This window comes from Endozoicomonas sp. NE40 (assembly GCF_040549045.1).
Taxonomy (GTDB): domain Bacteria; phylum Pseudomonadota; class Gammaproteobacteria; order Pseudomonadales; family Endozoicomonadaceae; genus Endozoicomonas_A; species Endozoicomonas_A lisbonensis.
In genome coordinates, this window is sequence record NZ_JBEWTB010000002.1 from 1565584 (window position 1) to 1623254 (window position 57671).

Sequence of the window (57671 nt, forward strand, 5' to 3'; positions counted from 1 at the left end):
GCTGCCGGTATTACCTATCCTTGAAATAAAGAAACAGGTTTTAATCTCGTTGAGTTCCTCTATTATTCAACCATTAAAACCTGTTATCCGTTAATAAAAAGCTCCGCAAAAAGGGAACCCCATGAAACTCGTTATCATCAGCGGCCGTTCAGGTTCAGGAAAAAGTGCAGCACTCCATGCCCTTGAGGATCAGGGGTACTATTGTGTCGACAACCTGCCAGCCACCATGCTCAGCCAGCTACCGGAACAGCTTAGCGAAGGAGCCAACGAGCCACCCAGAATGGCAGTCAGCATCGATGTTCGTAATGTTCCCGGAGCCCTGGAGCATTTTCCAAGACTGTTGAAAAAACTCAGACACCAGGGAATCGACTGCCAGGTGCTGTTTCTGGACGCTGACAGCAGTTGCCTGATGAAGCGTTACAGCTCAACCCGCCGCAAGCATCCTCTGACGAATGACAAGGTATCACTGATCGAAGCCATAGACCTGGAAACCAGCCTGCTGGGACCCGTGGCGGCACAGGCTGATATTCGCATCGACACATCGCCACTGTCCGTGCATGAAATTCATGAACAGGTTCGCCACAAGGTCATTGGTGATGGCACCAAAAGCATGACCCTGATGATTCAGTCCTTTGGTTTTAAACACGGTATGCCGGTGGATGCTGACTATGTATTTGATGTTCGCTGCCTGCCTAACCCATACTGGGATGAATCCATCCGGCAATACACCGGACGGGACAAGCCGGTTCAGGACTTCCTTGCCGCAGAACCCATGGTGACGGAGATGTTTGAAGACCTGAAGCAATTCGTGGAAAAATGGTTACCAAGGTTTGAATCCGGCCAGCGCAGCTACATGACTATTGCCATAGGCTGCACCGGCGGACAACACCGCTCAGTCTATATTAGTGAACAGCTGGGAGCCTGGTTCAGCGAACGGTTTGACCGGGTTCAGGTTCGACACAGGGAGCTATCCAAATAATGATCCAGACGCAAGCGACCATCATCAACAAACTTGGATTGCACGCTCGTGCAGCATCCAAGTTTGTCTCGACCACTTCCAACTTTATCAGTCAGGTTAAAGTCGGTCTGAACGGTCGTGAAGTGGATGGAAAAAGCATTATGGCGATCATGATGCTGGCTGCAGGTCAGGGAACCATCCTTGACCTGACGTTTGACGGTGAAGACGAGCAGGAAGCAGCTGACGCACTGTGCAATCTGATCAACGATTATTTTGAAGAAGGTGAGTAAAGGCGTGCAATATGGTCCAGCAACTGCAACTGAGTATCGGAGACAAGGAGCTTAAAGAGCTCAACGAGGCACTGGAACACGGCGTCTCACCGGAACTCAGGCGCATGCTCAACAGCCTTCCGGCGGCTGATGCAGCACACCTGCTGGAATCCTCCCCTCCCAAACTCCGCAGCCTGCTCTGGCGCTTAATCGACCAGGAGCAGGAAGGTGATGTACTGCAGGAACTCAGCGACGAAGTCCGGCAGTTCTTTCTGGACCGGATGAACATTGCCGAGCTTAAGGCCATCACTGACGGTCAGGATGTAGACGACATTGCAGACCTGCTGCAACAACTGCCCGGCACCATCACCCGCAGGGTGCTCGACTCCATGGACAGCCAGGACCGACAGCGGATTGAAGTGGTTCTGTCCTACCCGGAAGATACCGCTGGCGGGCTGATGAACACCGACATGATCACTATTCGCCCCAGCAATACGGTCGATGTGGTGCTGCGCTATCTGCGCCGACACGAGAAAATCCCTGAAATGACCGACAGCCTGCTGGTGGTAAACCGCCGGGATGAATACATAGGCTCTTTGCCTCTCGGTATATTGCTGACGACAGACCCTTCTGCCACCGTCTACGAAGTCATGCAAACCGACGTTACTCCCATACCCGCAGATACCGAAGACACACAAGTCGCCCAGATATTCGAACGACAGGACCTTGTTTCCGCCCCGGTCATCAGCGACAAAGGCAAGCTGCTGGGTCGTATTACCATTGATGATGTGGTTGACGTTATTCGGGAAGAGGCTGAACACTCCATGATGAGCATGGCGGGTCTGGATGATGACGAGGACACCTTTGCTCCCGTCTTTAAAACAGCAAGGCGTCGCGCTGTCTGGCTGGGCATTAACTTAATTACGGCCTTTATCGCTGCCTCGGTCATTGGCATGTTCCAGACCACCATCGACAAAGTGGTCGCACTGGCAGTACTCATGCCGATTGTCGCCGGAATGGGTGGTAACGCCGGAGGTCAGGCTCTTACCCTGGTGATTCGCGGGATGGCGCTTGGACAGATCAGCAGCACCAACCTGCGCTGGCTGCTGAGTCGCGAGCTGGCAGTAGGCTTTATGAACGGTCTGCTCTGGGCCAGCCTGGTTGCCCTGATCGCTTACCTCTGGTTTAACGACCCTATTATTTCCCTGGTGATTGGCTGTGCCATGGTGATCAATTTGAGCGCTGCGGTAATCGTGGGTGCCAGCCTGCCGGTAATTCTGAAGTCTATGAATATAGATCCGTCTCTGGCGGGAACCATTATTCTGACCACCATTTCCGACGTGCTGGGCTTTTTCTCATTTCTTGGGCTGGCGACGCTTTTTTATGCCTGATTACTCTCCGGCCACCATCATGCCTTCAACCAGTACAGAGCCGACCTGAACATTACTACGGGTATCATAATCATTGCCCGCAGCCACAATGTTCATAAACATATCTTTCAGGTTGCCCGCTATGGTGATCTCAGAAACCGGGTATTGAATAATGCCATTTTCTACCCAGAAACCGGCTGCTCCACGAGAATAGTCTCCTGTTACCGTGTTAACCCCCTGCCCCATCAATTCCGTTACCAGCAGGCCCGTTCCCATTTGCTGTAACAGCTCGTTCTGGTCACCGGCATTACTGTCGAGAAACAGATTGTTCACTCCGCCTGCATTGGCAGTACTGGTCATTCCAAGCTTGCGTGCAGAATAGGTTCCCAGCAGATAGTTCGCCAATACACCATCGGTAATAAAATCCTTGGCCCGGGTTGCAAGACCGTCATTGTCAAAGCTGGCGGACCCCAGCGCCTTCTGCAAATGAGGTTGTTCATGAATGCGAACCCAGTCAGGGAAAACCGGCTTATTCAGATGATCCAGCAAAAACGATGCCTGTCGGTAGAGACTGCCACCACTGATCGCTGAGAGAAAGTGAGAAACCAGACCTGACGCCACCTCAGCGGCAAACACTACCGGTACCTGCCCCGTCGGGACTTTCTGACTGCCCAGCCGGTCAACGGTTCGCTGTGCCGCTTTTTTACCAACGCTGACAGCTGAATCCATATCTACTGCATCACGGGCAACGGTGTACCAGTAGTCCCGCTGCATATCGTCGCCCTGCTGACCAATCAGCACGCAACTCAGGCTGTGACGGGTAGAAACATAACTGCCAATAAAGCCGTGACTGTTCCCATAAACACGACACCCTTGGTGTGTTGAGACATTGGCACCGTCAGAATTGGCAATTTTTCCATCAAACTGACGACCCGCATCCTCACACTTAAGGGCCAGCTCAATGGCATCGCTGGCTTCAATTCCCCAGGGATGATAAAGATCAAGGTCAGGCAGGTCCTTAGCCATCAGGTCGGCCTCCGCCAGCCCTGCATCCGGATCTTCAGAAGCATACCCGGCAATATCATAAGCCGCTTTCACGGTTTCCCGAACAGCGTCGGGCGAACTGTCAGACGTGCTGGCAGAGCCTTTCTTTTTGCCACGATAGACCGTTATCCCAAACCCCTGGTCACGATTGAACTCAACGGTTTCCACGTCGCCCATTCTGACACCGACCGACAACCCTGCATCCAGGCTTACACCAACCTCGCAGGCGTCCGCTCCCTGACGGCGGGCTTCATCCAGAATATCGCTCACCAGCGTTTTCAAACGACCTTCTTCTGCTTTTGGGTCCAAATCTGCTTTGGTTGTTGCGCCCATGAAACACCTGCATTCCGGTTTTGTAAAAATGTCCTCCTAAATCCTACCTGTTAAAGCTGACTTTGTGAAAAAAACACGTCGCCTTATCGGCGAATAGAGTAAAATGCGTTATTCCCCGTCGAACAGCTATCAGCGAAAAACGATTGCTTCTGTCATCATCAGACGTCTGACCGATGACGGCAAGTGTGTTTTCATCGCTAAAGTGATCGCTACATTAATAGCGACAATGACAGTTAAAGTGAATGTGTAATGTCTGAACAGAAATTTGACGAATTTGGCGACCCTATTGAGGAGATCATTTACGTCAGCCGTGCCGAGCTCAAGCGTGATATGCAGGAGCTGAAGGATATGGGTGAGCGGTTGATGGAAATGAAACCATCACTGCTGGATAAACTGCCTCTGGGCGAGCGCCTGCGAGCCGCCCTTGATGAGAGCAAGCGCATCAAAAGCAACAATGCCCGAAAGCGCCACCTGGGCTTTATCGGCAAACTGATGCAGGACGAAGACCTTGAACCCATCAGGGAGCTGCTCAGTCGCCTTGATGCCACCAGTGAAGAGTTCAACCGTCGCTTCCACCAGCTGGAACGCTGGCGCGATCGTCTGATCAGTGGTGATAACAAGGTTCTGACTGAGTATCTTGAACAGTATCCGGAAGCAGACCACCAGCACATTCGTCAGCTGGTTCGCAATGCGAAGAAAGAAGCTGACCAAAACAAACCGCCTGCCGCAGCTCGCAAGCTGTTCAAATACTTGCGCGAAGTAGACGAGTTATAAACGTCATTTCAAATCCTGCGGACAGTCTGAAAAAACACCGTCCACCTGCCAGCTCTTTAGCCTGCTAAGGAGCTGTGTGTCGTTTACGGTATAACAGTAAAGCTGGTACCCACCCGCTTTCACGGCTTTAGCGCCAGCTTCTGTCAGCTTTTCAGCATTCACATGAATGCTCACAGCTCCCACCATCTGTGCCTTATGGCACCAGTTTCGGGGCAAGGTTTCAAACAGGCAGCCAATTTGGTGTTCACAGCGCCCCCTGAACAATACCAGTGCCTTATGATTAAAACTGGAAACCAGCAACTTCTCCACTGGAAAGTCTGCCTGCTCCAAAGCAGTGATCACCTGGTCAACCAGCCGGTGCAAGTCACAACGGTTAGGCTTTAACTCCAGATTCAACCCCAGCCCCAGAGCTTTAATCAGGCTCAGGGCTTCATCCAGTTCGGGAACCTTCTCCCCACGCCACTGCTCAGAGTGCCAGCTGCCTGCATCCAGTGATTTAAGCGATATCAGGGTCTGCTTCTTCAGATGACCACGACCATTAGTCGTACGGTTAAGACGGGGATCATGGAACATCACTGCCGCCCCGTCACCCAGCAACGTCACATCCAGTTCGACCCATTCCAGTCCCAGCTCTGCCGCTGTGCGAATGCCTGCCAGCGTATTCTCAGGCGCCAGACTCGCCACCCCCCGATGACCAATCATTTCACTCATCAACAGGTTCATGCGTATTTCCTATTTCCCTGTGTAAAAACCTTAACAGCGTCAACATTAACAGGGTTTTCTTCCAGCGCAATGAACAAATCTTGGCAAGGACACAATACTGTCCGACTCGTTACAGAACTGCCTTAACTCACTCAACAGCTGCCGGAACGCTTCTTTTTCCAGCAACCCTTCTTCCAGCAGCCCTTTTCCCAGAGCCTCCAAGGTCAGAGGAACAAACAGCTTGCCTTCACCTTCCAGGTAAACCAGGTTTTCCACTTCAACATGAATACGCAGAAGCTTCAGTTTCCGCAACATGGAAGGCAGCCACCGGCCACAATCCGAATGGCCACCACGAATATCTATAATTCGCGCCAACAGTCCGGCACTTTTTTGATAAGCCGCATTGTCAGGCCAGCAATACTGACCTTCGCAATCAATGGTCTGTGCAACAAACAACCCTCCCGGTTTCAGATACCGGGTTAATTTGCGAATCGACGCTTCCGGGTCAGAAAGGTGTTCCAGAACATGGCGGCAATAAATCAGGTCGAACTGCTGGTCAAAAACCAGGTCATTGATCTCAAGATCAAGCACACGAAAATTCACGTCCCGGGAGTCAGAGAACTTTTTTCGTGCCAGCTCTATTGACTCTTCATCCATATCAAAGCCTGTCACAAAACCACCCTTCCCCAGCAAACCCTGTAAATGACGGGTAATAGCCCCTGCGCCACAGCCTGCCTCAAGACAACTCATACCTTCTCTGACGCCCTGGGTCACAAGGAAATTCTGGCTTGAAGGCCAGCTGAGGCGGGTCAATATCTCAAGCCGGGAAGCTCCCAGAACGCCATGAACAAATGCATAGTGCAAACCTCCCGGTGACTCCGTCATTTTGTTACCGCCATTGTTGTATTAAAAGCTGTTATTCAAGGACTTATACAAAACAGATACAGAGTAGATCATTCAGGGGCATTTTTTTGTCTATGCTGAAAATCAACCTAATCTGGTAACAGGTAGCCCCGATGGATGACATACTGCTCAGTATTGATGTGGGAAGTGGCAGTTTGCGTTGCGCCCTGGCAAACACTGAAGGAAAAATTCTGGCACAGCAGAAACACGCTATTCGCTGCTGGAGACCTGCTGGCAGAATGGGCTTTTCATCGGATGATATCTGGAGCAGTCTGGTCGACACCATAAAGAACCTGATTTCTCTTTCCAGCTACGAACCAGGCTGTATACGGGGCATAGGACTCGATACCACAGCTTCCATGCTGTTTCTTACGGCCGACATGAAACCCATTGCCATGCCAGACAACCCGGAGTGCGATGTTTATGGTTGGATGGACCACAGGGCGCTGCCACAGTCAGAGCAGTTTTCAGCCATCATGCGCCGCACCGGCGGCAACCAGAGAATGATTCCCGAAACCAATATTGCCCGGGCGCTCTGGCTGAAACAGGCTCATCCTGAACTCTGGAAGCAATGCTACTGCATCATTGACCTGAGTGACTATCTGGTCTGGAAACTGACCGACGAATTAACCTTTACCAACGGCTCACTCTCCCGACGTTTTGACGAACCCTTACTGGAAGCAGTGGACTTTATCGACGTTAAAGAACGCTTTCATGGCATTCACCTGCCCATTGGAGCTGCGGTTGGCGAAGGGTTGGGTAAAACCGTCGCAAAATCTTTAAAAATTCCTGTTGGTACTCCTGTTGCCAGTGCCATCATCGACGGATACGGCGGCACACTGGCCACGATTCTGTCCCGGAGTGAAAACGAACCCGCCAACCCTCCTGACACTGCTCTTAAACGACTGAGCATGATTGTAGGAACTTCCACCATTTATATCGCAACCAGTAGACAGCCTGAAACTATTTACGGGGCATGGGGACCTGTCCCATCGGTATTACCTGACCTTTACCACAATACTGTCGGACAAAGTGCCGCAGGTATTCTGCTGGATTACATTCTTGCCAACCACCCCGCACACGAACTCGCCAGCAACCGGGCAAGACAAAAGGGACTCAGCATCACAGACTACCTGAATGTCCAGCTTGAAAAGATGGCGGGAGAACAACCCATCGCCAGCCTGAACCAAAACATTCACATGCTGCCCTACTTTGCCGGCAACCGAACCCCCAGGATGAACATGACCCTGACAGGAATGCTCAGTGGGTTAAAGCTGGATAACAGTGAAGACAATCTGGCATTACACTATCTTTGTACCATTCAGGCTCTGGCACTGGGCGCCCGACACAACATCGAAACCCTGATCTCAGCAGGTTATGAGTTTGACCTTCTGACTCCGGCAGGTGGGCTGGCGAAAAATCCGCTATTTCTGGCAGAGCACTGCAATGCAACCGGGTTGCCCGCTGCCATTCCAGAGCAGCCCGATGCGATGCTGTTATCCGGAGCAATGACGGCAGGGCTGGCTGCGAAACTGTTCTCTGACTGGACTCATGCCATCCAGTCGGTCAGCCGTTACGAAAAGATCATTAATCCCGACCCGGAGCTGGCGGACTATTACGAAAGAAAATACTGTGTTTTTCTGGAGATGTACGAAGACCAGATGAAATACAGAAAGATAATGAAGAAGGACTGAACACTGAGAAATTTATGAACGAAAAAACCCGTTACCAGAACGGTAACGGGTTTTTAAATTTGGGGTGGACAATGGGGCTCGAACCCACGACCGCTGGAATCACAATCCAGAGCTCTACCAACTGAGCTATGCCCACCACTATTTGTCTTTCAGGCGCTTACTCTCTGAGTAAACTCGTTGCTGACAAGCACCTTTCGAAGAAGCCTCTGTTAAAAACAGTTGCTGACCGCCTCAACCAGACGTCGCTTAGTATAAGGATTACGTTTTACGATGCAAGTATTTTTTTCATCTTTAAAAACAGTACCTTGGCATTGATTCTGAGTGTCAGGGACAAAAGAGGGGAGTCAGGGTTCCGCTACAATTCTACCGTTTTGAGCTACCATCTATAAAGCTGAAAACCAGCACAGTGCATCCAGGATGGTTCAGGTGTGCCTCCCTTAAAATGAGCCTGCCATCATTCATCTTTTTGAAAAACGACAAAAGCCATATAAAGAACAAAGAAGCGCGTCAGAAAAACATAGTTGTGATCATTTGCAATAAATTAATAAGACTATTAAAGAGCAGGAGTTAAGCGCTTGCCGCATTACCTTAATCATTCTATTTGTATGTATAAAGCTCGATCCGACTCATAGAAACGTTAAACAACTTAGCTAACGATTATTCTACAAAACACGCTCTCTATGTAATAAAACCCAACAAAATCTTTATTTAACTTTAAAAAACACCTGAATTGATAAAGAATTATTTTAATAAAAAACTGATTAAAAAATTCTTTGATCTGAAACAGTTTTGAAACCAGTGTTGTTTATCTTTTCAGCTTGAAAAAAAATTATTGGCAATGTTAAAGTCTTGTCCGACTTGCTTCCTAACTTCTGATTATAAACTGAGGACAGTATGAAAAAATTAGTTTCTGGTGTTGCTGCAACTCTGGCTGTTTCTTTTGCAATGAACGCTGCTGCTGTTGACCGTATCGGTTTTCAGGCTCGTGAGCGCCTGGAAGGTGAAACTGCAGAACTGACTGAAAGCCTGGGCCTGAACGCTGAGCAGTCTGCTAAAATCCTGGACCTGAAACTGAACCTGTTTGCCAGCAACCGCGATGCTCGTAACGAACTCGGCGCAGGCACTTCTGAATTCGCCGAAGCGCGCAATGCAAACCGCAATGCTTTCCGTGACGAGCTGAAAGACTCTCTGACCAAAGACCAGTACAATCAGATGCGTGCTCTGAACAACTCTTAATTTGAGTTATTTTGACCTGATTGCTTTTATAGTAATAAGGTCAAGCTACCATGGCTTGATTCAACAGAAATCAAACCATGGTAGAAAATGATTATTCCTTTCCTGCAAAATAACCAATCCATTTTATTTCGCAAAAAACAGCCTTCCCGTGTAACAAAACCCAACAAACCTTTAGCCAACCCAAAGAAATTAAAGGATCAGCAAAAAAAATATTTTAATGAAAACTCCTTTGATCTAAAGCAATTTTAAAATCAGTGTTATTTATCTTTTCAACTTGAAAAAAAATTATTGGTAATGTTAAAGTTTTGTCCAACTTGCTTCTGAACTTATGATTATAAACTGAGGACAGTATGAAAAAATTAGTTACTGGTGTTGCTGCTACTCTGGCTGTTTCTTTTGCAATGAACGCCGCTGCTGTTGACCGTATCGGCTTTCAGGCTCGTGAGCGTCTGGAGCGTGAAACTGCAGAGATGACTGAAAACCTGAGCCTGTCCACAGAACAGTCTGAAAAGATGCTGGAAATCAAATCCGTACTGTTTGCCAGCAACCGCGATGCCCGCGATGAATTTGGCGCTGGCTCCGCTGAATTTAATGAAGCCCGCAAAACAAACATGCGTGCGTTCCAGCAAGAACTGCAAGACACTCTGACTGAAGATCAGCTGAAAAAGCATCGCGCCAGCCGTTCTTAATTTCTCTTTAGAGAAAACTCCGATATCCGGGGCATCCACTGGATATCGGAACGACTTCCAGCTTTTTCCAGTCATTCTATCCATTTAATTTCATCAGCATTCCACAGCGGCGACTTGTCTTCAGGCGCACCGTTGTAATTAATGGTAATTTCTTCATTGGCAGGAATATTCCGAAGTGCCACAAACTCCAGAACCTGATCGTCCAGATCAATACGATACAAGGCATTAGGCGTATAGGAATGATTATAAATAGAGCCAAGACCCAGGGCTATCGCGCCATCCTTCTGGTCTTCCCCCCAGCAAAAGTAATAGTTAAACAAAACAGTATTATCGAGCAGGGAAGTTTCTTCCTCTGGTATCACCAGCACTTCACAGCGTTCAATCACCTGGTTCCGCTGAATTTTCTTCGATGAATAAACACCCCGACCCTTTGTGTCCCTGGTTGCTACGTACAACATTATGCCTTCCCTTTATAGTTATACTGCATCAGTTCAATGTTCATCAGCAGCCCCAACCTGTCTGTTGCTAAACAAATGTCAGGGTATTTATAATCCGCCCACTTCTAATCCTGCCACTTTTTTGTGACATTCCCAAGGTTCTGTACCATGAGCATTGAAAGCACCCTGCTGCAACGTTGCGACTCCAAATGTGAGCTGTGCGCAGCCAGTCAGCATCTGGATATTTTTGAAGTACCACCTGTAAGTGAATCTTCAGCGGATCGCTCGGTTATGATCTGTGAAATCTGCCGTAACCAGATCAATCAGCCCGAAACCCTGGACGCCAACCACTGGCGCTGCCTGCACGACAGCATCTGGAGTCCTTACCCGGCTGTTCAGGTCATGGCATGGCGCATGCTGAACCAGCTGTCGTCTGAAACCTGGGCTCAGGACCTGCTGGATCAGATGTATATGGACGAAGAAACCCTGGAATGGGCAAAAGCTGGCATGCCTGAAGAAGACGACGATACGCCTCCAACTCTGGACTGCAATGGTACCCGTCTTGAGGCAGGTGACACCGTTACCCTGATTAAAGACCTGGTGGTTAAAGGCGCTGGCTTTACAGCCAAGCGTGGTACCGCTGTTCGCAATATTTCCCTGACCTCCAACCCTGAGCATATTGAAGGTCGCGTTAACGGTACCCGCGTTGTTCTGCTTAGCTGCTACATGAAAAAATCCTGACCACAACGCATCAGGATAAGACTTTTTACCCGCCGCCCGGGGCGGGTAAAAACACAGTTAAGTGTCGCTCATTACAATCCCTGACAAAATAGACGTCACTTCTTGTATACGCTGTTCAAAGCTCGCCTTGCTGGCACGCTCATGAATCGTATGGTCGCCATCGCCAAATGGTCCAAAGCCATCCAGCGTCGGAACTCCGGCTGAAGAAGCAACATTGGCATCACTGACTCCCCCACGCTTTTCAACCGGTAGCGAATAACCCAATATCTGCCCGATTTCTTCAAGCAACTGCTGTTGCCGGGGTGAACTTTCCATCACATCTCTCTGCAATCCGCCGGACATACTGATCGATACACCGTCAACCGCAGGCTCATCCAACAACTGATCAATCGCTGCCAGTACCCGATCTCTCTCACTTCCCCGGGTAAAGCGAAACTCAATCACCAGCCTGGCATGAGGGGAAACCGTATTGGCACCTATGCCTCCGGACATTTTTCCCACATTAACCGTGGTTCCCAGCTCAAGGTTTGTCAGATTCGTTAAATCAATCAACATGCGGGCAGCGGCTAAGTTGGCATCACTGCCTTCCGTGTAATGGTTTCCGGCATGCGCTGCCTTCCCGGTAAAGTCAAGATAAATAGTAGCAACGCCTTTCCGGGCAATAACTACTTCGCTGTTTGCGCCAGCCGCTTCAAAAACAAGGCAGGCATCGTATTCTTTTACCAGCCCGGCAGTCAGGTGCTTGCTGTCGTCGCTGCCTGTCTCTTCGTCACTGACCAGCAACATATCAATATTATGCAAGCCGCCATACCGTTGATGCAGCTGACGTAATGCATTCAAAGCTACCCAGTTACCGCCTTTCATATCGCAGACACCGGGACCGTAAATCCAGTGTTCATCTTCTTTAAACTGCTCGAAGCTGCCTGCTGGAAAAACCGTATCAAGATGCCCCAGCAACAGCACCTTTCGTCCGTCACGCTCTGGTGCCACAAAGTGCAGATGATCACCAATATCTGTCCGCTGGTAGCGTTCCGTACGATACCCCAAAGCTTCCATCCATTGAGAAAACACCCGACCGTTCTCATCAACTCCGGGTTTATTTTTGGTATAGGAATTCAACGCAACAATTGAAGCTAATTCTTTGAAGTCCACTTTTATTACAACCGTATGATTTTCTTAAATCCGTTTGCACACAAACAGCCATAAGCAGAAATAGTACTCTTAAACCTGACCAGAGAGACAGCCCTCAAATGTAAATATCTGTTAATTTGTTAAATTGAAAAATATTACTTAAAAGGTTAACTTTCGCCCTGAAAAGCGCTATATTCCTGAACCATCAGGTACAGCCAAACGACGCATACAGCCTATCACGCAAGGGCTGTGGACGCTCTACAGCTGTTCTTATGGGAGGAAGTGATAGCCTGATTGCCTTATAGCCCGATTAACATCTGTACGACTCATCAACTAAAAAGCAGCGATTTGATGACAACTTTTGTTAGCGGTTTCGCCCTGCATTTTATGCGACTGGCAACCAGCTATTACCTGATCTGAGAAAACTGAATCACAAATTACTCAGCACCGCAGGACACAATTATGTCTAAGCATACCGTTGGACTCTGGCTTTACCAGAATGGCGGGGGGGACGTCATCCAACGAAAATTGATAGACCGTTTAAGGGAGCGGGATATCGGCGTTATTTCCGGACTAAATCTGGCTCAGGCAATGGCTCACCAGGGTTCCATTATTTGTAATGGTGTATTGATGGAAGACCTGGACCTGTTTTATACCTATAACGCAGGTCAGCAAACCCAGTACCAGATGTATCTTTATGAAATGTTGGATCGCTGCATACCCATCATCAATAACTACAAGGCATTTGCCCTGACAGAGGACAAATTTAAAACGTCCCATCTGCTGCGTCGTCATGGCATCAATACGCCGGATTACTGCCTGTGTCGGCACAATAATCTGGAAGCCCTGCGTGCTACCATGGCGGACTGGGGTGGTCGCGCCGTCTACAAACCCACCGATGGCTGGGGCGGTACTGGAATAGTAAGGCTGGAAAACGAGAGTTCACTGGACATGCTCCAGCCGTTTATCAACCAGATTGATGTGCAGCATTTCTTTGTAGAGCGCTTTATAAAAAACGACCATACCGATTACCGCATCGATATTGTCGATGGTGATTTTGTAGGCTGCTATGGTCGTAAAGCGCCAAAAGACGACTGGAAAACCAATATCACCAGTGGCGGCAGCATCATCAGGCGCGAACCCAACGATGAAGTAGTCAAACTGGCTTTAAAAGCAGCGAACGTCACTGGTCTGGAAATTGCCGGAGTCGATCTGATTTACGACCAGGAACATGAAGAATACGTTGTGCTGGAAGTTAACGGTATCCCTGCCTTCGCTACTCCGGATCAGGAAGAGTTCGGTCTGGACTTCAATGATCTCAAGATTGAAAAAATCACCGATCTGATCGAAAGAAAAGTGACCGTTAACAAATTGCTGGACCCCAAGTTGCAGCATGACAATACAGGTATTGAGGCTGAGGAGCAGGAACATGTCATCGGTTAAAGGAAAACTGCCCACTATCGGATTACTGTACCTGGATCATGTACTGCGCTTCTTCGACCGGTCCAACTTTAAAGGCTGGCCGGATAAAATTGAAACAGTCGTTTACCACTGGGGCAATGATCAACAGCGCTTTATTAACGAAGTAAAGCGCAAGAAAATTGATGTGCTTATCGGGAATATTCCTGCGACAGCCTACGAAACCTTCAGGGAAGTGGCCCGGGCTTTACCAGACGTGCGGTTCCTGCCGGATCTGGACACCCAGTTTGCCAACAAGTCCAAGGAAAACGTCACGCACTTCTGTGAGAAATATGACCTCGCCGCTCCGGATACGCGCGTATTCTATGAGCAGGATGAAGCCAGAACGTTCCTGAGCCAGACCAGTTTCCCGAAAATCATCAAACGTTCCTACGGCCCGTCGAACTACGGTGGCTACTACGTTCACAAGGTAGACAGTGAAGCCGAAGCCCTGGAGCTGCTGGCTGAGAAACGCTATTACCCGGTCTACCTGCAGGACTTTATCCCCATGAAGGCGGACATCCGGGTGATGCTGATTGGTCACAAACCGGTGTGTGCCTTCTGGCGTCGACCACCTGAAGGCGAATGGCTGACCAACACCTCCCAGGGCGGCAGCATGGACTACATGAATGTGCCAGCGGAAGCGCTTGAGCTGGCAGTTCGCGCCTCCAAGGCAGCCAATGCTGAATACTGGGCCTGCGATATTGCCGTCAGTTTCGATGACGAATACCGCATACTGGAATGCGCGACCGCCTTTGCCGCCTTCCCTTATATTCGTGACTGGATCGGTCAGTACCTGATGTGGAAGCTGTCATCCGGGACAATGCCCCAACCCAATATTCCCCTGTACAACTGGGAAGAACTGGGCAAAATCTCATCTTCTGTTCTGCGTACCATGCGTTACATCAACTTTGGTCGTAAGGCTGACCAGCAGGCGATGACAGATACCGGTGAAACTTATTACGAAATGGACGACGATAACTACCCAATTATCGACACCCATGACCGCTATAAAGAAGAGTGGCCCAGCGAGCAGTGGAACCGGCAGGATAACTACGCCTCTTCCCACGCGGTCTCTTCGCGCACGGTTTCTTCCTGCCAGCCCATCACGGCTGCCACTGAAGCCCTGTTCGAAGAGCAGCAGGCTGATACAGGCATTGAAGACGTACCTGTTCCAACGATCATCAGCATTGAAGTGCATGAAGCTGCACCAGTACCAGCCGCAACAGAAACAGCACCAGCACCAAAGCCAGCGCTGAAAACAACTGTGATGACTGCCGGAACCAGATCACCGTTTGACCTTTCCGAGCGAAAGCTGATTGAAGTGCTGAGTTCTGCCCGGGGTGTCAGCGAAGGACTGGCGCTGAAAATAGTCACCAGCCTGGGGAGAGAGGGTGTTATCCATGCACTGAAAAACGAACCGGATCAACTGACGGCAGTGAAAAATGTCAAAGCACGAAAGCTTGCCCACATCCTGAAGTCTTGGGAAAATCATCTTCAGAATTATTAACGTCATTTGTCGTTTTGGTTCAGGATAATAAAACAGGGGCATTTACCCAAATGCCCCTGATCCCAAGAATAACAAGCCTGTGGCCCTATGAAACAACAATATATTTCGTACCGTGAAACCATCGAGTTTCTCAATAAAGCCATGGGGGAACACCCCGACCTTATCCGCCTGCAAAGCATTGGAGAAACCTGGGAAGGTCGCCCAATCATGCTTGTGACCATTTCTAATGATGTCGCCTACGCCAATGAAAAGCCGGCTTTGCTCTACACGGGCACTATCCACGCCAGAGAGTGGATAGGCATTGAACTGGCGACACAGTTTGTCCAGTATGTCATCGATCACTACAAAACCAACCCAAAGCTGTTTAACGCACTGACCCGCAACACACTTTACATGGTTCCCTGCCTGAACCCTGACGGGTTTGAATATTCACGCCGCCACTTCTCTTTCTGGCGGAAAAACCGCAGGGACAATGGCGATGGCACCTTTGGTGTAGACCTGAACCGTAACTTTTCCGTTCGTTTCCGTAAAAGTCAGGACACAAGCTCCAACATCTACGGCGGTCCGGAACCGTTCTCAGAACCGGAAACCCGGGCAATAAAAGAGTTTGTCGACAAACACCCCAACATTACCATCTCCCTGGATTACCATTCTCAGGGCAATGTCTTTTTTCCGGCACACAAGTTCAACCACGAAGAAGAGATAGAAGGCACCGACCTGAATCAGCTTTGTGCCAATATGGCCAGTGAAATCAGCAAGGTGACCGGCCGTCAGTATGGTATTCACAGGGGCAAACCACCGCTCAACCTGATACACGGCAGCGGACGTGAGTATTATTACAACAGGGGCATACTTGCCACCGTCGTAGAAGTAGGCACCCGGAACATTCCTGATTACCTGATCAATATGAAACAGAGCGTGGATGAAAACATACCTGCGGTTCTGTACGCCCTGGAGTCTGCCATCAATTACTCGCCAAAGGCTCCGGCAAGAGTCTCTGGTTTTCTCGCAGAACAGGTTGGTATGAACGAGGTCTGTCTGAAATGGGAACATGAGAGCCAGTCCGACTGTTTTTTTGAAATTTACCGAACCCCTTCCCCCAAGCATCCCTGCACCAATGCTAATCGTGTTGCCATTACCCGCGCTCATTTCCACCGGGATATTCAACTGAACAGCGGCCAGCGTTATTTTTACACCGTCAGGGCTGTTGACCGGGCCAGTGGCATCAAGTCACCTTTTACGCCTGCCCTGAAGCTGAAAACCCTGTTGGCTGGTGATGAATTTTCACACACTCTGTTCCCGGCCCGGTCTGATGTCGGTTATGTTGGTGAAAAAACCCCTTCACTGAACAGCAAACATTTTGGCTATAACTCCCTGTTCGTTGGCGTGAACCATAATAAAGGCCACTGCCTGGGTGTTATTGCTTACAATCTGGAAAATCTGCCTGCCGATACCCATATTAAAACCGCCCGTTTCTCGCTTTATCCAATGAACCGGGTCAACGCAAAGATCGAAAAATACGGCGAGTGGTCAGTATCTATTCTTGATGCCAGCGAAATCAGCGATCTCACCAGCTATGAACAAATTGCCGGTGCAACGGTCATTCAGACTCTGGGGGATGCGATTCCCTCCGATCAGCTGACACAGGGAATATGGACTGAATGGAATTTCACCGGCACTGAACGTCGCATCCTGCAACAGCAGATTGCGTCCGGCCGGATTCTTCTGCGGATTGAAGGCCCGGATACACTGCCAAGGGGACATGATTCCCAGATGATGCAGTTTGATATAGGTTACGGTCGCTTTGGCGCAGGTATCCACTATCGCCCCAACCTTGAAATTATCTATACCCGAACCAGTCAGCAGCTTAACCTTGAGCCTGAAAATCTGCACACGATTGCCCGCAAGGAAGTCGTAGAAGGAAAGCTGAAGTCGGGCTTTGACAGCCGTGGTGATAAAGTTTACGGACACCTCAGTTTCAACCTCGATCAATTGCCTGACCCGGAAAAAACCGTTGTCACTGAAGCCTATGTAGAGCTGAAAGCAAAAAACCGGCTCAAAACCCGTAAAGATATCCGCTTCACCATTGAGATGGCTGAGCTGGAAGAGCTGGCTTATGACGATGTTCTGAACCGACAGCAGATCGAGTACATAGGGTACGAAGTCAGCAATACTGACCTGAAAGCAAACGCTGCCCACTGCTTTATGTTTGACAGCTACTGTCGTCAGATTCTGGAACAGCTGCACAGCCGTAACATGCCGGTCTACCTGATTGTACGACCAACCACTCCCAGCCAGGAGCGCAATGCCATTATTGACTGGCATGGAAAAGGCGAAAACTGGCAGGCAAAGCTGGTCATCAAATATATTGAGCGGCGCAAAAAGCCACTTCCACCACCAACCGCGTTGACGGCCTCGTTAGACAGCGACTCAGGCCGCGTCCGGCTCACCTGGAAAAAACCGGATGATCCGGACTTTGTTGGCTGCTATGTGGTCAGAAACCGTTTCCATCCACCCCGCTCTCCGCTGGATGGAGTAAAACTGTATGGCGGCAGGGACGAGTACACACTGGACGACTTTGGCAACCCTAACATCGCCAAATATTACGCAGTGTTCAGTTATGACAGTGTTCCCAACTACTCTGCTCCAGCCACAGTATTGTTCAGCCTTAACGAAGTGATACCGGTTCTTGAGGATGAGGATTATGAAACTCAGGAGGATGAGGAGGAACGACTGAGTCGTGGTGAAGAAAACGAAGAAACCTCACTGGTAAAAGCCTGATAAAGGGAGCACCGCTCCCTCTTTATTTTGCTGTCGCCGCTTCTGCCGCTCTCTGGCAGGCCGGTCTCTGGTAAAGCCGCTCCCGGTATTCCTGATACGGCTCAGGCACCTCAAACTCAAACCGCAAAGCCCAGTTAATGGTTTGCGCCAGCAGAATATCAGCGCAGGTAAAGTGGTTACCAACGACATATTCCTGACCGTCCATATACTGATCCAACGCCTTCAGGGAACGTTTGAACTCCCACTGTGCCGTTTCGAGAACCGCTTCTACCCGGTAATCTTTCGGCAATACAAAACGGTGTTTACCTGTCGTCCATAATGGCTGCTCAAGGTCTGACAAGACAAAAAAACAAAATTCGTCGTATTTTGCCCGCATCGCATTGTCGACCAACGGCATAAGCTGCTTTTCAGGTGCCAGGGCGGCGATATAGTTAACGATAGCGGCGCTTTCGGTTAATACCAGATCATCGTGAACCAGCGTTGGAATTTTTCCCTGGGAGTTCAAAGCCAGATAGGAAGGGTGACGGCTGCCACCTTCATCAGGCTGACCAATTTTGACATGGTGATATTCAAAATCGAGCCCGGCTTCCTCAAGCGCCCAAAGCGCACGGAATGAACGTGCCTGACCAGAGCCGTACAAACTAATCATAGGTATTGTCTCGTTGTTATTAGAGGGTTAGGGATTAGTGTCAGACTATTCTGCGCTTTTGCTACTCAGTTGGAAAGTGCTATAAAAAAGCGGACGCCCAATCACTCAGGCGTCCGCTTTTTATGCATTAAACGTCAAGCTTATGAATGATCTTCACGATGACGTGGCTTGCGAGGGGCATTGCTATGTGAAGAGCCGCGGGAAGCATTGCTGCGACGGTCACGGTCACGACGGAATTCACCATCGCGGCGGCGACGGCGAGGACGTTCTTCACGGACACTGCCGTCGTCTACCCACACGCTCATTTCCAATGGCTTGTTGCGTACCTTCACCTGCTTCAGGGAAGCCAGTGTCGAGTCGTCCATGCCTTCTGGCAGATAGATAGAGGAGCAGCGTTCGAACAGACGGATATGACCAATGTTCTTACCGGGAATCTTGCTTTCGTTAGCAATTGCACCGACCAGATCGCCCGGGTTGATACCCTGCTCACGACCCACTTCAACGCGGTAACGAACCATGCCTTCGTTGTCTTCACGACGATCACGACGTGGGCGGTCGCCACGATCACCGCGCTCTCCACGACGGTCATCTCGCTCACGGCGCTGACGCTGTTGACGCTCAGGCTCTTTGCCGTCCGGGAACGGACGTTCTTTCTGCGCCATAAAGCACAGAGCCGCTGCCAGATCTTCCGGGCTCATATCGCCTTCAGTCATCAGCTCATTGACGATGTTACGGAAGTCGGCCAGTTTCTCGTCGCCCAGTTCCAGAGACTTGGTAACGTCTTCCTTGAACTGACGGATACGCATGTCACGTACGTCACGCATGGAAGGCAGACGCATATCATCAATACGCTGGCGAGTTGCGCTCTCAATCGCACGCAGCATACGGCGCTCACGATGAGTTGCAAACAGAATCGCAGTACCCTGACGGCCCGCACGACCAGTACGGCCAATACGGTGTACGTAAGCTTCGGTATCGTAAGGAATATCGTAGTTCACAACATGAGACATACGCTCAACGTCCAGACCACGAGCCGCTACGTCAGTCGCAATCAGAATATCCAGAGAGCTTTTCTTCAGACGGTCGATCACTTTCTCACGCAGCGCCTGAGACATATCGCCGTTCAGGGCAGCGGCAGAGAAACCACGGGCTTCCAGCTTTTCAGCCAGTTCAACAGTGGCGGTCTTGGTGCGTACGAAGATGATCATGGCGTCGAATGGCTCGACTTCCAGGATACGGGTCAGGGCGTCCAGCTTGTGATAGCCACTCACCATGCACACTTTCTGGGTGATGGTGTCTACGGTAGCGGTCTTGGACTTGATCTCAACAGTCACCGGGTCGGTCAGGTGAGTATCAGCAATTTTACGGATCTGACGCGGCATGGTCGCAGAGAACAGGGCCACCTGACGCTCGTCTGGTGTCTGTTCCATGATCCATTCGATATCGTCAACAAAGCCCATGCGCAGCATTTCGTCGGCTTCATCCAGTACCACCGCTTTCAGGTCGTCCAGTTTCATAGAACCGCGACGCAGGTGATCCATGACACGTCCCGGAGTACCTACGATAACCTGAGCGCCGCGCTGCAGGCCGCGCAGCTGACCACGCATATCCTGACCACCGTAAACCGGCAGTACGTGAAAACCGGGCATGTGACGGGCATAGCGCTGGAAGGCTTCGGCAACCTGGATCGCCAGTTCACGGGTAGGCGCCAGCACCAGAATCTGCGGGTGACGTTTTTTAGTGTCTACACGAGACAGCAGCGGCAGAGCAAACGCAGCGGTTTTACCGGTACCGGTCTGTGCCAGGCCCAGCAAATCCTTACCTTCCAGCAGATGAGGAATACTTTGCGCCTGGATAGGAGAAGGGGTTTCGTAACCGACATCCTGTACAGCTTTGATCACTGCAGGGGCAAGAGGCATTTCCGCAAAGGAAGGAACGGTTTCAGTATCGGACATCGAGTGCTCCGTAATTAAGGCTTATATAAGAACCAGCATGCGCAACAGGGGATCGGACTAACTGCCGGACAGGCCCTTACAAACGGACAGACTTCCGGTCTTACGCTTGAATCCTGCTAATAAACGCTGGTAGTCCGCTTTAGCTAAAGCGGGTCATGTGAGTGTCCATGACTTCGTTGAAGATCCTGAGAAAGGAGTTCGTGCTGATCGGCGCGGCTTATAAAACACTGGCCACCAAAGGCTACGGAGTACCCGGACGTCTCGTCTGGTGCCTGCCTCCGGACATAGCTGGCACAAATAGCCAAGTGCAAACGGGGCAAACACAGCGGGGATTTCATTGACTCATGTCAATTCCTATCCCTCGAAAGGGCGAGCATTCTACATGCTTTTTCGGAATATTTGTACTGTTTTCCGCCGTGAGTGTGCAGGGGTTTATGTGTATAGAGGCTTGTGGGTGCGAAATATCCGGAAGGTCGGGTCTTCACCTGTCGGGAAAACAGGAGAAGATTCACGCGATCAGAACTGGGACGGATTTTTACCTGAAATGCCACGATAAAATGCCTGAATTTCAGCCAGGTCTTTCTCATAGTCACCGGTAGGCTTAAACAGTGGACCAAAACCTGCTACTTTTCTTTTGTAGTCAAGAAATGCCATGGCAACCGGCACATTGGCACCGTTGGCAACATGATAGAAGCCACTTTTCCACTTCGTCACCTTGCCACGGGTTCCTTCAGGAGACAGGGCAATAAACAGATCATCATTCTGGTTAAACTGGTCGATGGTTTGTTGTACCAGCCCTGTATGTTTGCTGCGCTCGACCGGAATACCTCCCAGAAAGCGCATGATGGGACCAAGAGGCCCTTTGAACAACGAATTTTTCCCCATCCAGAATACTTTCAGCCGGAAAGAAAAGGCCATCAGCATCATGAACACGAAGTCCCAGTTACTGGTGTGGGGGGCGGCGATCACAACACACTTGCCAACATCGGGCAACTGGCCTTCTTTCTTCCAGCCTCTCAGTTTAAGGATGGCATTGGACAGCAGGCGCAGTGTGGTGTTGATCACCGGAGTATCAAATATGGTACGACGCATGAATACACATTCAGGAAGTAAGTTATCTGGCTGGATTATACCGATGCATTACCAAACCTCTATATAGGGTTTGTATCTAACTGCAAAACAGGCTGTTGAGGTGGGCTTCAGGATTATTTCCAGATCAGTTTACGTATGCCTGTAACATACTTGGAATGTCGCGAAGCGATCATGGGGTCAGGTTCCCATCAAATCAGACAATTCATTTTCAAAATCTCCGGCCGCCTTTAGCTCCAGCAAATAATATTGCCCTAAAGGCTGAGACTGGATCAGATTGGGCCGATCGCTGTAACGCTGGTCATAAACGACAATATTACTGTCTATGGTCGCTCTGATTTTCTGGCAGGCTGAAAGATAATATTCCCTGCTGTAAGAGCAGATCAGAACAGGCATCACACCATTACCCAGAATTATCCGTGCTTCCTCGGGCAACTGGTTGTAACAATCTCTTAACACCGTACGCCAGCTGCTGTTTTCCTGCTGTAAATCAAGAGGCGCATCAAAGATTATCTTGCGCCCTTTACCTGATTTTTTCAGCTTGAATTCCAGCTTTGCCCTGCTGCCGTTATCAATATCTCCATACCAGCGTATGCGATTTTTTTTCCGCTGACTAATCCCATTCAGATTTGTTTCATACATAGCCAGATCACAGCTGTCCAGATACAGGCTATTAACAACCCTCGGAGCATAGTGAGTTGAAAACAACAGAGGATGGGTCTTGAGCCATACCTGAAACCTCTGGGCCTGCGTCATTGGTATTGGAATTTTAACTTCAAACCTGAATTCATCCATTACTTTGGCTTTTCCGATTTCATGATGCCTTTGTACAATGCTTTTATATTCACATCTTCAGAGCCCAAAGCATCACCATCAATCGTCATGACACTGCCTTTTTCAACCAGTGCCTTATCGACGCAGTTAAACCGGACGCAGGAAATATCGTTCGCGATTAATGAAGCCGGACCAAAAATAGGCTTTTTGGTATAACTCATAAGCGAATACTCTTTTATGCGCTCAAGGGTTACATTACTGGCTATCACTTCAGACCGGTCTTTTACAGCGATTGCAACATTGCTGTTTTTTATCGTGCTGTCCTCAACCGTCAACTGGCTCGCCTCTCCGGCAGAGATCGCTTTATCGCTGATGCCCTCAAAATAACTGTTGCTAATCGTCACAACCGAGCCACTGGTATCAAGACCATCACCGCCCGACACCAGACCGACATTGATGAACTGACTGTCGTTGACCTTCCCTTCACAAAAATCACAATCAAAGCCATCAGAGAGGGCATTTCGGATCGTCAGCCGATTGATATCAACCTGACTGTTAATGATATTCAGGGCATCTTCGGAAAGATTGTCCTGAATGGTCAGATTGTCGATCACAACATTCTGATTAATAAAATAAACAGCACCCCTTGGTCGCCAGAACCCTAGTTTTGGATTCCGGGCTTCTGTCACCTGTAAATGGCTGACCTTGCTGCTTTTCACCGAGCCGCTACCAAAAACCGTTAAGCCGGACCAGGCATCACTTTGAGGTTGTTTACTGAATTTGACAGGGCTATTTTCAGTCCCGTTGACAGTGAGTTCACCAAATACCATTAACCCTGAGCCTTCCGAAAACGAAAGTTCAGTACCTGGTTGAATCGTGACTTTCCAGTCTGCCGGAGTCACCAGATAGTCATCAATCTGCCATTTTCCAGCCCGGATTTCCCAGCCATCAGGCAGGCTCTTGATAAATGGGTATTTTTTCAGTGCCGGGGATTCGGAAGGGCGAGGTATAAACGACAAAGCCCCCTTATTAAGAATAAATGAATGAGTTTCTTTCTTTTCCTTTGGATAAGAAGCAAGCACATTCAATAGTCTGGCTTCTTCAGGCAGGGAAATCCTCAGACGCTCACCAGTAGCTACCTGCCTGGGCAAGCCGATAATGTCGGGCTCAATCGCTAATTCACGACCATCAGGGTATACATACTTCACCTCACGCACTTTTAACGGACGGGCATCAGGGTTGAATATCGATAAAACCGGTTCACTATTCACAGAATCATAGGATGTCCTGAACTCCCAGGGCAGAACGACGTCCATCGACTGCATTGGCAAATGCAAATCCGGGCCTAAACCCCGAAACTGTGAACAAGGTTCGTTCTTGTAATCTGTATTCAGGCAATCGGCCTGCTCTTTCATCAAAGCAAGGTCATAATCACCCAGTAACGGGGAGCTTAAATAAAGCTGACGTGTGAACTCTTCCTGCTTTTCCTGAAGCTCGCTGATCAGAGACCCGGAATCGATCTGCTCTCGTAAATGAGTTAATGCTGTCTGATAACTTTTATTGACCGCCTCATCAGAAAGCATTACCCGACTGATCAGGGAATCGTCACTGGGCTTCTTCATTAACCGCATACGCCGTGATACAGAAACATCCACGTCACTCTGAATCGGTTCAAGCCTTGCACTGTGTGGATTATAATACCATCTCCAGTTATTCCAGGTCAGAGCATGCCATGCTCCCCAGACATCCACCGTGGCCAGATATTGCCCCAGTTTTTCAACATCAAATACATCACTTGCTGGTCGCTTGCCATTAAGAAAGTCGCTGATCAGGCTCATGGCTACTCTGCGCTGATTCGCCAACGCCTCTTTTTTCAGCACTTTACTTTTTTGAATCACCCGGGGCTTGAGTTCACGATGCACCCGACCACTGGCATCGGTGGTTTCAGACAGCAGATCCAGACGAACGACCAGCCCTTCCGTTCTATTGCTTCCTGCCAGCAAGTCCTGACCAAAAGCCTGCTCCAGCAACATAACGCCCCAGTCATCCCCGTTAACAATGACCTTCACGGGTATCGTCTTCGGCGAGATAATATCAAAACCCGCCAGTTCCATGGTCTGCCTGAACAGCTCAGGCCCCTGGTGCTGGCGAACACTGGAACTGATTAAAGCAAAACGGGAGGTCGAGAATATCGCCTTTCCCTTTTTTAAGCTGACACGTATCGACCACCGGTCAGACCCGTTGACATGGTCAAGCATGTCACCCTGCAACCGGAAATCAGCTTTATAAGCCGTGCGACCATAATACAAAGTACCTTTCGCCGTTTTTCTGTCTTCAGGAATTCGTCCCGAAGCCATTGCCAGCTTTCGATCCTCAGACAACTTTCGCATTTCTTTGTATTTAATATCCAGCCGCAAAACCGGGTGGTCACGATCTGCTGAAATAAACTTTTGAGGCGCTTTAGTGACATCACTGACAAACTGAACGGCTTTATCCTGAGAGTTTGTGTGTGATACACGGTACCCTCCATGAATCAACAGCACCCTTACCAGATCCAGAGAAGGCAGCAAAAGTATCAAACTCAGAGACAGCGCTCCCCAAAAAAACCACTTCTCTCTTTTGGAAATAAAACTGGCTCGACGATCAAGGCGTAGCTTCATGGCTAAAGACCTGAGATATCGTTTTGTTCAAGTATCGATATTTCAACATGATCAAACTTGTTGTTCAGCTCGTTCATGATCGAATCCAGTTCTCCCGCGCTGTCCACATTGATAAAGAACAGTGCGTCAACTTTTGATTCAGAAAAATCAAGCCGACTGAGTTCCATTCTTGTTACATAATTAATGAGCACATTCTTCAGGCCGGAAAGAATAGCCTCTTTTGATGTGCCAGCTTCCATCGCGTAACTGACCGAAAGAAACAGAGCGTTTTCATGGAAAGACTGTGCAGTCTTCTTTCTGGAAAATATTAATAGCACAAGGATAATAAAGCAGGCAGCAATAGCGGCAAACGTTTGCCCCGCACCGAGTGCGATCGCTATACCAATATTCAGAAAGAGATACACCAATTCCTCGGGCTCTTTAATGGGGGTTCTGAATCGTACAATAGATAAGGCACCAACAAGACCAAGAGCAAGTGCCAGAGAAGCCTTAACAACGGTAATAATCAGAATAATCGACAACATCAGAGTCGGAAACAGTCTGGAAAAATCCTTTCGATTACCAAAGGCCTTTGAGTATTTCCTGAAATGGATCCCTATGAGGTTAGCCAGAGCATAACCAATAAGCAGGTTCAGAGCCAATGCTGCCAGGCTGATACTGGCATAAGGAAACAATGTAGACTTGATATCCTGTGGTAGATAGGAAATCAATAAGGGGTCAACGGATTCCAACATGCTTCAACCTTCCTCTCTTAAGCCTTTATTCTTATCCCGTGTTGGGGTTAATGGCATAAACAGCCCGCTCGTCCCAACCTACAGGTCAAACACAGTGAATTCGTGTACTAGGGCTTGTATCGACAGGTTTCAGAAATATTTAATCCGGCTTAAAAGACTTGAGGATTGCGTGCTGCTTTTGTCCCTCCCCGCTCAAACCTCATCAGCCTGAGTGCCATAACAGAAATGACCATATAGAGTACCCCGCCCCCCAGCACAACCCCCGCCCAGCCTTGCATCTCCCAGCAGGCTATCAGGTAAAATCCCCCCAAACCGCCACCGCCATAATAATGTACGAGATATAAAGCATTGGCTGTTGCCTTCGCTTTGGTGGCCTTCTGGCTGACCCAGCCATAGGTCATGGAGTGCGAGAAAAACGACCCACTGCTAATCAACAGCAGACCAACAATCATTGCCAGCACACTTTCATGAAGTGCCACCAGGGTTCCCAGAAAGCTGGCAGCAGTTCCCAGAAGAATACCTGACGAAACGGAAAATCTTGATTTCCAGTGACCACTCAAACGCGCCGTGACACTACCACTGAGGTAACAGAGGAAAATCATGGAAGCAACGCTGACTGGCATGAAATAAGGGGGAGCAACCAGACGTAACCCCATCACTGAGAACAGATTGACGAACAGGGCAAAATTAACGCCACCAATCAGCATGGCTGTCCACAATTCAGGGGTTCCGATATGAGCAATCACCTGACGTATATGGGCGCGCAGACTGACTTCAGGCTGTGGTGAAAAGTGCTTTGCCCCGGGCAGCAGCAGATAAACAGCAACAGCCCCTGCCAGACTGAACAGTGCCACAACAACAACAGCTGTTTGCCAGCCCCAGTGCTGAGAGATCACACCGCCAAGCACCCGGCTGGTAATCCCCCCAAAAGAGTTAGCGCTGACATAGGCACCAACGGCTATTAACAAAGCCTTCGGCGAGAACTCCTCAGCCATATACGCCACAGCCACCGCCGCAAAGCCAGCCAGGGCAGCACCCATGGCAGCCCGGGCGAGGGTGAGGGCAAACAACGAATCGGCAGCCAGAACAAACAACCCTACCACTGGCAGAAGGAACAGGCTGACCATCATGACTCTATATCGCCCAACAATTTCAGAGCAGATCGCCCAGGGAATCAGCGTGATCGATAATGCCAGTGAACCACCCGCTACCAGCCAGTTCACCCGGATAGCACTGACCGAAAACTCTTCGGCCATAACCGGCAGCAATGGTTGGAAAAGATAGAGGTTACAGAAGATCAGGAAGCCACCTAATCCCAGGGCAAAGCGAGCCCGGCGATATTCCCTGGTATTTATATCAATCATGAGCCTGAACAGTGTTTTTTTTCCTTGAATACCTTGAACACTAACAAGCCCATGGGAATAATAAAAATATATAATAAATATCAGATCGATATACTTTTTTAATAATTATCAATTTTAATAATTATCAATGGTGGATTAATAATGAACCCCCGTCATCTCCACTACTTCGTCACGCTGGCCGAGACAGGCAATTTCACCAGAGCATCACAGAAACTTCATATTGCCCAACCGGCTCTCAGCATTGCCATTAAAAAACTGGAACACCAGTTTGATATGCAACTGTTTCACCGGAATGAACTTCATCACAATGAACGGCGCGTCACGCTCACCAGCGAAGGCAGCGTATTACTGATTCATGCCCAGCGGATTCTGCAACAGATTGACGACGCCAGGCTGGCGATGGCTGAGCTGAAAGGGCTGGAAAAAGGCGAAGTAAAACTGGGCGTACCCAATATGCTGGGGTCCTACTATTTTCCTGAGATATTAATGGCGTTTAAAAGCCGCTACCCCAACATAAAACTCACCCTGGTTGAAGCGGGCAGCCACTCTATCCGGAAAAAGCTGCTTGAGGGAGAACTTGACCTGGGCATTGTCAGCAGTGATCAGGTTGAAGACGAACTCGTGTCCAAACACCTGTTCAATTCTGAAATTACGGCGGTAGTGGGTAAACATCACCGGTTCAGCGGGAAATCCGTTCTTACTTTTGACGACTTCTTTCAGGAAGAGCTGGCCATGTTCAAGTCTGGCTATTTTCATCGTGAATACATTGATGCCGTGTGCAGGAAATATGACTTTTCCCCCAGGTATGCCTTTGAAACCAACCTGCTCCCAATGATCCTCAGCACGGTAAGGCACGAGTTTGCCATCACTGCCCTGCTGAAAATGGTCGCCGACTACGAGGATGATGTGATTCCCATCCCATTTGCCAAACCGATCAAACTGGATATCGCCATCAGCTGGCGCAAGAACGGTTACCTGTCGATTGCAGAACGTGCTTTTATTGATTTTTTAACGACAGAGGTCAATAGCCAATGACCTGCAGGTAACTATTTTGACCATTGACAAGCATGAAAAGCGCTACAATGAAAACCGTTATATCTCATAACCTTACCGACTATAACGTGTTACACCTGTACCAGAATCATGACTCTGTTGATTGGATTATTCATTGGACTGGTCCTTGGCCTGACTGGCGCCGGTGGTTCAGTATTTGCTGTACCACTGCTTTTACTCGTGCATGTTCCCCTGCATCAGGCCATCGGTCTTTCACTGGGTGCCGTCGCTATCAGCGCAGCTATAGGCGCTATCAATAAGCTGCCTTCCGGACAAATTCAATGGTTGCCTGCTGTTATTTTCTTAACCTTAGGCATGATCACCGCCCCTCTTGGCAACTGGCTGAATCATTTTATTGAAGAAGCTTATTTATTAACGGGATTTTGTATACTGGTTTTGATTGTTGCCTCAAGGCTCTGGCATCAGGCAGAAAAACAATCCGATCATACCTATTCAGTTCGTGCCACTTCAGATCGTACCGCTAAGGATATATCCGATTCAGAAAGCTGTGCCAGCTCTGGCCTCGTCAATAATACGGGGAATAAAATCAGCGCCAGATGCTTTATCCCGCTCAGCCTTGGGGCAATGGTCACAGGCCTTCTGTCCGGGCTATTCGGCATAGGCGGCGGTTTTCTGATCATCCCCACCCTTTTATACCTGACAGAAATCAGCATGAAACAAGCGGTTGCAACTTCGTTAGTCATTATTACTGCTGTCAGTACATCCGGTTTTGTCAGTTTTACGCTCTCAAATCCCTTACCCGACCTTAATATGCTTATGCGTTTAGCCATTGCCGGGAGCATTGGCATGCTGGCAGGTTCGCAAATCGGCCAGCACATTACCGGGCCTAAGCTTCAAAAAACCTTTGCCGTACTCATGGTCATCATTGCCTCTGTAACGTTAGTACGACATCTATAGAGTTTTAAACAACAAGCGACCAGCATTCGACGTAAACCGAATGATGGTCGCTTGTTTTCCCTCTGAAAACTACTGATTATTCATCGCCTTGCGAATACACAGGCTGGCACCACCAACGGTTACACCAAACCCAAACACCATCATTAAAATTGCGCCAACTGTCATGATCAGGCCTCCGCCGCAAAATTAGAAGATAATGGACGGCTTTGTGTCAGCAGTGTGGAAAGAACCAGCATCACCGCCATCAAGCCCCAACCCAGTAACAGGATGTCAGACGTTGCATAACCACCGTAGTTTTCCGTTACGGCAGTGACCAGATTGGTCGCCACAATCACCAGCAGAATACCAACACTCATAAAGCGCAGGCAGAAAGTCCACCAGCTACCCACCGTAAACTCGGAAATACCGTTTATATGGCCCTGCAGCTCTGGCAGCTTCCGGAACACCCAGCAAACCAGAACCAGTTCGACCAGACAGCTACCCAGCAGGGCAACGTTATTCATAAAGTAATCAACCAGATCCAGCAGCAGCAAACCACCATTGGTCGCAAAGGCCAGAGAAATCAAAGCTCCCGTACCACACATAACCGATGCGGCTTTCTTACGACTCCAGCCCAGTTTATCCATAACCGAAGAGGTGACCGCCTCGACGATAGAAATGTGTGAACTCAGGCCAGCCACCACCAGGGCAGCAAAGAATACAGGACCAAGCAGCCAGGGCATTGGCAGCATGTTGATCGCCGTAGGAATGGTGACAAACGCCAGACCAACACCGGCACTCACCACTTCAGTAATACCTACGCCCTGTTGAGCCGCCATATAACCCAGAACCGAGAAGATCATGACACCCGCGAGCAGAGAGAAGCCGCAGTTAATAAATACGGTCATAAAGGCATTGTTGTTGATGTCGGATTTTTCAGGCAGATAGCTGGAGTACGCCAGCATAATGGCAAAACCAACGCTCAGGGTGAAGAAGATCTGACCATAGGCCGCGCTCCAGACTTTGGGATCAGACAGTTTGCTGAAATCCGGCTGGAACATCCAGTTCAGACCATCCACTGCACCCGGCAGAGTCAGTACGCGTAAGGTGAACAGCACCACCATAATGAACAGAACCGGGATCATAACCTTACCCAAGCGTTCGATACCACCGCGAACACCGGTAAATACTGCAAAGAAAGTCACGCACCATGCCAGCAGCAGGGGAACCACAATATGCCATTGCAATGAACCCAGAGACGTTGGGCTATGGTCGCCCAGACGCAGATATTCACCAAAGAAAAAGGCATTGGCATCAGCTCCCCAGCCCTGGGAAACCGACAGGCCGAAATAAGACATGCCCCAGCCAATAATCACCACGTAGTAACAGGCAATCACTGCCGCGATAAACACCTGAAACCAGCCAAGGACCTCCGTCGGTGCCGACAGCCTGGCAAACACTTTAGGCGCTGAACCGCGCATTTTGTGTCCAAGGCCAAACTCCATAATCATAAAGGGAATACCTGCCGTCAACATGGCGACAAAGTAAGGGATAAGAAACGCACCTCCCCCGTTTTCATAAGCCATGTAGGGGAAACGCCAGATGTTTCCCAGTCCGATTGCTGAGCCGACTGCAGCAAGAATAAACCCGGTGCGCGAAGCCCACTGTTCTCGTTTCATAATTACTCCGAAACTGCAAAACTCTTTCATGCCTGTTGTCATCTGGCACGAAAAAGTACGAGAAAAAGTGATGGTTAATGAAGCGATTCAGGCGGTATGCCTTACTGGCTTCAGGTGTCGCAAAAAATGAAAGCGTTTATTATTGTGAACATTTTTTTGTCACCTTCGGTGATGAAAAAATGTTTCATTCGCTCAAGGCTGTTTATGCCTGTTTGTCTGTACTTCCGGTCATGCTGGGTGACAGTCATAACAGGAATGCGACGGGCGCAGCCGGGTAAGCTGCTGATACGATATAAACAAAACGACATTGATAGTTTATTGATCCGTATCAACAAACCATTACTGAATCATAAACTATATGACTGTCACGCTCCTGGAAGGAGTGAGCCTCTATAATATCCGTTTATTAATTGAACAGAGGCGGCATAATGGTCAACGGGTTTGTATTTGCATTGGTCTTATGTTTTTCAACCGCTTCCATTTTTGCTGATAATCCCACCACCAGAGGTTATCTCATTATAAATATGACAGGCCTTCTGCCACATTCACTGGATGGATATTCGTTTTATCTGGCTGACGAGAATGGCCATAGAGTATTGCTAAACAGGATAACCGAGCTGCCAACAGAGGTTGCAAGTGAACAGTTCACTCAAGACGCCTACTATTATGGCACCTTCCACATTGGGGCAATCAGGGGCGAATATTATACCAGAACCTTTGCGCCAACCTTCTTTTTTTCCTTTGACCTGCCAACCGAAACTCCCTATCAATTTTATGAGGATCAGGAGCCTTCCCCCTCCTATTACCGGTTGCTCTATTTAGATAACGCCGGCAATCATACATACAGCTTTGTTAACAATGCATTTGAGGTGGGCAATAGCGGCTTTTTGCCCGCTGCTTTACATCAATTTGATGGTTCAGATTTAAGATGGTGGACAAGTCGTTGGAATGGATACATTGGAGGCCCGGTAGTCTACTTTCCTCAGCAGCCACATGTCGAATTTTCCCACGGGATGGGAGGCCCACAAAGGACACTTTATACAACGTTGATATTACCCTCAGCCAATACCAGCCAGAGCCATTCTGAAGGCTACAGCAGAAACCCGGCAGATAATTCTGGCAGGGGTTGCGAAAGCCAGTCCTGGTGACCAGGAAGCCCTGCCGAATTATAAAGTAGCCGGGCTTTAAAACGATTGAGTGTTTACGGATAGAGCGGGTTCAGGATCATTCCACACCCTGTCAGAGGTCTTCCGTCCACAACCAGGCTGACACTCACGTCAAAGCGATCACCTTTCATGGTATCAACACAAGGCTTGTCTTCTATCGACAGCCAGAGGCTGTGCTCTGCATCTCTGGCGGCAAATACGAGGGGACTTTTATTGGCATGGCTCGATTTCGGAGTCGCAATCCTGAACGACACTGTGCCGTAGTCACCAACGTACAGCATGTCACCTTTCCGGCTCAGCTCCAGTTTCCAGCCCGGTTCGTTCCCCATGGCAATGAAATCAGCCCCCCGGTAACGGGCGTCTTCCCAAAGGCTTTTGCGGCGGTCAATCTGGCATTTGTAGCGTTGGGAACCATCGTTAAAATATGCCTCGTCTCCTTTTCCCTGCAGGCTTATTTTACCAAGACTGTAATGAAAACCTGACGCCACCTGATTTTGCCTTAATGTGTGAGAGCCATCTTTTAAATCAACGGTGATCGTATTTTCCGTTCCATGAGCCGGAAAGCCAAAACCTTTATCACACTGATAATAAAAAGCAGAACCCGCCTTACTGGTCAACGGCAGGCGCTGTTCGGTTTTATTATTTACGGCTGTTGACGAAGCACAACCTGCCAGTATCAGGCAGGCCGTCAAAGCCCCTGAACGTTTCAGAGACACAACACTCATGGAAATACTCCGGGGTAAGCAAAGCAATGAACACAGTATACCTAATTCCTGCCAAGTAACTGCAGCCTGAGTTTGGGGTATGCCGTTTTCGGAGACAGCCAGATATTAATGAAGGCTCTTGAAAAATCAGCCTCAATGGGGGAACCAAGCTGTTTACCTGCCAGAAAAAACAAACCACCACTACCTGAAAGTACAAAAGTCAACTGATCACCTTTGCTCACATCAGGCCATATTCTCTCAAGCTCTGCCAACCATAAAACCCGGCGGTCATCTGAAATTCCAAGGTGCTGCCATTGATCACTGGTCGCCTTCAGAAGGGCTTCCCTGTCAATGTCCCGCCGGTAAGTGATCAGCAGGGCTAACTGTTTCTGATCAGCTGCGTAATGCCCTGTTGGTGTTCGCAGCTCAGAATCATAGATTGTCCAGAAGCCCCAGGTTAGTTTGCCCTGACCAACCGTTTGCCACTCATGCCAGCTTAAAGTACTGGCCTGAGACTGGAAACTGAACAGCATAAGACAGATCGAAAGTATCAGTTTCATTGGTTAACATCCTTGTATGAGAATTTATCGAAAATTTTTACCATCCAGAGCGCCAGCACGGAAAAAAGCACCCAGCAAATGGCGACTATTCCTGCCGACTTCATCAGCCCCAGCGCCAGTGTCACTGCGCCCAGCCGCTCTCCTGCAAGGTAACTGACAGTGCCTCCCACGCATCCCAGAGCAACGATAATAACGGGCGCTCTGGCTAGAATACTCTTTCGAATACACCACAGAAAAGTAGAGAAGCCCAGCCACAAAACCACCAGCCAGACCGGAAAAGCTTCATCAAAGGCATACACTCCGATATGGGCCAGTGAAACATCCATCACTATTCCGGGAAGAGCAAGAGATACAGCAAACGGAAATCCGCCGCGAATATACCACCAGCTGATCAACAGCATGCCACAAGAGAGCCAGATGTATTGTGTCTGACCAATAACGGTGACAAGCCAGAAAAGATTAAACACTGCTCCGGCAGTCACGATCTTAGCGTTTTCAGACATATCATTGAGCATTTCCATTGCAACAATCCATTAAGCCCACTAAAGGAACTGCTTATCGTTACGGCTCTCATCGCTTTTCAGATCAAGCTTCACATAAAAGTTAAATTTATTTCCAGACACCCACTCTCTGTGACGCTACAATTCTGTCGTTTTACATTGCCATGAGGATGGCATTATTAAACCCATCGCCTCATTTTTGCTTGTTTCTTCTACGGTACACGCAGCCATTCTGCTGAATAATGCCTGGTGGGCAAAACCCGCTGAGCCCGACCTGACTCCTTATAACCGAACCATCCGTCTGAAACTGAACCCGCTTCCCGTTTATAAAGAAGTTTCGATTCAGACAAAGCCATCCGTTTCCGAATTACCGGAACCAGCAGAGACCGCTCCTCCCCCCTCACAATCCAAAAAGCCAGCACCACAAAAGACCCAGACCATTCAACGTCCTGCCCCTGTTTCCCGAACCCGGAAAATAGCAGAACCGGTTGAAGCAGAACGGCAGAGAATGCCTGCAGAAGCCGTCCCTCTCACCGCCATGTCACCTGAAACCTCAAAACCAGACGCTTACCCGTCACAAGCACCCAGTCAGGCCAGCGACTTTGAACAGTGGCTGGCAACGTTACAACACGCTATTAACCAGAACAAAACCTACCCCTACCAGGCTCGACGTCGAAACCTGTCCGGAAGCGTTGAAGTCATGCTGGAAGTGAATCCGGATGGCTCGCTGATTAAAGCTGAGATTACCCGTGGCAGAAAAGTGTTTCACAACAGTACTCTCAGAGCCATTCGAAATGCTTTTCCTGCGTCACGGACTCACAAAGACAGCCCTGTTACTGTTCATCTGACTGTCCACTACCAGCTCAGACAGCCCTGAAGCCCCGGTACTTTTTCAAATATAAAGATGAACGTTAGTACTATATGATGTCGGGCTCCAACGACTTCTAACAAGCGTCACCCGAATGACTCAAACCAATAAAGCCGATATTGTTGTCTTTCTGACAACTATTCTGGCCGCTGCCGGCTGGATATTTACCAAAATGGCAACCGGAGGGATGCCTGCACTTCTGTTTCTTGGACTGCGCTTTACCTGTGCTGGCCTGGTGGTTTTGTTATTTTGCACAAAGCAGCTAAAGCAGCTTTCTGGTAAGCAGCTTCTTATGGCAACCCAGACCGGACTGGTTCAGGCCATTGGCCTGGCTATCTGGGTGACGGCGATCAGTCTGTCAGAACAGTTAAGCGAAGGTGCCTTTATCACCAGCACATTGGTGATTATGGTGCCTTTTGTCGGCCGACTGTTTTTCGGAACCTCGATCCAGCGAGAGGTTTTAATTGCTCTGCCACTGGCTTGTGCCGGACTGGCACTGCTGGCACTGGACACCAGCTGGCAGTTCGAGCCTGCGCAACTTCTGTTTCTGACTTCAGCCCTGTTTTTTGCCCTGCATATCAACCTGCTCAGCCACTTTGGCAAAGGGATACCGGCTTTGCCAATGACCAGCATTCAACTGCTGACGGTCGGAATGGTCGGACTGCTGGGTTTCAGCCTGTTTGAAACCTTGCCAGCCAGCATCAGTCCGGATATCTGGTGGTGGCTTACCGCTTCGGTTCTGCTGGCTACCAGCCTGAGATACTTTTTACAGACCTGGGGCTTTAAATACTCCAACCCCACTTATGCAGCAGTCATCATGATTCTGGAACCGGTATGGACATCACTGCTGAGTGTTTTATGGCTTGGAGAATCACTGACCGGCCGTAACATCGCCGGTTGCCTGATTATTCTGGCTGCTCTGTTGATAACCCGCTATCAACAACTGCTTGATCTGTTCCCGGAAAAAAACGCGGCAGCCATAGACACTTTCTGCGAGGCAAAGCAGAAATACTGACCTATGAAAATCCGCGCCTTTCTGACAGACAATAGGAAAAGCCTTCTGGGCCTCGGCCTGTTGAGCTGCATGCCTCTGGTGTTCAGCTCACTGGCTGCCGCCCTGCTACTTCACAACGAGTCATGGCTGCTTGGGCTAGATACTATGCAATGGCTGCCACTGTACCTGCTGAGTGCAATAACCATGGCACTGGCCATGACACCCAGCACCTTTATTGCCCTGATCAGTGGTTATTTCCTTGGCTGGGACGCCACGGCATTTATGCTGGCAGCCTACCTTCTGGCCTCGGCGCTGGGTTATAAAGCCGGCCAGTTTCTGGACGGCGGACGCCTTCTCAGAAGCCTTCACCAGCAGGCAAAAGTTCGACAGTTTCTTGATGGGCTGCGTCTTCAGGAATGGCCCCTGATGATCATGGTGAGACTATCCCCCGTGCTGCCCTTTTCCGTTATGAACCTGTTAATGCCTGCGATAAAAGTCCGGTTCAATACCTTTCTGGTCGCCGGGTTCTTTGGAATGCTGCCAAGAACGCTGTTTTCTATCTGGCTGGGCATTCAGGCCAAGGGGCTTATAAACCTGCTGCAATCCCCTGACGACAATCCTTCCAGTGCTATTTTTTTGATATTTTTGACTGTTCTGTCGGTTGGCGGGCTGGTCTGGCTTATCCAGAGAACAGCACGGCAAATATTATCAGGAAATAATCATTAACCTGCATAATTTCGACTACGCTTATCACCATCACAAACAGCCATGAGCGGAAAGTGCAGTTCACTCCGAAGCATGAAAATGGGTGCAGAGTTTGAAGAACTGCATTTTCATAGTAAAAAGTGCATACCGATAAGCTATGAGAAAAATAATCTGGCTTTTGCCTCTACTCCTTCTGTTACAAACTCAGATGGTCAGTGCCGCCGCCTCTCAGAAAAAACCTCCGGGAAACAAGTACACATACAGGGGAACCGTCTTACTGGATTATACGAAAGATCAGCCCGTTCTCGGCATATCTTCCCTTCGTTATGATAAGAAGTCAGACCAGTTCATCATCGTGTCTGATGACACCGGAGTTATTCCTAACCTGTATGAAAAAATCGGTAAGCCTCGTTTCTATACGCTCTCTGGTCAGGCGGTTCTCAATGCTCTTAATGTATCGACTCAGGAGCAGGTATCTGCGCTGAACTCAAGCTTTATAGACGAAACTCATTTAACGGTTGAGCCTGATGAGTATCAATGGAACAGTCGTAAAAACTGGATTCAGGACGGGCATATTGATACCGAGGGGCTTGCTTTATTTAACAACAGCACAGACCTTCTGATCTCTTCTGAGCAGGGCGCTACATACCCGGCCAAAACCTTCAGAATGCAACGGCTCTGGGACATCTACAACGCATTCCGGGTTCCAGACGTCGACGTAGCAGCTTCACTACTGAGGGTTGACCGGGACTTCGGAATACTGACGCAGCGTTATTATCTTCCTTCTTACTACAACACGCCTTTGCTGAGATCAACCCTGAGTTATCTGCTCCCTGAAACTGTGATGAACGCTTATGACTGGGCAACGAGTGAGAATCAAGGCTTGCAGAGAAACCGGGGAATAGAAAGTATCGATTTTATACCCGGCACCAACGAAGTCATCGCCATCACGGAAATGCCTCTGCGTCAGGATATAGCCCCCTGGAAAGCCGCATTCCCCGCAGACAAAGATCGCCCCCCCATACCTCCCCCCTGCCGGATCATTCATCTGACACTGGATGAATTCCGTGATGGTTCCCAGTTCTATCCGATTGTAAAAAAAGAGCTTCTATATGGCATTGCCCGAATGCCAGATAAATACACTCAGGATGCAACAGCCACCATAAAAACAGGTGTTTCGGATGTTCTCGCTTTGAATGATTCGGAAATACTGGTTGTTGAAAGAACCCGGATTACCTTTGCTCCACAGGATCAGGCTGCCCGGAAAAGGTTTGAACCTGAAAAGCCTGTCTCAATTGTGGAGATTTACAAGGTCAACCTGAATCTGGAAAAGCAATATCATGTGACAAAGCAGGCCAGGCTGACTCCTGAAATGATGGGTACAAAACGAGTAGTAAAAAAAGCCCTGCTGTTCAGTACCTTGCAAGCCACTGAAAAGGATGTGTTCGAAAACATGAACATTGAAGGCATTACTAAAGGCCCTGAAATAGATGGAAAAGAAACCATTGTTCTTGTTAACGATAATGACGCCGGAAAAGGCGATGTCACCAAACTTATTTTTCTGACTGTTGACCAATAATCAACGTTACGGGCTATCTTCCGGTAGCCCTGCTCTCTTTGACTACCCCACCTTAAAGCCCAATAAACTACTTAACCCCACCAGAACTCTGCTGATATAGTAATTAACAGTTTTGCGATATCAGCTCTTAAAACAGAATAACAATGGAACCACAATGGCAGACACTCCCCTGAACGGCCTGGCCGCACGTCTTGTGGTCAATCAGCTGGTTAATGAAGATGCGGTTCGGTCTGCTCAGGCAAAAGCTGAACAGTCCGGCAAAACCTTGTCCCGGCAACTGATTGAAGATAAACAGATTACCTATCCACAGCTGGCTCTTGTAACCGCTGAAGAGTTTGGCATTCCGGTTCTGGACCTGACTGCTTTCGATCCTGAAAATGTCCCAAAAGACCTCGTCAATGAGAAACTTGTCCGCAAGCACAAGGTGATGCCTTTAATCAAACGCGGAACCCGCCTGTTTGTTGCCGTTGTTAATCCTGCTGATCATCAGGCCATTGACGAAATTCGCTTTAACACAGGACTTGCTGCTGAGCCTGTTCTGGTTGAAGAAAACAAGATGGAAGCTTTTATTGACCGGGTTATAGAAGGTGGTGATAACTCGCTCAGTGATTTTGATGATGATGAGTTTGAGAACCTTGATGACCTGGAGGTCAGCGCTGTCGAAGACGCAGCCGAGGATTACGGTGGTTCTGCAGAAGACGATGCGCCAGTCGTAAAATTTGTTAACAAAATGCTGCTCAGCGCCATTAAGGGAGGCGCTTCCGACCTGCACTTCGAGCCTTACGAAAAAAGTTACCGGGTGCGTTTTCGAACGGACGGTGTTCTGCACGAAGTCGCCAAGCCGCCAGCCACCCTGTCTCCAAGAATTGCCTCCCGACTAAAAATCATGTCGGCCATGGACATTTCAGAGCGCCGCAAACCTCAGGATGGCCGGATAAAAATGAAGCTGTCGAAAAGCAAAGCCATTGATTTCCGGGTCAACACCCTGCCAACCCTCTGGGGGGAGAAGATCGTACTGCGTATTCTGGACCCGTCCAGTGCCAAGATGGGAATTGATGCTCTGGGTTACGAAGAAGAACAGAAAGCCATGTACCTTGAAGCCCTGGAGCAACCGCAGGGCATGATCCTGGTCACAGGCCCTACCGGATCAGGAAAAACCGTATCGCTTTATACCGGCCTGAATATTCTGAATACCCCGGAACGTAATATATCCACGTCAGAAGATCCTGTGGAAATTAACCTGGAAGGCATTAACCAGGTAAACGTAAACCCCAAGCAGGGCATGGATTTCTCTCAGGCGTTAAGGGCATTCCTGCGACAGGACCCTGATATTATCATGGTGGGTGAGATCCGGGACCTGGAAACCGCCAACATCGCTATCAAGGCAGCCCAGACGGGTCACATGGTGATGTCAACGCTGCACACCAACAGTGCGCCGGAAACTCTGACCCGTTTGCAGAATATGGGAGTGCCGTCGTTCAACATTGCAACCTCGGTCAGTCTTATCATCGCACAGCGCCTGGCAAGACGTCTCTGCACCAACTGCAAAGAGGAAGTCGACATTCCCAAAGAGACACTGCTGGAAGAAGGCTTTACCGAAGAGCAGGCCGACGAGGCTGTTATTTATGGCCCCCAGGGCTGCGAACAATGCAGCAAAGGCTATAAAGGTCGGGTGGGTATTTATGAAGTGGTAAAAATTACGCCATCCATGCAACAGGTCATTATGGAAGAAGGCAACTCGCTGGAGATTGCAAAAGTGGCCAGAAAAGAAGGTTTTAACGATCTCCGGCAGTCCGGCTTGCTCAAGGCGCTCCAGGGAATCACCAGTCTGGAAGAAGTTAACCGGGTAACGCTGGATTAATCACTGCGTGTGATATAAGTTGAAGTTTGCGATTAAAGCCGGCGTAGCACAACTGGTAGTGCAGCGCATTCGTAATGCGAAGGTTGGGGGTTCAAGTCCTCTCGTCGGCACCAGTTAAAACGAACTATAAAAACAGACAGCCGGGAAGCTGTCTGTTTTTATACTTTTTTAATGGCTGTCACCCAGCGACAGTAATGTTGCATTACCGCCGACAGCCGTCGTATTAACAGTACGGGTTCGCTCAGTTGCAAACCGGTAAAGATAATGTGGCCCACCCGCTTTAGGTCCTGTACCTGACAGCCCCTGCCCACCAAAAGGCTGAACCCCGACCACAGCACCTATCTGGTTGCGGTTAATGTAAGCATTCCCCACCTTCAGGCGTTCCTCAATATAACAGGCAGAAGCCTCATTGCGGGTATGTACGCCCAGGGTCAATCCATAACCAGTGTCGTTAATATCATCCAGAATGCGGTCCAGTTCTGAAGCCTTGTAGCGAATCACATGCAGTATCGGGCCAAACTGCTCCCGTTCCAGCTGTGAAATACTATTAATTTCAAAAGCGACAGGCGCAACAAAGTAACCATCAGCACAGTCGTCTGACAACGGCGTTTCAGCAATCAGCCTGGCTTCCTTCTTCATTTTCGCAACATGACGTTCAAGGCCCGCCAGGGCATCAGCATCAATAACAGGGCCAATATCGGTTTCATGGTGTGCAGGATCACCCACCAGCAACTCCTTCATAGCGCCTTTCAGGAGTTGAATAACCCGTTCTGCAACATCGTCCTGAATATACAAAACCCGTAAGGCAGAACAGCGCTGCCCGGCACTGCCAAAGGCGGAATGAATCACATCCTGCACCACCTGTTCAGGCAGTGCCGTTGAATCCACCAGCATGGTATTCATGCCGCCGGTTTCCGCAATCAATGGCACTATGGCTCCCTGCCGGTTTGCCAGGGTCTGATTGATCAGTCGGGCTGTTTCAGTAGACCCTGTAAAGGCAACCCCGGCAACTCGTGGATCAGCGACTAAATGGCTACCCACCGTTGCCCCGTCGCCCGGCAGCAGATGAATAACATCGCCCGGCACCCCGGCTTCCAACATTAACTCAGTCGCCCTGGCGGCAACCAACCCGGTCTGTTCAGCAGGCTTGGCAATCACCGTATTACCCGCTGCCAGCGCCGCCGTGACCTGCCCCAGAAAAATAGCCAGAGGAAAGTTCCAGGGGCTGATGCAGACAAAAACACCGCGACCCGAAAGGTACAACTCATTCGACTCTCCGGTTGGTCCGGTCATTACCATGGGCGCACCGAATTTTTCCCGAGCCTGCACCGCATAATAACGACAGAAGTCAACGGCCTCACGAATTTCATCAATCGCATCATGAATGGTTTTACCGGCTTCCCGATGACAAAGCGCCACCAGTTCGTCCCGGTGTATTTCCAGCAGATCTGCGAGCTGTTCCAGACAGGCAGTACGCTCATTAACATCCGTCCGGTTCCAGCGGTTAAAGGCATGGGTTGCTTTATCCAGAGCCATTTCAACTTCGGCATTACCGGCCCAATGAACGGCGCCAACGGTTTCCTGCCGTCGGTATGGACTCACTACTTTTGCGACCGCTGTGGCTTCATGTGGCTGACCGCCAATGATGGGACCTTTTTTCCACTGCCGGGTCATATACCTCTGCACACCGCCACTGAAGGATGCCCACTCATGCTCAATATCAATATTAATGCCGCTGGAGTTTACCCGCTCGCTGCCAAAAATGGCTTCTGGCAGGGGAATACGATCATTGGCCAGTACAGAATGCTGCTGCAACCGTTCAGCTGGATGCTGAACAAGGTCTGCCACCGGGGTTTTCGCATCCACCAGACGATGAACAAAAGATGAGTTCGCCCCGTTTTCCAGCAGACGCCTGACCAGATAGGGCAGAAGGTCTTTATGACTGCCAACAGGCGCGTAGATTCGCACATCTGACGACTCCTGTTGCATAACCGTGTTGTAAAGAGCGTCTCCCATTCCGTGAAGCCGTTGAAATTCATAAATCTTCCGGCTTCCCGCCATACAGAGAATGGCAGCAACGGTATGAGCGTTATGACTCGCAAACTGCGGGAATAACAGAGGCTGTACGAAATCCTGTAATAGAAAGCGGGCGCAGGCCAGGTAAGCAACATCAGTCGCTTCTTTACGGGTATAAACCGGATAACCATCCAGACCCTGTTGCTGGCACAACTTGATTTCGCTGTCCCAGTAAGCCCCTTTTACCAGCCTGACCGGAATTTTATCCCCCTGCTCTCTGGCCAGACCCGCCAGCCAGACAAGTGCCGGCAATGCCCGCTTGCCATAAGCCTGAACCACCAGCCCAAAGCCTCCCCAGCCGACACAGTCCGGGTGTGTATACAGTTTTTCAAACAGCTCAAGGGAAAGTTCCAGTCGGTCCTGTTCTTCTGCGTCAATCGTGATGCCAACATCCAGCTGCCGGGCCACCTGAATCAAAGCCAGCACACTGCTAAACAGCTCGGTCATGACCCTGTTTTTCTGAGACACTTCGTAGCGGGGGTGCAATGCAGACAGTTTGATGGAAATGGAGGGGCGTGGAGACATTGCTTTTTGAGATATTGCCTTTTGAGAAAGCTTTCCCACAGCCCTGATCGCAGCCAGGTATTCTCCATGATAACGCGCTGCATCATCTGCGGTGAGCGCCGCTTCACCGAGCATATCGAACGAATAGGTATAGCCCTGCTCCATAGCTTTGCGACCGTTTTTCAGGGCTTCTGTAATGGTTCGTCCCAGAACAAAGTGTTTGCCCATAATCTTCATGGCCTGGTGAACGGCCTGTCGAATTACGGGTTCACCCATTTTATTCACCAGCCGATTGATCACACCGGACGAAGAACCGTCTTCGTTGCGATCAAGGGTGACCACCTTACCGGTCAGCATCAAGCCCCAGGTGGAAGCATTCACCAGCAGCGATTCACTCTGGCTAAGGTGGCTGTTCCAGTCAGCAACGCTTAACTTGTCCTTTATCAGCGCATCAGCCGTTTCAGCATCAGGTATTCGCATTAATGCCTCTGCCAGACACATCAGCAAAATACCTTCTCTGGTATCAAGGCTGTACTGCAACAGCAGGGCATCAATCATGTGGATAGCATCATTGCGCTCACGGACTTTCTCAACCAGTTCCGTGGCTCTCAGCGAGACAACCCTCAGTTCCTGCGGGGTTGGCCTGACCTCTTCCAGCAACTCCGCCAGCCAGGTCGACTCATCAATACAGTAGTGGGGAGAAATATGGCGCCACAACCGGGCGGGGCCTGATTCAAGAATATCGGGAATAAACGCGTCGCAAGCTTTGAGCATGTTGTTATCTCTCACTTATAAGCCGTGGAAAATCCTTTTCTGATTACCCTGAATGCCAACACTCAAGGCAGATAATGCACAAAATCCTGAGTGTTGCCTAGTCTGGCTGAAAACAGGCGCTCTCAATATGACAGGAAAGCAAGACGAGATGAGCCCAAACAGCCATGAGCAATACAAGTTAGCCTAAAGTCTTAAAGCCGGAATGCCCGCATCCTGTTAGTGTTAAGGCCGTTTCCACAATAATAATAAGAAGAAAAACAAGAGAGCGCCCTATGCAAGATAAACAAGTGGCTCATGCCTACTGGAAAGAAAACATACGGCTGTTACTCAGCCTTCTGGTGATCTGGTTTGTCGTCTCATTCGGTTGCGGCATCCTCTTTGTCGACCAGCTCGACAAAATAACTATCTCCGGCTTCCCGCTCGGATTCTGGTTCGCCCAGCAGGGGTCCATTTTCTCATTCGTTGCCATTATCTTTTTCTACATCTGGCGCATGAATGTGCTTGACCACAAATACAATGTCTATGAAGAGGACAAAGAATCATGAGTACAGCCATGCTGACCTACCTCTTCATCGGGGCAACCTTCGCCCTTTATATAGGCATTGCCATCTGGTCCAGAGCCGGGTCCACCAAAGAATATTACGTGGCCGGAAAAGGCGTCCATCCTGTTGCAAATGGTATGGCAACCGGAGCCGACTGGATGTCGGCGGCATCGTTTATTTCCATGGCCGGTATCATCTCTTTTATCGGCCGTGACGGTGCGGTTTACCTGATGGGCTGGACCGGTGGTTATGTACTGCTGGCGATGTGCCTTGCCCCTTACCTGCGCAAGTTTGGCAAATTCACGGTGCCGGACTTTATTGGTGAACGCTACTACTGTCAGACCGCCCGCATGGTGGCCGTGATCTGCGTTATCTTTATTTCCTTCACTTATGTTGCCGGTCAGATGCGCGGTGTAGGTATTGTCTTCTCCCGTTATCTGGAAGTGGACATTACCCTGGGTGTTATTATCGGGATGGGGATTGTCTTCTTCTATGCGGTTCTGGGCGGCATGAAAGGCATTACTTATACGCAGGTGGCTCAGTATTGCGTCATGATCTTCGCCTTTATGGTGCCAGCTATTTTCATCTCCATAATGATTACCGGAAATCCCATTCCACAACTGGGCTTTGGCAGTGAAGTCTCAGGCACAGGCATGTCGGTGCTTGAAAAGCTTAACGGCCTTTCTGCCGAACTGGGTTTTGACCAGTATACCAGCGGCAGTAAATCGACCATTGACGTCTTCTTTATCACGATGGCCCTGATGGTCGGTACCGCTGGCCTGCCTCATGTTATTGTCCGTTTCTTCACAACCCCAACGGTTCGCGATGCCCGTAAATCCGCTGGCTACGCCCTGCTGTTTATTGCGATTCTTTACACCACCGCTCCTGCCGTTGCAGCCTTTGCGCGTATCAACCTGTTGAACACCGTCAGCGAGAGCTCCTATAAAACACTGCCAGAGTGGTTCTCAAACTGGGAAAACTCCGGCCTGATCGCCTGGGTGGACAAGAACGAAGATGGCAAGATTCAGTACACCGCCGGTGCTGCCATGGCTGGCAAGCCGGGCTTTACTGACGAACGCGGTGAGCATGGTCAGCGTCTGGTTCACAACACTGTGACGGATAACGCCAATGAACTGTACGTTGACCGCGACATCATGGTTCTGGCCAATCCGGAAATCGCTCAACTCCCCGCCTGGGTGATTGCCCTGATTGCCGCCGGTGGATTGGCAGCGGCCTTATCCACAGCCGCAGGCCTGCTGCTGGTTATATCCACTTCGATCTCCCACGACCTGTTGAAGAAGAACCTGATGCCCGACATTACCGACAAGCAGGAACTGCTCGCCGCCCGTCTGGCTGCTGCAGTGGCTGTTGTGGTGGCGGGTCTGTTTGGCATCTATCCTCCGGGCTTTGTTGCCCAAGTGGTCGCCTTCGCGTTTGGACTGGCAGCCTCGTCGTTCTTCCCGGCGATCCTGTTGGGTATCTTCTACAAGCGCATGAATAAGGAAGGTGCTGTCAGCGGTATGATCGCTGGCCTGGTGTTTACCTTCTCCTATATCGTGTACTTCAAGTTCATTAATCCGGCTGCCAATACGGCGGATCACTGGCTGTTTGGTATTTCTCCGGAGGGCATTGGTACTCTGGGTATGTTGATTAACTTCAGCATTGCCATGGTTGTTTGTCACCTGACCGAAGCTCCGCCCAGAGAAGTTCAGGATATGGTTGAAGATATCCGCATTCCCAGCGGCGCAGGCGCACCGGTTGAAGAAGGTCTCTCCAGCCGTCCGGCTGACAGTGTGAGCTAATTTAGCTCTTTAATACCTGCCAGAAAGGGAAGCACATGCTTCCCTTTCTGCTTTCCGCCTTCTGCTGTATAACCTGCTCGCCTCAAATACCATGCCTCCGGATCTTTGCTACTTTATTCTTGGTTAAAGTTCAGTTTCTGCCGCTGAGAAACGAACGTTGCCCCCATTAACTTGTTACATGGTGTTCGGTATGAAGATCAGGCTGTTCAAAATGCTGACGGGCTGCTGCTTTGCTTTGTTTGCCAACTTACTTCTGAGTTCAAACTGTTTTGCCTTTTCTGAAGCTGAGAAAAGGATTACCGCTCTCAAATTACTGGCCCATGCCAAAGCATCTGTCCACAAGCACCATAATGGCAGGCTGTTATGGAAAATTGAGGGTTATACACAGAAAAAGCAGGATGCTATAACGGGCAAACAAACCTCGATCTACAGCCCTCCCATGTACACTTCCCCTTTCGGATACCAGTTTCGTGCAAAGCTTTACCTGAATGGTGACGGCCTTGGTGAACGAACCCATTTGTCTCTCTTTTTTGTTCTTATGAAGGGTGAGTACGACGAGTTTCTGTCGTGGCCTTTCCAGAAAAAAATCACTATGACACTCATTGACCAGGCGAATGTCGGTAATGAGACTGACGCCTTTTTTTCAAATCCGCAGAGCACCTCTTTTCAAAAACCTGAAAGTAGTATGAACCCCCCTATTGGCATTCCTACTTTTTTGCCATTGTGTTCCTTCTGCTGTATGGACGACAAACAGTTCATCAAAGACGATACTCTCTATATCCAGGTTAAGGTTGATTAAATCTGGGGCTAATCGTTTATCATACAACAGGCAAAAGTCAGGTAGCTTTATAATCGGGCTTCCAGACAGCCATAAGCGGAAAAAAGGAGCAAAACACGTATGCCAAATACAGTCTTTATTACCGGTGCGACTTCAGGCTTTGGTGAAGCCTGCGCAAGGCGTTTTGCCAGAGATGGCTGGAATCTGGTCATTACCGGTCGCCGTCAGGAAAGACTGGACACGTTAACCGAAGAATTACAGCAACACTGCAAAGTACACGCCATTACCCTGGATGTCAGAGACCAGGAAGCCATCCGGGCAGCGGTTAAAGAACTGCCAGAAGCCTTCAGCGATATTCACACGCTCATTAACAACGCTGGCCTGGCGCTGGGTACCGAGCCGGCTGACCAGTGCGACACGGAACAGTGGATGACCATGATCGACACGAATATCAAGGGGCTGGTTATGATGACCCATGCCCTGCTCCCGGCTCTGAAGAAAAACAACAGTGGCAGTATTGTTAATATCGGTTCAGTAGCAGGCACCTGGCCTTATCCTGGCGGTAATGTTTATGGTGGCACCAAGGCGTTTGTTAAACAGTTTTCACTCAGTCTGCGCTGTGACCTGCTGGGTAGTGGCGTACGTGTGACCAATATTGAGCCGGGGCTGGCTGAAACTGAATTTTCTGTTGTTCGCTTTAAAGGAGACCAGGCCAAAGCCGACTCGGTTTATGAAGGCATGCAACCTTTGACTGCAAACGATATAGCTGACACGGTGTTCTGGATTGCAAACCGCCCTGCTCATGTCAATATCAACAATCTGGAAATAATGCCCACACAACAGGCCTGGGCAGGCTTTGCGGTTGATCGCAAAAAATAACATTCAATACCATCAAACTTTCGGAAAAATGTCACAAAAAGTTGATCTGTGACATCAAACTGTCAGCTGAATTCAATAATACTTAGCTTCGTCAGTCCTGAGAGGTCTTCTGGCATTCGATACATGGGGTGAATGTCAGAAGATCGCTTTAAAGGACTTTGTTGCTCTCTTCTTATACGACAACTATTGTTCAAAAATAGTGGCTCACATCGTACAACTACGACTATTCAACCCAGTTAAATTTTTAACTTTATTTTTATCTGGCTATTTTTTAACCAACCGCTTTTAACCCAGTATTTATAATCTATTGAACACTTATCCACAGGTAATTCAGAGTGTTGGTCAGTGTTTCTGTTAACAAATACTGAATAACTTACTTATGCACAGATAGACAAAAACCACTAACCGACAACTGTGACAAACGTAAAAACCACAAACCCTGTGCAAGCCGGAATGCGAAAAGTTCAGGCCAGTCCAGAGTTGGTAACAACCAGACAATAAAAAGTCTTTTGTCGTTTAAATCCATGACTGCGGAAACCCAGCCTAGCCATAAGCCCCTCCTTATTAAACAATTTTATGCCGACAGAATAACGCTGAAGCTGGAAAAAAAGATTAGACTGATGATTTATAATGGTCGAATAAAAAAATCGTAATTGCAGTACAAGTCCAACCAGACTAGTGCAGCCAAGCGCTAAATCCCCTGCAAAAATAGCTTCGTCGTTCCCGCCTGCGCGGGGATGACTGTATGGATATCAAGGCCTGGCTGCACTAGTTTCCAGTCATCACATCGTAAACTCCCCTGACTGGAAGTCCGGTAAACTGAAATTTGAGGACAATCGTTATGGCCAATATGTTTATAACATGGGGTCAACTTCAACCCAAAGTGGGAACTGCCTCTATCACCGGGGGTGACAAGATCACCCAGGGCGTAGACCCCCATCAGTTCCCCATATTTACCCTTAGCTGGGGAGCTACCCGTCTGGTAACCATGGATATTGGAAACGGCAGGAACCGTGACCATGGCATGATATCAATGGATGAAGTCACTTTCTCCAGAGAAATGGATCGTGCTTCAGAATACCTCCTGTCACGAATGTTCGTTCCTGGTTATAAGGGCGACCTGGTCAGTATTCTTGTGACCAAGCCCGATCGTGAGGGGAAAGGTAACCAGACCTACCTGCAAATTCAGTTACAACAGGCTCGAATAGTCGAATACTGTATTAATATAACTGACGGAGGTAAACCGGTAGAGAACCTGGCGGCCACTTACAATAAAATCTTTATCCAACATTGGCACGAAGATGTAGGGGGAGAGTTGAAAGAAGGTGGCGAGGTTGGCTATGACCTGCTTACTGCCAAGGTGATATCCCACGCCAAGGTTGACAGTGGGGGCTAAAGATGACTGGCAGTAGACGACTGCATCAGCGAAAGCGGCTACTGCTAGCAACATTGTAATACGAAAGAAAAACAACCCTCTGCAACCGGGAATATAAAAACAGACGTCACCTTTAATCTGTTGATCCAGCTATCTGACCTTTTACACAAAACTGATACGAAGCATAACGGCTTTCTGATAAGGTCAATATAAAACCAGCGATCCGTTTTATGCTTTACCGAAATACATTTTTAACGATATTCCGGCTGCTGTCTGTTTGCCTGATGTTAACCTCTGCCAACCTGAAGGCGAATACAACCGACTGGATTTTCAGTTCGGAGCAGCCCAGTGCCAAAATTCGACTGCTGCTCTCAGGGGAACTTAATAAGGCTGAAAACCAGGTCATTGCAGGATTACAGGTAGAGCTGGATTCGCCCTGGAAAACCTACTGGCGCTCACCGGGTGAAGCCGGTATTCCTCCTGCCTTTCACTGGCAGACAAACCACAACGTTGTCGACACACAATGGCTCTGGCCCGTTCCGGAACGTTTTGACCTGCTTGGAATACAGACACTTGGATATCAGGACAGTGTCGTTTTCCCGTTACTGATTACCGTCAATGACCCGAACAAGCCTGTCACGCTGGATGGTATTCTCAGGCTATCGTCCTGTACCACCATTTGTGTACTCAGTGACTTTCCTGTGCAGACGTCTTTTATCCCTGGTCAGCTTGAACCGGACTCCGAAGCCGCTTTTTTAATTGATAAGGCCCTGTCGAAAGTACCTGAAACGCATTCTATGGAAAACCCGGCGGCAAAAAGTCAGGTCATAGAATCTGTTAACTGGAGAACACCGGACAGCACCGTGGTCGTCACTGCCTCTTCACCGGATGGGTGGCAGAAACCGGATATTATTCTTGATGGCCTGCAGGACATCAGCTTTTCCGAACCAGAACTTCGAATAGAAGGAACACAATTACAAGCCTTCATGACAGCCAGCAGCTGGCTTGGCGATATTGATCTTCACCAGCAGTCTGTCAATGTCACACTGATTAATGGCGAGCAGGCAACTGAAACCGCTATCATCATCAGCAACCAGCCCGTTACAGAGCTTCCCTCACAACAGGCACCCTTTATGGTGATGGTTCTGTTTGCCTTGCTGGGCGGCTTCATTCTCAACCTTATGCCCTGTGTTCTGCCTGTGCTTGGGCTGAAACTGTCGTCCGTTGTTCAGGCAACCGGACAAAACAGGAAAGTGGTCCGCTGGCAGTTTCTGAGTACGGCATCTGGCATTCTGGTGTCTTTCTGGTTACTGGCCCTGTTTCTACTGGCGCTGAAATGGACGGGTAATAACCTGGGCTGGGGTATCCAGTTCCAGAATCCATGGTTTATTGGCTTTATGGCGGTTGTTACCGGACTGTTTGCAGCCAACCTGCTGGGTGCCTTTGAAATCCAGCTTTCCTCTTCCCTGAATACCAGACTCGCTACCACTGGCAGCAATAATCTGAAAGGGCATTTTGTGCAGGGCATGTTTGCCACTCTGCTGGCAACCCCCTGCTCAGCCCCTTTCCTTGGGACAGCGGTAGCCTTTGCATTGACAACAGACTCGATTCACCTGTTTGCTATTTTTTCTGCCATGGGCATTGGTCTGGCAGTGCCGTATATTCTGGTAGCCATTTTTCCTGCAATGCTGTCATGGCTGCCCAGACCTGGCCCCTGGATGATCAAGCTTCGCCGGATAATGGCCGTCCTTCTGATAGCAACAACCCTGTGGCTGGTTCATCTGTTAAACGCTCATCTGGGTTCTGTCTGGCAGTTTGCGGTGATGTTTTTTGCGATCATCACTTTTACTTATCCTGCTTCTGGAACCTTTTTTCAGGGCAAAGCAACGATTAAGAGCAGGCACCAGTCTGCTTGCAGCCATGCTGATCGCATTTGTCTGGCATTGGACAGACAGAGTGACAACGCCTTTATCAACGGCACTCTTTTCTCCTTCAGAAAGCCTGGACTGGCAAACACTGGATAGTGCTGCCATCCAGCAACACATCCGTGATGGCAAAACCGTATTTGTCGATATCACTGCGGACTGGTGCGTCACCTGCAAAGCAAACAAGATGCGGGTTCTGGATCGCAACCCGGTTTTATCAGCCCTGAAGGATGAACAAATCGTCCTGATGCGTGGTGACTGGACGACACCTTCTGACAAGGTAAACCGCTACCTGCAGCAGAACAACCGATTTGGTGTGCCGTTTAACAAAATCTACGGACCAGAAACACCACAAGGCATTGCCTTACCCGTTTTACTTGATCACAACACCGTACTGGATGCTCTGACAAGCAGTCAGGCTGAAGAATGATATATAGTGGATAATTTAATGAAAAAACTGTTTTCTACAATAACGCTGGTGGCAGCAGCCACCGCAACAGCCCCCTCCTCCCTGCAGGCAGCCCCCCTGGACGCTGACCAGCAACAACAGGTTCGGGAGTTGATTCGTTCGACACTGGTCGAAAATCCGGACATTCTGGTCGAAGCCATTAACGAGCTTCGTAACCGTGAGTTGCAGGCACAGGAAGATGCCCGGAAAGCCAGCCTTGAGGCAAAAAAAGATGAGCTGTTTAACACCCCCGGTGACCCGTTTATTGGCAATCCAAAGGGTAAGTTAGCTATGGTGTACTTTGCAGATTACAACTGCGGCTTCTGCAAACGTCAGGACCCGGTTCTGGAACAGATGGTCAAACAATACCCTGACCTGAAAGTCATCTACAAAGAACTCCCGGTTTTAGGGGAGACATCCAGAGAAGCCGCAGAACTGGTGCTGGCTGCCCATGCGAACCACCCGGATATTTACCAGAAACTGCATCAGCGCCTGATGTCCAAACCGGGCGGACATGACAGTGCCTCCATTGCCGCCGCCTTAAAAGCCGAAGGGCTGGATGCTGAAGCCCTGAAAAAGAAAGTCGATACCAACATCAGGGCAAAGGTCGACAACAACATCAGATTGGCCTCTGAACTGGGTATCAGGGGTACACCTGCCATGGTCTTTGCTGACGAAGTATTAGGTGGTTTTACCAATGCTGAGCAGCTGTCTGAAAAAATCAAGTCTCGACTGAACTGACAGACCAGGCAATTGATATAATTGCTCAGACAAAGGCATCTAACCCGGCAAAACACTATGTTCAGCAAAGCACTATGTTCAGCAAAAAACTATGAGCCCAAAATTACGTAAATGGATCATTGAACTCTTTCTGACCGTTTTTTTTGCCGGGGTTGTTATTACCGGTTACAACCTGTATCTGCAGAAAGATATGCCGACAGGACTGGCACCACAGATCAGAGCCCAAACCCTTAACCACAAAGCCGTCGATCTGCATGAGCTGTCAAAATCAGCACCGGTGCTGGTCTACTTCTGGGCCAGCTGGTGCAGGGTATGCCAGTGGACAAGTCCTGCGGTCAGCGACCTGTCAGACAGCGAGAACTTTCATGTCATGACCATTGCCTTATCATCAGGTACAGACGAGCGCATTGCTGCCTATCTGAAGGCTAAGGATTTAAAGATGCCAGTCATTAACGATGATGATGGAATTATCAGCAGAAACTGGGCGATCAGCGTCACACCATCGTTTTTCATAGTCAGGGATGGTGAAATAAAGTCCGTTTTAACAGGGGTTACAACAAAACCAGGGCTATTAGCCCGATTGTATCTCAACCGTTAAAACCAGTAATGCTGTTTTATTATTTATAATTATTCATTTTTCAGACAGTACTTTTCAGGCAGTACAATAAAGAAAGGAAGGCTCAGGGCCTTCCTTTCTAAAGACTGACACCCATTTTCTATCCTGTATGATGTGCGAGACTTTTCAAGCACACATTCAGCGTTAAAAACCGGGATGCTATTAAAGCTCAGTAACTTACAGCTCAGTAACGATGCAGTCTTTACGTTCTTTGCCTGTACGCTCCAGATAAGCAGAAAACTCAGCAGGAATGCGGCCAGTGGTTGCACCTTCCCAGGTTACAGCAGTACCGTCTTCAGTCTGGTATTCAAACTGGTAACGCTGACGGGTTTTACCTTTACGGTTAGACTCAGTACCTTTGCCCACAACAGCCAGATCACCGATATCCAGACCTTTATCCTGCATTTCTTTCAAAACAGCCTCAATCGCTTCACGCTTGCGCTGTTGCTCCTGCTCTACTTCCTTTTGAGCGTCCAGCTTTTCTTCGTAAATGCTCTCAATACGGCTAATTACACGCTGAATGTCTTCTACGTGCATATCCTGAAACAGTTTACGCAGCTGTACTTTGGATTTCAGAACACTCAGGGATTCTTCAAAAATATTCATTGTGAAGTGACCAATAACCAGGGACAAAAAATTTCTAGTGGCGAAATTTATCACAGCCCCTCATAGATGCAAACAAGTTTGATTGTATTTATGAGGATATCGATAAATGAAAAGCTATTATTGCTTCAACATCAATCCAGTGAATGAAGTTTTTTATTTTTTACTTATCAGAACTATAACCTGAATTGGGAACACAAAATATTCTGTATTCCCAACTCATTCTCAATTCACCCATTCAATTATAAGACGGCTTTAATTTTAGTTCGTTTTTACAGCCTGTGGAGCCATTGCCCTACCCAATGCGTAACCGTACATTGCGCCAAGCGCTGCGATTACTTTTGATCTGATCACAAAAAGAAACGCCGCACCAAATGCCATACCATAATCACTCACAGTGTTGGGCGTACCAATGGGCGTGGTGGTAATTCTTTTATTCAAAGCACCGTACAAACCGCCTGAATGGTGCGTCACATTGGGGGCAAATTCACCAAACATAATCTTATCAGTGGTTGTGTCCCAGAACGGTTTTGTCGTAACCCAGTTAGTCAGATAGCCAACATATACCGGAGGAGCCACTTGCTTAGCACCATACCAAATCCAGCCTCCTGCCCACTTGACAAGCATACCGATACCATTGAGACAGGATCGGGTACAGCTTCGGACACCTACATTTGACTGACCAGCTTCATCTTCAGTCACTAGAAGCATGTTACAGAGCTGTTCGTTATGCAGGGTCTTTTGATAGTGTATCTCACCATGTAGTTCTGTCTTAATGAATTTTTCAGCATTAATAGCACTTTGCAGATATTCATCCTGAAGCTGAAATATTTCCTCCTGACTTAAAGGCAACTGATCCATTTGTTCTATATATTCCGACAGCTTATTTTTGCGCCCCTTGTCTTCTGCTCTTGACTGAACTGCAAAGCAACTGGTTTTCTCAGGCTGAAATACTTCTAAATGGGAGTTCACATAGCTGGCTACACGTTTTCTTTTTGGTTCATAATCCTCATTAGCATCCAGAAAACCACAACTGTCAGTACCACGAATAAGGACTTTATTGGTCGAAGTCGTCTCATTGTCGTGGTATGTGCATTCAAATATTCCACGCTCAACCAGTTCCATATCTGGTTTAAGCCCAGCCAGACCCTGACTTGCTTCGGTTGCCTGAATGTTTTCAGCAGCCTCCATGACAATATCTCCGAAGCTGTCCGCATCCTCTATGTAGCTGTCCACATCCGGTCGAACACGCTTTTGCTCTAGCGGCAAGGACCAGGCCCCCGTTGTTATCAGTGCCGCAAACAGGCCTGTCGCCCAAACTGTTTTTTTCACAAATTACCTCCCATTAGCCTGTTCTGACCAGAGCTGATTTTGGGGACAACAATGTATTCTTCCCAAAACAGCCATGAGCGAAAAATGCAGCTCCCCTCGAAACATGGTAGTGCCTACAGCGCTTGGGAAAGCTGCATTTTCATAGTGAAAAAACGCCACAGCTGTTTGCACCTGAAAGCCGCTAAACCGATTGGTATAAACCTTGCTGGCGCAGCCAAAAGTAATAAGCAACTGGAAGTTATATTGCATAGTGCATGCAATTATCCCTGCGGTTTATCTGAAAAGAGTCTAGAAGAGAATGAGCTTTGTTCCAGTGGCATTTTAAACGATCCGTTTTAATAACCGATCAACACCCTGTTGCAGGAGAGTTAGTTTCTAAAACCGTTTTTCAGTTCCTGTTGAATAAATAAGTGGATCAATCGTCTGGGGCGAACTGGAATAACCTCTAATGACCCGATTCATTGAGAATGTTTAAAAGGCAAACAGTTCCCGCCAGATGATAAATTTATAGCCTGCTCTGCATTGCCGGGAATTTGGATAAAATCAAGCCGAAATCAATAATTTCAGCCTGATTTTCATTGAATCAGCCCGAGGACACCTCTTCTGTCCGAAGCTGTTTGCGCAGCACCTTACCCACCGCAGACATGGGCAGTTCCTGACGAAACTCTATGTATTTAGGTACTTTATAACTAGTGAGCTGCTGGCTGCACCAGTCTCGAATATCCTGCTCTGTCAGGGACTTATCCGACGTAACCACAAAGAGTTTAACCGCCTCACCTGCTTTTTCATCAGGTACACCAATGACAGCACACTGATCGACCTTTTCGTGCAGGGAGACAACGTTCTCAATCTCATTGGGATAGACGTTAAAGCCTGACACAATCACCAGATCCTTAATGCGATCCACGATACGGATATACCCATCCTCCTGAATCACCGCAATATCACCGGTATGCAGCCAGCCTTCAGTATCCAGAACTTCCGCCGTGGCTTCAGGCCGGTTCCAGTAGCCTTTCATGATCTGCGGGCCTTTTACACACAGCTCGCCAGCTTCTCCTGTGTTCGCTTCTTCGCCATCACCAGTGACAATCTTGATAGAGGTTGACGATAACGCAGGGCCAACCGTTCCCAGCTGCGTCAGCTCACCTGCCGGATTGGCAGCCACAATGGGGGCTGCCTCCGTCAGACCATAACCTTCGGAAATCCGGCAGCCCGTCACTTCATGCCACTGTCTGGCAACCGATTCCTGCAGTGCTGTTCCCCCAGAATTGGTGACTGCCAGCCCGGAAAAATCCAGACGGTGAAATTCGGGGTGATTCAACAGCCCGGCAAACAACGTATTCAATCCAATAAATGTATTGATTTGCCAGGGTTGCAGAGCAGAGATCAGGCTATCCAGATCCCTGGGATTAGGGATAAGAATACTGTGAGCCCCCAGCTCAAAAAATGAAAACAGATGCACAGTGAATGCATAGACATGGTAGAGAGGCAGAGGCGCAACCACAATATCACCTCGCAGGTCTGAGATCAGCCTGCCTTCCTGATCCACCTGGTGGCGCAGAGCCGATGCCTGCAATACATTCGCAATAATGTTCTTCTGCGTCAGCATGACCCCTTTCGCGACCCCTGTGGTACCGCCGGTGTACTGCAGCAGAGCCAGATCATCCTGCTGACTCTCTGAAACCGGGCAATAGTCCGCCATCATGCCTTTCATCATGACATCGTTAAATGCCACGGCTTCAGGAAGGCTGTATTTGGGTACCATCTTTTTGACATGCCTGACAGCAAAGTTCACCAGTAACCGCTTCATCCAGGGAAGGGAATCTCCCAGTTCGGTGACAATGACCTGCTCAAGGCCGGTTTCCGGCAGAATTTCTTCAACAATATGTCCGACTGTATTCAGACAAACCAGGAGTTTTACACCCGAATCATTAAACTGATGAAGCATTTCTCTGGCGGTATAAAGAGGGTTGGTATTAACAACAACCAGCCCCGCTTTGATGGCACCATAAACGACGATTGGATACTGAAGAACATTAGGCAACTGAATCGCAATTCGGTCACCAGGCTCCAAAGACGTGTGCTTTTGCAGGTAAGCCGCAAAACCATTACTGAGTTCATTGATTTCTGCATAACTCAGGGTCTGATTCATGCAGGTATAGGCAGGCCGGTCAGCAAACCGCCTGACCGATGTATTAATCAGGTCTGCCAGGTTGCGATATTTTCCCAGATCAATTGCGTCTTCAATACCGGGAGCTCGTTTACCTTCCCAGAAACTGGCCTCCATGAAGCACCTCTCATTATTATCATTATTGTTAAAGGCTCAGACTCTGCGGAGCCTGCTCAGGTACATAGCCTGCACTGCATAATTGTTATTATTGTGCTGTTGCAATGATCATCTGGCAAACAGCCGTTAATGCTCATTTAAGCATACGACAGTAGAATAACGATTTATAGCCGTATAATAGCGGGCAGCCGACATCCGTTCAGCATAAGCCCATTTCTGCCATCCGTTATTCCGCTCCCGGAAATCCCGTTGGCAACATACTGTCCCATAATGAGACCTGATTGCTACCGGAACGTAACAACGCCTGTTTTTTTGTCTTTGACCACTTTTTAATTTCTGCTTCCCGTTTAGAAGCCGTAGAGCGATTATGACCGGGTTCAAAGTACGCCAGTAACGCAGGCTGGCGTCCTCGAAAATAGCGCGCACCACCTGCGCCGCTGCTGTGTTGCTTCCAGCGTCTACAGATATCGGTTGTAATTCCCGTGTAAAGCGAATGATCGCTGGCAATAATGATGTAAACAGACCAGTTCATAAGTACCTGACAATTAGCGGATGCTGTCAATGTAACAGACCAGCCCGGAACCGTCAGCGTACAAATCAACTGTCGTCAGCCCAGCAGAGGTAAAAACCCCAGAGAAACACCAATCTGTGCAGCCACCACCAGTACACCGACCATGGTGGCAATACCAAGGCCAATGTTCCCTCCGGGGGCCTGATAAGGCTCTTCCATGTGCAGGCGGCGAACTTTCCAAACCATCAGAACAGGCAAAAAGACAGCCAGCACTATCAATGCTATCGCTGCATAGCCCAGGGCAAGAATAAAACCATCGGGATAATAAATAGCCACCAGCATGGGAACCAGCAGTGTCAGCAAAATGGCCCGAATCCTTCCGGTTAAACCGCTGTGACTGTTATGGGAAAGTTCTGACAGGTAATCAAACAGTCCCAGGGCCACCCCCAGAAACGACGTTGCCAGGGCAAATGCCGCAAACACGCTGATCATCAGACTGAAGTGGCTAACAGAAGACACCTGACCCACTGCAGACATAAGATTGCTGACGGAATCCGGCATCGCTGCCACACTAGTTACCGTGGTGGATGACAAAGCACCAACCGTCGAAACACTCCAGAAGGCATAGAGGACAAAAGGCAAAACACTGCCAATCAG

53 protein-coding genes and 2 tRNA genes (1 of these 55 running past the window's edge) are annotated in these 57671 nt (G+C 49.0%); 31 read left to right on the forward strand and 24 right to left on the reverse strand.

What is annotated here, in order from left to right; translation table 11 throughout:
* Positions 1 to 121 precede the first annotated feature (121 nt).
* Genes rapZ through mgtE form a run of 3 tightly spaced genes read left to right on the forward strand, consistent with a single transcriptional unit; the run spans position 122 to position 2618 of the window.
* The gene (rapZ, locus tag V5J35_RS07995) at positions 122 to 979 is read left to right on the forward strand and encodes an RNase adapter RapZ (RefSeq protein WP_354010744.1); all 858 of its coding nucleotides are present in this window, start codon (positions 122 to 124) and stop codon (positions 977 to 979) included.
* Positions 979 to 1248: an HPr family phosphocarrier protein gene (locus V5J35_RS08000; RefSeq protein WP_354010745.1), complete on the forward strand. Its 270-nt coding sequence runs from the start codon at positions 979 to 981 to the stop codon at positions 1246 to 1248. Before rapZ ends, V5J35_RS08000 begins: the two co-directional genes overlap by 1 nt.
* 11 nt (positions 1249 to 1259) lie before the next feature.
* On the forward strand, positions 1260 to 2618 hold the full coding sequence (gene mgtE, locus V5J35_RS08005; RefSeq protein ID WP_354010746.1) for a magnesium transporter: 1359 nt from the start codon (positions 1260 to 1262) through the stop codon (positions 2616 to 2618).
* Here the strand turns inward: mgtE and pmbA are convergent, their stop codons facing one another.
* Positions 2619 to 3974 (reverse strand): metalloprotease PmbA, encoded by a 1356-nt coding sequence (gene pmbA, locus V5J35_RS08010; protein WP_354010747.1) that lies wholly within the window; start codon positions 3972 to 3974, stop codon positions 2619 to 2621. It lies immediately after the preceding gene.
* 249 nt (positions 3975 to 4223) lie between these two features.
* Between pmbA and yjgA the strand changes: the two genes are divergently transcribed.
* Positions 4224 to 4748, forward strand: coding sequence for a ribosome biogenesis factor YjgA (gene yjgA / locus V5J35_RS08015; RefSeq protein ID WP_354010748.1), 525 nt, complete (start codon positions 4224 to 4226; stop codon positions 4746 to 4748).
* Positions 4749 to 4751: 3 nt separating this feature from the next.
* Here yjgA and V5J35_RS08020 read toward each other — a convergent pair whose 3' ends face one another.
* Both V5J35_RS08020 and V5J35_RS08025 read right to left on the reverse strand, forming a co-directional pair.
* Entirely contained in the window at positions 4752 to 5471 is a 720-nt protein-coding gene (locus V5J35_RS08020) for a glycerophosphoryl diester phosphodiesterase (protein WP_354010749.1), read from the reverse strand.
* A 45-nt stretch (positions 5472 to 5516) separates the two neighbouring features.
* Positions 5517 to 6335, reverse strand: a complete 819-nt coding sequence (locus V5J35_RS08025) for a class I SAM-dependent methyltransferase (RefSeq protein ID WP_354010750.1) — start codon at positions 6333 to 6335, stop codon at positions 5517 to 5519.
* A 131-nt stretch (positions 6336 to 6466) separates the two neighbouring features.
* Here V5J35_RS08025 and V5J35_RS08030 point away from each other — a divergent pair, with 131 nt between their 5' ends.
* Positions 6467 to 8047, forward strand: coding sequence for an FGGY-family carbohydrate kinase (locus V5J35_RS08030; protein WP_354010751.1), 1581 nt, complete (start codon positions 6467 to 6469; stop codon positions 8045 to 8047).
* 60 nt (positions 8048 to 8107) lie between these two features.
* Here V5J35_RS08030 and V5J35_RS08035 read toward each other — a convergent pair.
* A tRNA-His gene (locus V5J35_RS08035) sits at positions 8108 to 8183 on the reverse strand.
* Positions 8184 to 8941: 758 nt separating this feature from the next.
* Here V5J35_RS08035 and V5J35_RS08040 point away from each other — a divergent pair.
* Both V5J35_RS08040 and V5J35_RS08045 read left to right on the forward strand, forming a co-directional pair.
* A complete protein-coding gene (locus tag V5J35_RS08040; RefSeq protein ID WP_354010752.1) occupies positions 8942 to 9283 on the forward strand; it encodes a hypothetical protein in 342 nt (113 codons plus the stop codon).
* Between the two features lie 350 nt (positions 9284 to 9633).
* Positions 9634 to 9972, forward strand: coding sequence for a hypothetical protein (locus tag V5J35_RS08045; RefSeq protein WP_354010753.1), 339 nt, complete (start codon positions 9634 to 9636; stop codon positions 9970 to 9972).
* A 71-nt stretch (positions 9973 to 10043) separates the two neighbouring features.
* Here V5J35_RS08045 and V5J35_RS08050 read toward each other — a convergent pair whose 3' ends face one another.
* Positions 10044 to 10430 (reverse strand): SET domain-containing protein, encoded by a 387-nt coding sequence (locus V5J35_RS08050; protein WP_354010754.1) that lies wholly within the window; start codon positions 10428 to 10430, stop codon positions 10044 to 10046.
* A 147-nt stretch (positions 10431 to 10577) separates the two neighbouring features.
* Between V5J35_RS08050 and V5J35_RS08055 the strand changes: the two genes are divergently transcribed.
* Positions 10578 to 11150, forward strand: coding sequence for a PhnA domain-containing protein (locus tag V5J35_RS08055; RefSeq protein WP_354010755.1), 573 nt, complete (start codon positions 10578 to 10580; stop codon positions 11148 to 11150).
* A 57-nt stretch (positions 11151 to 11207) separates the two neighbouring features.
* Here V5J35_RS08055 and V5J35_RS08060 read toward each other — a convergent pair whose 3' ends face one another.
* Complete coding sequence (locus tag V5J35_RS08060; RefSeq protein ID WP_354010756.1) at positions 11208 to 12302, reverse strand: M20 family metallopeptidase; 1095 nt, start codon at positions 12300 to 12302, stop codon at positions 11208 to 11210.
* Between the two features lie 441 nt (positions 12303 to 12743).
* Here V5J35_RS08060 and V5J35_RS08065 point away from each other — a divergent pair, with 441 nt between their 5' ends.
* The 3 genes from V5J35_RS08065 (at position 12744) to V5J35_RS08075 (ending at position 18030) form a co-directional block, all read left to right on the forward strand.
* The gene (locus V5J35_RS08065; protein ID WP_354010757.1) at positions 12744 to 13724 is read left to right on the forward strand and encodes an ATP-grasp domain-containing protein; all 981 of its coding nucleotides are present in this window, start codon (positions 12744 to 12746) and stop codon (positions 13722 to 13724) included.
* On the forward strand, positions 13711 to 15249 hold the full coding sequence (locus tag V5J35_RS08070) for an ATP-grasp domain-containing protein (protein ID WP_354010758.1): 1539 nt from the start codon (positions 13711 to 13713) through the stop codon (positions 15247 to 15249). The genes V5J35_RS08065 and V5J35_RS08070 overlap by 14 nt, the downstream gene beginning before the upstream one ends.
* 87 nt (positions 15250 to 15336) lie before the next feature.
* Complete coding sequence (locus V5J35_RS08075; protein ID WP_354010759.1) at positions 15337 to 18030, forward strand: M14 family metallopeptidase; 2694 nt, start codon at positions 15337 to 15339, stop codon at positions 18028 to 18030.
* Positions 18031 to 18052: 22 nt separating this feature from the next.
* Here the strand turns inward: V5J35_RS08075 and V5J35_RS08080 are convergent, their stop codons facing one another.
* The 7 genes from V5J35_RS08080 to V5J35_RS08110 all read right to left on the reverse strand — a co-directional run bounded on the left by V5J35_RS08080 (position 18053) and on the right by V5J35_RS08110 (position 27255).
* Positions 18053 to 18679: a glutathione S-transferase family protein gene (locus tag V5J35_RS08080; protein ID WP_354010760.1), complete on the reverse strand. Its 627-nt coding sequence runs from the start codon at positions 18677 to 18679 to the stop codon at positions 18053 to 18055.
* Positions 18680 to 18819: 140 nt separating this feature from the next.
* Positions 18820 to 20634: a DEAD/DEAH box helicase gene (locus V5J35_RS08085; protein WP_354010761.1), complete on the reverse strand. Its 1815-nt coding sequence runs from the start codon at positions 20632 to 20634 to the stop codon at positions 18820 to 18822.
* Positions 20635 to 21150: 516 nt separating this feature from the next.
* Positions 21151 to 21726, reverse strand: coding sequence for a lysophospholipid acyltransferase family protein (locus V5J35_RS08090; RefSeq protein WP_354010762.1), 576 nt, complete (start codon positions 21724 to 21726; stop codon positions 21151 to 21153).
* A 177-nt stretch (positions 21727 to 21903) separates the two neighbouring features.
* Complete coding sequence (locus tag V5J35_RS08095) at positions 21904 to 22518, reverse strand: VTC domain-containing protein (protein WP_354016312.1); 615 nt, start codon at positions 22516 to 22518, stop codon at positions 21904 to 21906.
* A complete protein-coding gene (locus V5J35_RS08100) occupies positions 22518 to 25157 on the reverse strand; it encodes a right-handed parallel beta-helix repeat-containing protein (protein WP_354010764.1) in 2640 nt (879 codons plus the stop codon). Before V5J35_RS08100 ends, V5J35_RS08095 begins: the two co-directional genes overlap by 1 nt.
* A 2-nt stretch (positions 25158 to 25159) precedes the next feature.
* The gene (locus V5J35_RS08105) at positions 25160 to 25891 is read right to left on the reverse strand and encodes a DUF4956 domain-containing protein (RefSeq protein WP_354010765.1); all 732 of its coding nucleotides are present in this window, start codon (positions 25889 to 25891) and stop codon (positions 25160 to 25162) included.
* Between the two features lie 149 nt (positions 25892 to 26040).
* Positions 26041 to 27255, reverse strand: a complete 1215-nt coding sequence (locus tag V5J35_RS08110; RefSeq protein WP_354010766.1) for an MFS transporter — start codon at positions 27253 to 27255, stop codon at positions 26041 to 26043.
* 141 nt (positions 27256 to 27396) lie between these two features.
* Between V5J35_RS08110 and V5J35_RS08115 the strand changes: the two genes are divergently transcribed.
* Positions 27397 to 28290, forward strand: a complete 894-nt coding sequence (locus tag V5J35_RS08115) for a LysR family transcriptional regulator (RefSeq protein ID WP_354010767.1) — start codon at positions 27397 to 27399, stop codon at positions 28288 to 28290.
* Between the two features lie 108 nt (positions 28291 to 28398).
* Positions 28399 to 29226, forward strand: coding sequence for a sulfite exporter TauE/SafE family protein (locus V5J35_RS08120; RefSeq protein ID WP_354010768.1), 828 nt, complete (start codon positions 28399 to 28401; stop codon positions 29224 to 29226).
* 69 nt (positions 29227 to 29295) lie between these two features.
* On the opposite strand, the gene V5J35_RS08125 is transcribed toward V5J35_RS08120, so the two are convergent.
* Positions 29296 to 29391 carry a MetS family NSS transporter small subunit gene (locus tag V5J35_RS08125; RefSeq protein ID WP_354010769.1) on the reverse strand — a complete coding sequence of 32 codons (96 nt, stop codon included), beginning with the start codon at positions 29389 to 29391 and terminating at the stop codon, positions 29296 to 29298.
* Positions 29392 to 29393: 2 nt separating this feature from the next.
* Positions 29394 to 30884: a sodium-dependent transporter gene (locus V5J35_RS08130; RefSeq protein WP_354010770.1), complete on the reverse strand. Its 1491-nt coding sequence runs from the start codon at positions 30882 to 30884 to the stop codon at positions 29394 to 29396.
* 77 nt (positions 30885 to 30961) lie between these two features.
* On the opposite strand from V5J35_RS08130, the gene V5J35_RS08135 reads away from it, so the two are divergent.
* Together V5J35_RS08135 and V5J35_RS08140 are read left to right on the forward strand one after the other, a co-directional pair.
* Positions 30962 to 31162, forward strand: a complete 201-nt coding sequence (locus tag V5J35_RS08135) for a hypothetical protein (RefSeq protein WP_354010771.1) — start codon at positions 30962 to 30964, stop codon at positions 31160 to 31162.
* 150 nt (positions 31163 to 31312) lie between these two features.
* Positions 31313 to 32032 (forward strand): hypothetical protein, encoded by a 720-nt coding sequence (locus V5J35_RS08140; RefSeq protein WP_354010772.1) that lies wholly within the window; start codon positions 31313 to 31315, stop codon positions 32030 to 32032.
* A 53-nt stretch (positions 32033 to 32085) separates the two neighbouring features.
* On the opposite strand, the gene V5J35_RS08145 is transcribed toward V5J35_RS08140, so the two are convergent.
* From V5J35_RS08145 to V5J35_RS08155, 3 genes are read right to left on the reverse strand one after another with little or no spacing between them, the layout of a single operon-like run.
* Complete coding sequence (locus V5J35_RS08145) at positions 32086 to 32775, reverse strand: MliC family protein (RefSeq protein ID WP_354010773.1); 690 nt, start codon at positions 32773 to 32775, stop codon at positions 32086 to 32088.
* Positions 32776 to 32816: 41 nt separating this feature from the next.
* Positions 32817 to 33314, reverse strand: a complete 498-nt coding sequence (locus V5J35_RS08150; RefSeq protein ID WP_354010774.1) for a chalcone isomerase family protein — start codon at positions 33312 to 33314, stop codon at positions 32817 to 32819.
* Entirely contained in the window at positions 33311 to 33835 is a 525-nt protein-coding gene (locus V5J35_RS08155) for a DUF2878 domain-containing protein (protein ID WP_354010775.1), read from the reverse strand. The genes V5J35_RS08150 and V5J35_RS08155 overlap by 4 nt, the downstream gene beginning before the upstream one ends.
* 178 nt (positions 33836 to 34013) lie before the next feature.
* Between V5J35_RS08155 and V5J35_RS08160 the strand changes: the two genes are divergently transcribed.
* The 6 genes from V5J35_RS08160 to V5J35_RS08185 all read left to right on the forward strand — a co-directional run bounded on the left by V5J35_RS08160 (position 34014) and on the right by V5J35_RS08185 (position 39934).
* Positions 34014 to 34691 carry an energy transducer TonB gene (locus V5J35_RS08160; protein WP_354010776.1) on the forward strand — a complete coding sequence of 226 codons (678 nt, stop codon included), beginning with the start codon at positions 34014 to 34016 and terminating at the stop codon, positions 34689 to 34691.
* Between the two features lie 85 nt (positions 34692 to 34776).
* Positions 34777 to 35697 carry a DMT family transporter gene (locus V5J35_RS08165; RefSeq protein ID WP_354010777.1) on the forward strand — a complete coding sequence of 307 codons (921 nt, stop codon included), beginning with the start codon at positions 34777 to 34779 and terminating at the stop codon, positions 35695 to 35697.
* A gap of 3 nt (positions 35698 to 35700) precedes the next feature.
* On the forward strand, positions 35701 to 36402 hold the full coding sequence (locus V5J35_RS08170; RefSeq protein WP_354010778.1) for a TVP38/TMEM64 family protein: 702 nt from the start codon (positions 35701 to 35703) through the stop codon (positions 36400 to 36402).
* A 136-nt stretch (positions 36403 to 36538) separates the two neighbouring features.
* On the forward strand, positions 36539 to 37960 hold the full coding sequence (locus V5J35_RS08175; protein WP_354010779.1) for an esterase-like activity of phytase family protein: 1422 nt from the start codon (positions 36539 to 36541) through the stop codon (positions 37958 to 37960).
* Between the two features lie 154 nt (positions 37961 to 38114).
* On the forward strand, positions 38115 to 39821 hold the full coding sequence (pilB, locus tag V5J35_RS08180) for a type IV-A pilus assembly ATPase PilB (RefSeq protein ID WP_354010780.1): 1707 nt from the start codon (positions 38115 to 38117) through the stop codon (positions 39819 to 39821).
* A 37-nt stretch (positions 39822 to 39858) separates the two neighbouring features.
* Positions 39859 to 39934, forward strand: a tRNA-Thr gene (locus V5J35_RS08185).
* A 55-nt stretch (positions 39935 to 39989) separates the two neighbouring features.
* Here the strand turns inward: V5J35_RS08185 and putA are convergent.
* Entirely contained in the window at positions 39990 to 43175 is a 3186-nt protein-coding gene (putA, locus tag V5J35_RS08190; RefSeq protein WP_354010781.1) for a bifunctional proline dehydrogenase/L-glutamate gamma-semialdehyde dehydrogenase PutA, read from the reverse strand.
* Between the two features lie 272 nt (positions 43176 to 43447).
* Between putA and V5J35_RS08195 the strand changes: the two genes are divergently transcribed.
* From V5J35_RS08195 to V5J35_RS08235, 9 genes are all read left to right on the forward strand, one after another.
* Positions 43448 to 43720, forward strand: a complete 273-nt coding sequence (locus tag V5J35_RS08195) for a DUF4212 domain-containing protein (RefSeq protein WP_354010782.1) — start codon at positions 43448 to 43450, stop codon at positions 43718 to 43720.
* Complete coding sequence (locus tag V5J35_RS08200) at positions 43717 to 45519, forward strand: sodium:solute symporter family protein (protein WP_354010783.1); 1803 nt, start codon at positions 43717 to 43719, stop codon at positions 45517 to 45519. The genes V5J35_RS08195 and V5J35_RS08200 overlap by 4 nt, the downstream gene beginning before the upstream one ends.
* 190 nt (positions 45520 to 45709) lie before the next feature.
* Positions 45710 to 46318, forward strand: a complete 609-nt coding sequence (locus tag V5J35_RS08205; protein WP_354010784.1) for an MATH domain-containing protein — start codon at positions 45710 to 45712, stop codon at positions 46316 to 46318.
* Positions 46319 to 46417: 99 nt separating this feature from the next.
* Positions 46418 to 47176 carry an SDR family oxidoreductase gene (locus V5J35_RS08210; RefSeq protein WP_354010785.1) on the forward strand — a complete coding sequence of 253 codons (759 nt, stop codon included), beginning with the start codon at positions 46418 to 46420 and terminating at the stop codon, positions 47174 to 47176.
* An 841-nt stretch (positions 47177 to 48017) separates the two neighbouring features.
* Positions 48018 to 48572 (forward strand): type VI secretion system tube protein Hcp, encoded by a 555-nt coding sequence (locus tag V5J35_RS08215; protein ID WP_354010786.1) that lies wholly within the window; start codon positions 48018 to 48020, stop codon positions 48570 to 48572.
* A gap of 209 nt (positions 48573 to 48781) precedes the next feature.
* Positions 48782 to 50575 (forward strand): cytochrome c biogenesis protein CcdA, encoded by a 1794-nt coding sequence (locus V5J35_RS08220; protein WP_354016313.1) that lies wholly within the window; start codon positions 48782 to 48784, stop codon positions 50573 to 50575.
* Positions 50508 to 50906 carry a thioredoxin family protein gene (locus V5J35_RS08225; protein ID WP_354016314.1) on the forward strand — a complete coding sequence of 133 codons (399 nt, stop codon included), beginning with the start codon at positions 50508 to 50510 and terminating at the stop codon, positions 50904 to 50906. Before V5J35_RS08220 ends, V5J35_RS08225 begins: the two co-directional genes overlap by 68 nt.
* Before the next feature lie 18 nt (positions 50907 to 50924).
* The gene (locus V5J35_RS08230; RefSeq protein WP_354010788.1) at positions 50925 to 51665 is read left to right on the forward strand and encodes a DsbA family protein; all 741 of its coding nucleotides are present in this window, start codon (positions 50925 to 50927) and stop codon (positions 51663 to 51665) included.
* A gap of 91 nt (positions 51666 to 51756) precedes the next feature.
* Positions 51757 to 52263, forward strand: a complete 507-nt coding sequence (locus tag V5J35_RS08235; RefSeq protein ID WP_354010789.1) for a protein disulfide oxidoreductase — start codon at positions 51757 to 51759, stop codon at positions 52261 to 52263.
* Positions 52264 to 52458: 195 nt separating this feature from the next.
* Here the strand turns inward: V5J35_RS08235 and V5J35_RS08240 are convergent, their stop codons facing one another.
* The gene (locus V5J35_RS08240; RefSeq protein WP_354010790.1) at positions 52459 to 52887 is read right to left on the reverse strand and encodes an H-NS family histone-like protein; all 429 of its coding nucleotides are present in this window, start codon (positions 52885 to 52887) and stop codon (positions 52459 to 52461) included.
* Positions 52888 to 53145: 258 nt separating this feature from the next.
* Positions 53146 to 54216, reverse strand: a complete 1071-nt coding sequence (locus tag V5J35_RS08245) for a hypothetical protein (RefSeq protein WP_354010791.1) — start codon at positions 54214 to 54216, stop codon at positions 53146 to 53148.
* A 51-nt stretch (positions 54217 to 54267) separates the two neighbouring features.
* On the opposite strand from V5J35_RS08245, the gene V5J35_RS08250 reads away from it, so the two are divergent.
* Entirely contained in the window at positions 54268 to 54555 is a 288-nt protein-coding gene (locus V5J35_RS08250) for a hypothetical protein (protein WP_354010792.1), read from the forward strand.
* 244 nt (positions 54556 to 54799) lie between these two features.
* Here the strand turns inward: V5J35_RS08250 and V5J35_RS08255 are convergent, their stop codons facing one another.
* The 3 genes from V5J35_RS08255 to V5J35_RS08265 all read right to left on the reverse strand — a co-directional run.
* Entirely contained in the window at positions 54800 to 56503 is a 1704-nt protein-coding gene (locus V5J35_RS08255; RefSeq protein ID WP_354010793.1) for an AMP-binding protein, read from the reverse strand.
* 226 nt (positions 56504 to 56729) lie between these two features.
* Positions 56730 to 57035: a GIY-YIG nuclease family protein gene (locus V5J35_RS08260; RefSeq protein WP_354010794.1), complete on the reverse strand. Its 306-nt coding sequence runs from the start codon at positions 57033 to 57035 to the stop codon at positions 56730 to 56732.
* 75 nt (positions 57036 to 57110) lie between these two features.
* On the reverse strand, positions 57111 to 57671 hold the 3' end of the coding sequence (locus V5J35_RS08265) for an amino acid permease (protein ID WP_354010795.1). The gene runs 651 nt beyond the window's last position; only the last 561 of its 1212 coding nucleotides appear in the window; its start codon lies beyond the right edge, outside the window; its stop codon occupies positions 57111 to 57113.

What these genes read in the sequence shown, in the direction of transcription:
- pmbA (WP_354010747.1), bottom strand. Translation starts at nt 3,974, where the DNA reads ATGGGCGCAACAACCAAAGCAGATTTGGACCCAAAAGCAGAAGAAGGT.
- V5J35_RS08050 (WP_354010754.1), bottom strand. Translation starts at nt 10,430, where the DNA reads ATGTTGTACGTAGCAACCAGGGACACAAAGGGTCGGGGTGTTTATTCA.
- V5J35_RS08170 (WP_354010778.1), top strand. Translation starts at nt 35,701, where the DNA reads ATGAAAATCCGCGCCTTTCTGACAGACAATAGGAAAAGCCTTCTGGGC.
- V5J35_RS08235 (WP_354010789.1), top strand. Translation starts at nt 51,757, where the DNA reads ATGAGCCCAAAATTACGTAAATGGATCATTGAACTCTTTCTGACCGTT.
- V5J35_RS08215 (WP_354010786.1), top strand. Translation starts at nt 48,018, where the DNA reads ATGGCCAATATGTTTATAACATGGGGTCAACTTCAACCCAAAGTGGGA.
- V5J35_RS08000 (WP_354010745.1), top strand. Translation starts at nt 979, where the DNA reads ATGATCCAGACGCAAGCGACCATCATCAACAAACTTGGATTGCACGCT.
- V5J35_RS08085 (WP_354010761.1), bottom strand. Translation starts at nt 20,634, where the DNA reads ATGTCCGATACTGAAACCGTTCCTTCCTTTGCGGAAATGCCTCTTGCC.
- V5J35_RS08145 (WP_354010773.1), bottom strand. Translation starts at nt 32,775, where the DNA reads ATGAGTGTTGTGTCTCTGAAACGTTCAGGGGCTTTGACGGCCTGCCTG.
- V5J35_RS08120 (WP_354010768.1), top strand. Translation starts at nt 28,399, where the DNA reads ATGACTCTGTTGATTGGATTATTCATTGGACTGGTCCTTGGCCTGACT.
- V5J35_RS08045 (WP_354010753.1), top strand. Translation starts at nt 9,634, where the DNA reads ATGAAAAAATTAGTTACTGGTGTTGCTGCTACTCTGGCTGTTTCTTTT.
- V5J35_RS08055 (WP_354010755.1), top strand. Translation starts at nt 10,578, where the DNA reads ATGAGCATTGAAAGCACCCTGCTGCAACGTTGCGACTCCAAATGTGAG.
- mgtE (WP_354010746.1), top strand. Translation starts at nt 1,260, where the DNA reads ATGGTCCAGCAACTGCAACTGAGTATCGGAGACAAGGAGCTTAAAGAG.
- V5J35_RS08220 (WP_354016313.1), top strand. Translation starts at nt 48,782, where the DNA reads ATGCTTTACCGAAATACATTTTTAACGATATTCCGGCTGCTGTCTGTT.
- V5J35_RS08140 (WP_354010772.1), top strand. Translation starts at nt 31,313, where the DNA reads ATGGTCAACGGGTTTGTATTTGCATTGGTCTTATGTTTTTCAACCGCT.
- V5J35_RS08130 (WP_354010770.1), bottom strand. Translation starts at nt 30,884, where the DNA reads ATGAAACGAGAACAGTGGGCTTCGCGCACCGGGTTTATTCTTGCTGCA.
- rapZ (WP_354010744.1), top strand. Translation starts at nt 122, where the DNA reads ATGAAACTCGTTATCATCAGCGGCCGTTCAGGTTCAGGAAAAAGTGCA.
- V5J35_RS08165 (WP_354010777.1), top strand. Translation starts at nt 34,777, where the DNA reads ATGACTCAAACCAATAAAGCCGATATTGTTGTCTTTCTGACAACTATT.
- yjgA (WP_354010748.1), top strand. Translation starts at nt 4,224, where the DNA reads ATGTCTGAACAGAAATTTGACGAATTTGGCGACCCTATTGAGGAGATC.
- V5J35_RS08025 (WP_354010750.1), bottom strand. Translation starts at nt 6,335, where the DNA reads ATGACGGAGTCACCGGGAGGTTTGCACTATGCATTTGTTCATGGCGTT.
- V5J35_RS08065 (WP_354010757.1), top strand. Translation starts at nt 12,744, where the DNA reads ATGTCTAAGCATACCGTTGGACTCTGGCTTTACCAGAATGGCGGGGGG.
- V5J35_RS08260 (WP_354010794.1), bottom strand. Translation starts at nt 57,035, where the DNA reads ATGAACTGGTCTGTTTACATCATTATTGCCAGCGATCATTCGCTTTAC.
- V5J35_RS08110 (WP_354010766.1), bottom strand. Translation starts at nt 27,255, where the DNA reads ATGATTGATATAAATACCAGGGAATATCGCCGGGCTCGCTTTGCCCTG.
- V5J35_RS08230 (WP_354010788.1), top strand. Translation starts at nt 50,925, where the DNA reads ATGAAAAAACTGTTTTCTACAATAACGCTGGTGGCAGCAGCCACCGCA.
- V5J35_RS08090 (WP_354010762.1), bottom strand. Translation starts at nt 21,726, where the DNA reads ATGCGTCGTACCATATTTGATACTCCGGTGATCAACACCACACTGCGC.
- V5J35_RS08030 (WP_354010751.1), top strand. Translation starts at nt 6,467, where the DNA reads ATGGATGACATACTGCTCAGTATTGATGTGGGAAGTGGCAGTTTGCGT.
- V5J35_RS08040 (WP_354010752.1), top strand. Translation starts at nt 8,942, where the DNA reads ATGAAAAAATTAGTTTCTGGTGTTGCTGCAACTCTGGCTGTTTCTTTT.
- pilB (WP_354010780.1), top strand. Translation starts at nt 38,115, where the DNA reads ATGGCAGACACTCCCCTGAACGGCCTGGCCGCACGTCTTGTGGTCAAT.
- V5J35_RS08205 (WP_354010784.1), top strand. Translation starts at nt 45,710, where the DNA reads ATGAAGATCAGGCTGTTCAAAATGCTGACGGGCTGCTGCTTTGCTTTG.
- putA (WP_354010781.1), bottom strand. Translation starts at nt 43,175, where the DNA reads ATGCTCAAAGCTTGCGACGCGTTTATTCCCGATATTCTTGAATCAGGC.
- V5J35_RS08080 (WP_354010760.1), bottom strand. Translation starts at nt 18,679, where the DNA reads ATGATTAGTTTGTACGGCTCTGGTCAGGCACGTTCATTCCGTGCGCTT.
- V5J35_RS08100 (WP_354010764.1), bottom strand. Translation starts at nt 25,157, where the DNA reads ATGAAGCTACGCCTTGATCGTCGAGCCAGTTTTATTTCCAAAAGAGAG.
- V5J35_RS08195 (WP_354010782.1), top strand. Translation starts at nt 43,448, where the DNA reads ATGCAAGATAAACAAGTGGCTCATGCCTACTGGAAAGAAAACATACGG.
- V5J35_RS08105 (WP_354010765.1), bottom strand. Translation starts at nt 25,891, where the DNA reads ATGTTGGAATCCGTTGACCCCTTATTGATTTCCTATCTACCACAGGAT.
- V5J35_RS08175 (WP_354010779.1), top strand. Translation starts at nt 36,539, where the DNA reads ATGAGAAAAATAATCTGGCTTTTGCCTCTACTCCTTCTGTTACAAACT.
- V5J35_RS08115 (WP_354010767.1), top strand. Translation starts at nt 27,397, where the DNA reads ATGAACCCCCGTCATCTCCACTACTTCGTCACGCTGGCCGAGACAGGC.
- V5J35_RS08200 (WP_354010783.1), top strand. Translation starts at nt 43,717, where the DNA reads ATGAGTACAGCCATGCTGACCTACCTCTTCATCGGGGCAACCTTCGCC.
- V5J35_RS08250 (WP_354010792.1), top strand. Translation starts at nt 54,268, where the DNA reads ATGTATTCTTCCCAAAACAGCCATGAGCGAAAAATGCAGCTCCCCTCG.
- V5J35_RS08135 (WP_354010771.1), top strand. Translation starts at nt 30,962, where the DNA reads ATGAAGCGATTCAGGCGGTATGCCTTACTGGCTTCAGGTGTCGCAAAA.
- V5J35_RS08125 (WP_354010769.1), bottom strand. Translation starts at nt 29,391, where the DNA reads ATGACAGTTGGCGCAATTTTAATGATGGTGTTTGGGTTTGGTGTAACC.
- V5J35_RS08095 (WP_354016312.1), bottom strand. Translation starts at nt 22,518, where the DNA reads ATGGATGAATTCAGGTTTGAAGTTAAAATTCCAATACCAATGACGCAG.
- V5J35_RS08150 (WP_354010774.1), bottom strand. Translation starts at nt 33,314, where the DNA reads ATGAAACTGATACTTTCGATCTGTCTTATGCTGTTCAGTTTCCAGTCT.
- V5J35_RS08255 (WP_354010793.1), bottom strand. Translation starts at nt 56,503, where the DNA reads ATGGAGGCCAGTTTCTGGGAAGGTAAACGAGCTCCCGGTATTGAAGAC.
- V5J35_RS08210 (WP_354010785.1), top strand. Translation starts at nt 46,418, where the DNA reads ATGCCAAATACAGTCTTTATTACCGGTGCGACTTCAGGCTTTGGTGAA.
- V5J35_RS08020 (WP_354010749.1), bottom strand. Translation starts at nt 5,471, where the DNA reads ATGAACCTGTTGATGAGTGAAATGATTGGTCATCGGGGGGTGGCGAGT.
- V5J35_RS08075 (WP_354010759.1), top strand. Translation starts at nt 15,337, where the DNA reads ATGAAACAACAATATATTTCGTACCGTGAAACCATCGAGTTTCTCAAT.
- V5J35_RS08155 (WP_354010775.1), bottom strand. Translation starts at nt 33,835, where the DNA reads ATGGAAATGCTCAATGATATGTCTGAAAACGCTAAGATCGTGACTGCC.
- V5J35_RS08240 (WP_354010790.1), bottom strand. Translation starts at nt 52,887, where the DNA reads ATGAATATTTTTGAAGAATCCCTGAGTGTTCTGAAATCCAAAGTACAG.
- V5J35_RS08070 (WP_354010758.1), top strand. Translation starts at nt 13,711, where the DNA reads ATGTCATCGGTTAAAGGAAAACTGCCCACTATCGGATTACTGTACCTG.